At 71.5% G+C, this 56,806-nt stretch carries 49 protein-coding genes (2 of these 49 cut by a window edge); 23 read left to right on the top strand and 26 right to left on the bottom strand.

Going from position 1 to position 56,806, the window contains the following annotated elements; genetic code table 11:
* Window positions 1-765: the 5' portion of an LLM class flavin-dependent oxidoreductase gene (locus tag ACIRJR_RS27480; RefSeq protein WP_403785391.1), read on the bottom strand. 267 nt of this gene lie to the left of the window's left edge; only the first 765 of its 1,032 coding nucleotides appear in the window; its start codon is at window positions 763-765; the stop codon falls past the left edge of the window.
* Between the two features lie 215 nt (window positions 766-980).
* On the opposite strand from ACIRJR_RS27480, the gene ACIRJR_RS27475 reads away from it, so the two are divergent.
* Window positions 981-1,310, top strand: a complete 330-nt coding sequence (locus ACIRJR_RS27475) for an ATP/GTP-binding protein (protein ID WP_403785389.1) — start codon at window positions 981-983, stop codon at window positions 1,308-1,310.
* Between the two features lie 3 nt (window positions 1,311-1,313).
* Here the strand turns inward: ACIRJR_RS27475 and ACIRJR_RS27470 are convergent, their stop codons facing one another.
* The 7 genes from ACIRJR_RS27470 to mce form a co-directional block, all read right to left on the bottom strand.
* The gene (locus ACIRJR_RS27470; protein ID WP_403785386.1) at window positions 1,314-2,198 is read right to left on the bottom strand and encodes an ABC transporter permease; all 885 of its coding nucleotides are present in this window, start codon (window positions 2,196-2,198) and stop codon (window positions 1,314-1,316) included.
* Window positions 2,195-3,355, bottom strand: coding sequence for an ABC transporter ATP-binding protein (locus ACIRJR_RS27465; RefSeq protein WP_403785384.1), 1,161 nt, complete (start codon window positions 3,353-3,355; stop codon window positions 2,195-2,197). The genes ACIRJR_RS27470 and ACIRJR_RS27465 overlap by 4 nt, the downstream gene beginning before the upstream one ends.
* Window positions 3,356-3,491: 136 nt before the next feature.
* Entirely contained in the window at window positions 3,492-4,271 is a 780-nt protein-coding gene (locus ACIRJR_RS27460) for an ABC transporter permease subunit (protein ID WP_403785382.1), read from the bottom strand.
* 5 nt (window positions 4,272-4,276) lie between these two features.
* Window positions 4,277-5,287 (bottom strand): ABC transporter ATP-binding protein, encoded by a 1,011-nt coding sequence (locus ACIRJR_RS27455; protein ID WP_403785380.1) that lies wholly within the window; start codon window positions 5,285-5,287, stop codon window positions 4,277-4,279.
* 90 nt (window positions 5,288-5,377) lie between these two features.
* Window positions 5,378-6,316, bottom strand: coding sequence for a cellulose-binding protein (locus tag ACIRJR_RS27450; RefSeq protein ID WP_403785378.1), 939 nt, complete (start codon window positions 6,314-6,316; stop codon window positions 5,378-5,380).
* A 175-nt stretch (window positions 6,317-6,491) separates the two neighbouring features.
* Window positions 6,492-10,286, bottom strand: coding sequence for a polarized growth protein Scy (gene scy, locus ACIRJR_RS27445; protein ID WP_403785375.1), 3,795 nt, complete (start codon window positions 10,284-10,286; stop codon window positions 6,492-6,494).
* 246 nt (window positions 10,287-10,532) lie between these two features.
* Window positions 10,533-10,961 (bottom strand): methylmalonyl-CoA epimerase, encoded by a 429-nt coding sequence (gene mce, locus ACIRJR_RS27440; RefSeq protein ID WP_403785372.1) that lies wholly within the window; start codon window positions 10,959-10,961, stop codon window positions 10,533-10,535.
* A gap of 135 nt (window positions 10,962-11,096) precedes the next feature.
* On the opposite strand from mce, the gene ACIRJR_RS27435 reads away from it, so the two are divergent.
* Window positions 11,097-12,299 (top strand): acetyl-CoA C-acetyltransferase, encoded by a 1,203-nt coding sequence (locus ACIRJR_RS27435; protein WP_403785369.1) that lies wholly within the window; start codon window positions 11,097-11,099, stop codon window positions 12,297-12,299.
* 31 nt (window positions 12,300-12,330) lie between these two features.
* Window positions 12,331-13,293, top strand: coding sequence for a methylmalonyl Co-A mutase-associated GTPase MeaB (gene meaB, locus ACIRJR_RS27430; protein ID WP_403785366.1), 963 nt, complete (start codon window positions 12,331-12,333; stop codon window positions 13,291-13,293).
* 61 nt (window positions 13,294-13,354) lie between these two features.
* On the opposite strand, the gene ACIRJR_RS27425 is transcribed toward meaB, so the two are convergent.
* A complete protein-coding gene (locus tag ACIRJR_RS27425) occupies window positions 13,355-13,984 on the bottom strand; it encodes a PepSY domain-containing protein (RefSeq protein WP_403785363.1) in 630 nt (209 codons plus the stop codon).
* 130 nt (window positions 13,985-14,114) lie between these two features.
* On the opposite strand from ACIRJR_RS27425, the gene ACIRJR_RS27420 reads away from it, so the two are divergent.
* Together ACIRJR_RS27420 and ACIRJR_RS27415 are read left to right on the top strand one after the other, a co-directional pair.
* The gene (locus ACIRJR_RS27420; protein ID WP_403785360.1) at window positions 14,115-14,774 is read left to right on the top strand and encodes a response regulator transcription factor; all 660 of its coding nucleotides are present in this window, start codon (window positions 14,115-14,117) and stop codon (window positions 14,772-14,774) included.
* Window positions 14,771-16,228, top strand: coding sequence for an ATP-binding protein (locus ACIRJR_RS27415; protein WP_403785357.1), 1,458 nt, complete (start codon window positions 14,771-14,773; stop codon window positions 16,226-16,228). Before ACIRJR_RS27420 ends, ACIRJR_RS27415 begins: the two co-directional genes overlap by 4 nt.
* A gap of 68 nt (window positions 16,229-16,296) precedes the next feature.
* Here ACIRJR_RS27415 and ACIRJR_RS27410 read toward each other — a convergent pair whose 3' ends face one another.
* From ACIRJR_RS27410 to ACIRJR_RS27395, 4 genes are all read right to left on the bottom strand, one after another.
* A complete protein-coding gene (locus ACIRJR_RS27410; protein WP_403785355.1) occupies window positions 16,297-16,773 on the bottom strand; it encodes a MarR family winged helix-turn-helix transcriptional regulator in 477 nt (158 codons plus the stop codon).
* 95 nt (window positions 16,774-16,868) lie between these two features.
* Complete coding sequence (locus tag ACIRJR_RS27405; RefSeq protein WP_403785352.1) at window positions 16,869-17,648, bottom strand: AIM24 family protein; 780 nt, start codon at window positions 17,646-17,648, stop codon at window positions 16,869-16,871.
* Window positions 17,645-18,295 carry an AIM24 family protein gene (locus tag ACIRJR_RS27400; protein ID WP_403785350.1) on the bottom strand — a complete coding sequence of 217 codons (651 nt, stop codon included), beginning with the start codon at window positions 18,293-18,295 and terminating at the stop codon, window positions 17,645-17,647. The genes ACIRJR_RS27405 and ACIRJR_RS27400 overlap by 4 nt, the downstream gene beginning before the upstream one ends.
* Window positions 18,295-18,927, bottom strand: coding sequence for an AIM24 family protein (locus tag ACIRJR_RS27395; RefSeq protein WP_403785621.1), 633 nt, complete (start codon window positions 18,925-18,927; stop codon window positions 18,295-18,297). Before ACIRJR_RS27395 ends, ACIRJR_RS27400 begins: the two co-directional genes overlap by 1 nt.
* Window positions 18,928-19,136: 209 nt before the next feature.
* Here ACIRJR_RS27395 and ACIRJR_RS27390 point away from each other — a divergent pair, with 209 nt between their 5' ends.
* The 3 genes from ACIRJR_RS27390 (at window position 19,137) to ACIRJR_RS27380 (ending at window position 21,352) form a co-directional block, all read left to right on the top strand.
* Complete coding sequence (locus ACIRJR_RS27390; RefSeq protein WP_403785347.1) at window positions 19,137-19,487, top strand: DUF3817 domain-containing protein; 351 nt, start codon at window positions 19,137-19,139, stop codon at window positions 19,485-19,487.
* Window positions 19,484-19,777 carry an MTH1187 family thiamine-binding protein gene (locus ACIRJR_RS27385; protein ID WP_403785344.1) on the top strand — a complete coding sequence of 98 codons (294 nt, stop codon included), beginning with the start codon at window positions 19,484-19,486 and terminating at the stop codon, window positions 19,775-19,777. Before ACIRJR_RS27390 ends, ACIRJR_RS27385 begins: the two co-directional genes overlap by 4 nt.
* Window positions 19,778-19,936: 159 nt before the next feature.
* Window positions 19,937-21,352: a glycosyl transferase gene (locus tag ACIRJR_RS27380; RefSeq protein ID WP_403785619.1), complete on the top strand. Its 1,416-nt coding sequence runs from the start codon at window positions 19,937-19,939 to the stop codon at window positions 21,350-21,352.
* A 79-nt stretch (window positions 21,353-21,431) separates the two neighbouring features.
* On the opposite strand, the gene ACIRJR_RS27375 is transcribed toward ACIRJR_RS27380, so the two are convergent.
* Window positions 21,432-22,418: a DUF5937 family protein gene (locus tag ACIRJR_RS27375; protein WP_403785341.1), complete on the bottom strand. Its 987-nt coding sequence runs from the start codon at window positions 22,416-22,418 to the stop codon at window positions 21,432-21,434.
* A 69-nt stretch (window positions 22,419-22,487) separates the two neighbouring features.
* On the opposite strand from ACIRJR_RS27375, the gene ACIRJR_RS27370 reads away from it, so the two are divergent.
* The 4 genes from ACIRJR_RS27370 to ACIRJR_RS27355 all read left to right on the top strand — a co-directional run bounded on the left by ACIRJR_RS27370 (window position 22,488) and on the right by ACIRJR_RS27355 (window position 26,501).
* Window positions 22,488-23,783 carry an MFS transporter gene (locus tag ACIRJR_RS27370; protein ID WP_403785338.1) on the top strand — a complete coding sequence of 432 codons (1,296 nt, stop codon included), beginning with the start codon at window positions 22,488-22,490 and terminating at the stop codon, window positions 23,781-23,783.
* A 31-nt stretch (window positions 23,784-23,814) separates the two neighbouring features.
* Window positions 23,815-24,330, top strand: a complete 516-nt coding sequence (locus ACIRJR_RS27365; protein ID WP_403785335.1) for a MarR family winged helix-turn-helix transcriptional regulator — start codon at window positions 23,815-23,817, stop codon at window positions 24,328-24,330.
* A 51-nt stretch (window positions 24,331-24,381) separates the two neighbouring features.
* A complete protein-coding gene (locus tag ACIRJR_RS27360) occupies window positions 24,382-24,714 on the top strand; it encodes a DUF3817 domain-containing protein (protein WP_376377035.1) in 333 nt (110 codons plus the stop codon).
* Between the two features lie 86 nt (window positions 24,715-24,800).
* Window positions 24,801-26,501 carry a methylmalonyl-CoA mutase gene (locus tag ACIRJR_RS27355; protein ID WP_403785332.1) on the top strand — a complete coding sequence of 567 codons (1,701 nt, stop codon included), beginning with the start codon at window positions 24,801-24,803 and terminating at the stop codon, window positions 26,499-26,501.
* Between the two features lie 7 nt (window positions 26,502-26,508).
* Here the strand turns inward: ACIRJR_RS27355 and ACIRJR_RS27350 are convergent, their stop codons facing one another.
* Complete coding sequence (locus tag ACIRJR_RS27350; protein ID WP_403785330.1) at window positions 26,509-27,144, bottom strand: TetR/AcrR family transcriptional regulator; 636 nt, start codon at window positions 27,142-27,144, stop codon at window positions 26,509-26,511.
* Window positions 27,145-27,462: 318 nt separating this feature from the next.
* Here ACIRJR_RS27350 and ACIRJR_RS27345 point away from each other — a divergent pair, with 318 nt between their 5' ends.
* The 4 genes from ACIRJR_RS27345 (at window position 27,463) to ACIRJR_RS27330 (ending at window position 31,613) form a co-directional block, all read left to right on the top strand.
* Window positions 27,463-28,440: a tetratricopeptide repeat protein gene (locus ACIRJR_RS27345; protein ID WP_403785327.1), complete on the top strand. Its 978-nt coding sequence runs from the start codon at window positions 27,463-27,465 to the stop codon at window positions 28,438-28,440.
* A 599-nt stretch (window positions 28,441-29,039) separates the two neighbouring features.
* Window positions 29,040-29,681, top strand: a complete 642-nt coding sequence (locus ACIRJR_RS27340) for a DUF6230 family protein (protein ID WP_403785325.1) — start codon at window positions 29,040-29,042, stop codon at window positions 29,679-29,681.
* Window positions 29,682-29,773: 92 nt separating this feature from the next.
* Window positions 29,774-30,343: a DUF6114 domain-containing protein gene (locus ACIRJR_RS27335; protein WP_403785323.1), complete on the top strand. Its 570-nt coding sequence runs from the start codon at window positions 29,774-29,776 to the stop codon at window positions 30,341-30,343.
* A complete protein-coding gene (locus ACIRJR_RS27330; protein ID WP_403785321.1) occupies window positions 30,333-31,613 on the top strand; it encodes a hypothetical protein in 1,281 nt (426 codons plus the stop codon). Before ACIRJR_RS27335 ends, ACIRJR_RS27330 begins: the two co-directional genes overlap by 11 nt.
* A gap of 87 nt (window positions 31,614-31,700) precedes the next feature.
* Here the strand turns inward: ACIRJR_RS27330 and pyk are convergent, their stop codons facing one another.
* From pyk to pta, 3 genes are all read right to left on the bottom strand, one after another.
* Window positions 31,701-33,128, bottom strand: coding sequence for a pyruvate kinase (pyk, locus tag ACIRJR_RS27325; protein ID WP_403785318.1), 1,428 nt, complete (start codon window positions 33,126-33,128; stop codon window positions 31,701-31,703).
* A gap of 74 nt (window positions 33,129-33,202) precedes the next feature.
* The gene (locus ACIRJR_RS27320; protein WP_403785316.1) at window positions 33,203-34,408 is read right to left on the bottom strand and encodes an acetate kinase; all 1,206 of its coding nucleotides are present in this window, start codon (window positions 34,406-34,408) and stop codon (window positions 33,203-33,205) included.
* A gap of 32 nt (window positions 34,409-34,440) precedes the next feature.
* Window positions 34,441-36,522 (bottom strand): phosphate acetyltransferase, encoded by a 2,082-nt coding sequence (gene pta, locus ACIRJR_RS27315; protein WP_403785313.1) that lies wholly within the window; start codon window positions 36,520-36,522, stop codon window positions 34,441-34,443.
* A 241-nt stretch (window positions 36,523-36,763) separates the two neighbouring features.
* Between pta and ACIRJR_RS27310 the strand changes: the two genes are divergently transcribed.
* Window positions 36,764-37,789: an ATP-dependent 6-phosphofructokinase gene (locus ACIRJR_RS27310; protein WP_403785310.1), complete on the top strand. Its 1,026-nt coding sequence runs from the start codon at window positions 36,764-36,766 to the stop codon at window positions 37,787-37,789.
* A gap of 90 nt (window positions 37,790-37,879) precedes the next feature.
* On the opposite strand, the gene ACIRJR_RS27305 is transcribed toward ACIRJR_RS27310, so the two are convergent.
* The 3 genes from ACIRJR_RS27305 to ACIRJR_RS27295 form a co-directional block, all read right to left on the bottom strand.
* Window positions 37,880-38,503 carry a helix-turn-helix domain-containing protein gene (locus ACIRJR_RS27305; protein WP_403785616.1) on the bottom strand — a complete coding sequence of 208 codons (624 nt, stop codon included), beginning with the start codon at window positions 38,501-38,503 and terminating at the stop codon, window positions 37,880-37,882.
* 164 nt (window positions 38,504-38,667) lie between these two features.
* Window positions 38,668-39,342: a response regulator gene (locus ACIRJR_RS27300; RefSeq protein ID WP_403785307.1), complete on the bottom strand. Its 675-nt coding sequence runs from the start codon at window positions 39,340-39,342 to the stop codon at window positions 38,668-38,670.
* On the bottom strand, window positions 39,339-40,994 hold the full coding sequence (locus ACIRJR_RS27295; protein ID WP_403785305.1) for an ATP-binding protein: 1,656 nt from the start codon (window positions 40,992-40,994) through the stop codon (window positions 39,339-39,341). Before ACIRJR_RS27295 ends, ACIRJR_RS27300 begins: the two co-directional genes overlap by 4 nt.
* A gap of 199 nt (window positions 40,995-41,193) precedes the next feature.
* Between ACIRJR_RS27295 and ACIRJR_RS27290 the strand changes: the two genes are divergently transcribed.
* The gene (locus ACIRJR_RS27290; RefSeq protein ID WP_403785613.1) at window positions 41,194-42,513 is read left to right on the top strand and encodes a cation:dicarboxylate symporter family transporter; all 1,320 of its coding nucleotides are present in this window, start codon (window positions 41,194-41,196) and stop codon (window positions 42,511-42,513) included.
* 325 nt (window positions 42,514-42,838) lie between these two features.
* On the opposite strand, the gene ACIRJR_RS27285 is transcribed toward ACIRJR_RS27290, so the two are convergent.
* Window positions 42,839-43,111 carry a type II toxin-antitoxin system Phd/YefM family antitoxin gene (locus tag ACIRJR_RS27285; RefSeq protein ID WP_403785303.1) on the bottom strand — a complete coding sequence of 91 codons (273 nt, stop codon included), beginning with the start codon at window positions 43,109-43,111 and terminating at the stop codon, window positions 42,839-42,841.
* 152 nt (window positions 43,112-43,263) lie between these two features.
* On the opposite strand from ACIRJR_RS27285, the gene ACIRJR_RS27280 reads away from it, so the two are divergent.
* The 4 genes from ACIRJR_RS27280 (at window position 43,264) to ACIRJR_RS27265 (ending at window position 46,715) form a co-directional block, all read left to right on the top strand.
* Window positions 43,264-44,514 (top strand): hypothetical protein, encoded by a 1,251-nt coding sequence (locus tag ACIRJR_RS27280; RefSeq protein WP_403785301.1) that lies wholly within the window; start codon window positions 43,264-43,266, stop codon window positions 44,512-44,514.
* Between the two features lie 122 nt (window positions 44,515-44,636).
* Complete coding sequence (locus ACIRJR_RS27275; RefSeq protein WP_403785299.1) at window positions 44,637-45,053, top strand: MerR family transcriptional regulator; 417 nt, start codon at window positions 44,637-44,639, stop codon at window positions 45,051-45,053.
* Window positions 45,050-45,394: a thioredoxin family protein gene (locus ACIRJR_RS27270; protein WP_403785297.1), complete on the top strand. Its 345-nt coding sequence runs from the start codon at window positions 45,050-45,052 to the stop codon at window positions 45,392-45,394. Before ACIRJR_RS27275 ends, ACIRJR_RS27270 begins: the two co-directional genes overlap by 4 nt.
* 256 nt (window positions 45,395-45,650) lie before the next feature.
* Window positions 45,651-46,715, top strand: a complete 1,065-nt coding sequence (locus ACIRJR_RS27265; RefSeq protein WP_403785295.1) for an RICIN domain-containing protein — start codon at window positions 45,651-45,653, stop codon at window positions 46,713-46,715.
* 52 nt (window positions 46,716-46,767) lie between these two features.
* On the opposite strand, the gene glgB is transcribed toward ACIRJR_RS27265, so the two are convergent.
* The 4 genes from glgB to ACIRJR_RS27245 all read right to left on the bottom strand — a co-directional run bounded on the left by glgB (window position 46,768) and on the right by ACIRJR_RS27245 (window position 54,714).
* Window positions 46,768-49,182, bottom strand: a complete 2,415-nt coding sequence (gene glgB, locus ACIRJR_RS27260) for a 1,4-alpha-glucan branching enzyme (RefSeq protein ID WP_403785292.1) — start codon at window positions 49,180-49,182, stop codon at window positions 46,768-46,770.
* A 40-nt stretch (window positions 49,183-49,222) separates the two neighbouring features.
* Complete coding sequence (locus ACIRJR_RS27255; protein ID WP_403785289.1) at window positions 49,223-50,665, bottom strand: maltokinase; 1,443 nt, start codon at window positions 50,663-50,665, stop codon at window positions 49,223-49,225.
* Window positions 50,666-50,914: 249 nt separating this feature from the next.
* Window positions 50,915-52,621, bottom strand: a complete 1,707-nt coding sequence (treS, locus tag ACIRJR_RS27250; protein ID WP_403785286.1) for a maltose alpha-D-glucosyltransferase — start codon at window positions 52,619-52,621, stop codon at window positions 50,915-50,917.
* Entirely contained in the window at window positions 52,618-54,714 is a 2,097-nt protein-coding gene (locus ACIRJR_RS27245; protein WP_403785284.1) for an alpha-1,4-glucan--maltose-1-phosphate maltosyltransferase, read from the bottom strand. The genes treS and ACIRJR_RS27245 overlap by 4 nt, the downstream gene beginning before the upstream one ends.
* A gap of 704 nt (window positions 54,715-55,418) precedes the next feature.
* Here ACIRJR_RS27245 and glgP point away from each other — a divergent pair.
* On the top strand, window positions 55,419-56,806 hold the 5' portion of the coding sequence (gene glgP / locus ACIRJR_RS27240) for an alpha-glucan family phosphorylase (protein ID WP_403785281.1). 1,288 nt of this gene lie beyond the right edge of the window; the window shows 1,388 of its 2,676 coding nt (coding positions 1-1,388); it begins with the start codon at window positions 55,419-55,421; the stop codon falls past the right edge of the window.

The following is a 56,806-nucleotide window of genomic DNA, read 5'->3' as shown; positions in this document are numbered from 1 at the left end:
CATCGCCTTCACGAGCGTCTCCACGGCGTCCGCGGGACGGTCGGCGATCTGAGCCACCCCTGCGGACACATGTGCTACCCGCTCCACGACCTCCGCCGGCTGGCCGGCCTCCCGGGCCGCCGAGCGCCACAGGGCGACCATGCCGGCCTTCTCCTCGTCGCCGCAATGCATTCCGAGGAGCATCGGCAAACCCTTTCCAGCGGCGAGTTTCACGCTTTTCGGGGACGTGCACGCGACGACCACTTCGGGGCCCGGCGGACCGTCCCCGAGGAGCTCGTCGGCCCGGGGCACGACGGCCACCTCGCGGAAGCCGAAGCGCTCCCCGCTCCCCGCCACCCGGGGCTTGCCGAGCCAGTCGAGCAGGAGGTCCAGCGACTCGGGGAAGCCGTGCTCGTACGCCTCGAGCCCGCCGCCGAACACCTCCAGATCGACCCAGGGGCCGCCGCGCCCCACCCCGAGGGTGAAGCGGCCGCCGCTGGTCAGGTGCAGCAGCGCGGCCTGCTCGCCGAGCATGACCGGGTGCAGGCTCGGCAGCACGCTCACCGCCGTCCCCACACGGATTCTGCGGGTGCGGCCGAGCAGCAGGGCCGCCAGTGTCGTGGCGGACGGGCACACCCCGTACGGCACGAAGTGATGTTCCGCCAGCCAGACGGAATCGAGCCCGGACTCCTCCGCCACCTCCGCGGAGCGGACGGCCCGGTGCAGGGCCTCACCCTGTCCCTGGCCCGGAAACTGAGCTGCCAGTACGAACGTTCCTACGCGCATCGCCTTCTGCCTCCTTACGGCCGACGCGGCTGTCCCCCACTGGCAACAACGTCTGACACGTGCCAAAGGCACGGTCCCCGGCGAAGTTGTTGCGATTTTCCGGTAACCCACCCGCCCCACCGGCGCTCTCGCGTCACACCCGACACCTGCCCGCTGCCGATGCCTCTAGGCTGGACGGAACGAACTGCCCGTACCGCCGCCCCGTGAGGTGTCCCGTGTCCCCGCGCCGCAACCGCCCCCGAGGCGGCGAGAGTCCCACCGGCAACCCTCCCGAGGCGGGGGAGCGGTACGGCGGGGGCGGTGCCACGGAGAGCTGGCAGGGCGAGGAGTGGTCCGTGCGCCCGGTGAGCGGCGCGAGCTCGGTGGGCAAGCGCTACCGGTGCCCCGGCTGCGACCAGGAGATCCCGTCCGGGGTCCCGCACCTCGTCGCCTGGCCCGAGTTCGGCGGGATCGACGACCGCAGGCACTGGCACAAGGCCTGCTGGAACGCGAAGGACCGCCGCACCACACGGGTGCAGCGGTCCAGGAACGCTCCGCGGTACTGAGAGTCAGACGTCCCGCCGGTCCAGCGACACCAGGGCGGCGGCCATGGCCGCCGCGGTGACGCCGAGGATGATCCAGAGCGGCTCCCAGCCGGTCGGCCCCGACGTGGTGACCGACGCGTCGTACATCGCGCCGAGCTGGTTGGGGATGGAGTACTCGAAGAGCGCCTCCTGCACGGCGGAGAGCGTCGGCGAGAACATGAACATCGCGAGGACCAGCGGGAGCAGCACCACCGCGATCATGATGGTGATGGCGCCGGCCGAGTGCCGGATGAGCGTGCCGAGCGCGAGCGAGAGCAGCCCGAGCGTCGCGACGTAGAGGCCGACCCCCACCGTCGAGCGCACCCAGGTGGCCCCGTCCGCCGTGGCGCCGTCCAGCATGGCCGTCTGCAGGACACCGACGACCCCGGTGGTCACCGTGGTGATCGTGAACGCCAGCAGGAAGAAGACGACCGACTTCGCGATCAGCATCCGCGCCCGGCTCGGGCACGCGGTCAGTGTCGTGCGGATCATCCCGGTGCCGTACTCGGACGCGATGGTCAGCACACCGAGCGTCATCACACAGATCGAGCCGAGCAGCACGCCGAAGAAGCCGAGGCTGAGCACGGGCGTCCCGTCCAGGTCGGCCTCCGACACGCTCACGGCGAACGCGGTGAGCAGGCCGATGCCGATCAGCAGCACGATCATCACGCCCAGCGTCCACATGGTGGAGCGGACCGAGCGGATCTTCGTCCACTCGGAGGCGATCGCGTCACCGAGGCCCGGGGTGCGCACCGGAATCGGAGAGGCGTACAGGCCCGCCTGGCCCGCCCAGCCCTGCTGCGGCTGCTGGTACGGCGTCTGCGGGGCCTGGTGCGCCTGCGTCTGCGGGGGCGGCGGAGGCATCGTCATCGGGAGTCCTCGCTGGTCTCGCGCTCGGTACGGTCCACGGGTGCGGGTGCGGGTGCGGGTGCGGGTGCCGGTGCCGGTGCGGCGGCGTACGGGTTCTGTCCCGGGGGCGGCGGGGCGTACCAGCCCTGCTGCGGGACCTCGGGCGGGGGCTGCGGCGCGTGGGCGGACGGTCCGTAGGCCGCCTCGTAGCCGGGCTGTCCGAAGCCGGGCGGCGGCAGCTGGAGCCCCGCCTTGGCGTCCGCCGTCGAGCGGTAGTCCACGGCGCCCTGCGTCATCCGCATGTACGCCTCCTCCAGGGAGGCCTGGTGAGGCGAGAGCTCCCAGAGCCGGACGTCCGACTCGTGCGCCAGGTCGCTGATCCGGGGCAGCCCGAGCCCCATGACGCGCAGGGCGCCGTCGGCCTCCGGCATGACCCGGCCGCCCGCCTCGGTCAGGGAGGCCGTCAGCTTCTCCCGCTGCTCCGGGCGCTCCGCCGCGACCCGCACACGGGCGAAGTCGGCGGAGTTGGCCGAGATGAAGTCGGTGACGCTCATGTCGGAGAGCAGCTGTCCGCGGCCGATCACGATCAGATGATCGGCGGTGAGCGCCATCTCGCTCATCAGGTGGCTGGAGACGAAGACCGTGCGCCCCTCGGAGGCCAGCTGCTTCATCAGGTTGCGGACCCAGAGGATGCCCTCGGGGTCCAGCCCGTTGACGGGCTCGTCGAAGAGCAGCACCTGCGGATCGCCGAGGAGCGCCGCCGCGATGCCGAGCCGCTGGCCCATGCCGAGGGAGAAGCCCTTGGACCGCTTCCCCGCGACGTCCTGCAGCCCGACGACGCCCAGGACCTCGTCCACCCGCGCCGCCGGGATGCCGGCCAGCTGGGCCAGGCACAGGAGGTGGTTGCGGGCGCTTCGCCCGCCGTGCACGGCCTTGGCGTCGAGCAGGGCCCCCACCTGGCGGGGTGCGTTGGGAAGACTGCGGAAGGCGTGTCCGCCGATCGTCACGTGCCCCGACGTGGGCCGGTCCAGACCGAGCATCATGCGCATGGTGGTGGACTTGCCCGACCCGTTGGGACCGAGGAACCCGGTCACGGCACCGGGCCTCACCTGGAAGGACAGGTTGTGCACGGCCGTCTTCGCGCCGTAGCGCTTGGTCAGGCCGACTGCCTCGATCATTCTCCAGCCCCATCGACTTATCTGTCGTCGGGGCCCAGGCCTCCGGCCGCGCGCCCCCGTAAGAGTTAGGAGGATAACCAGGCGCGGGTGGTTCCGGCCAAGCCGTTCCCCGGAGCGCCGGTGTCCGGAACCGGACTCAGGCGTCCCGCTTCTTCAGGACGAGATAGCCGCCGAGCAGCGCCGCCACCACCCACAGCACCATGATCCCGAGCCCCGCCCAGGGACCGTACGGTGCCGGGTCGCTGTTCAGGGCGTCCGGGACCACCTGCATGATCTTGGACCCGGCCTGGTCGGGGAAGTAGCGGGCCACGCTCTTGGCGCCGGGGACGGCCGAGAGGATCTGCGAGACGAGGAAGAAGAACGGCATCAGGATGCCGAGCGACAGCATGGAGCTGCGCAGCATCGTGGCCACGCCCATGGAGAAGACCGCGATCAGGCCCATGTAGATGCCGCCGCCGAAGACCGCGCGCAGCACGTTCTGCGCGCCGATGTCCGTGCCGCGGTCACCGAGCAGGGCCTGGCTGAGGAAGAAGGTCACGAAGCTCGTGGCGATCCCGACCACCAGGGCGAGGACGCCCGCCACCGCGATCTTGCTGAAGAGGAACGACCCGCGCTGCGGCACGGCCGCGAGCGAGGTGCGGATCATGCCGGAGCTGTACTCCGTGCCCACCACCAGGACGCCGAAGACGACCATCGCCAGCTGGCCGAGGACCATCCCGGAGAAGCTCACGAACGTCGGGTCGAAGGTGGCCTGCTCTGCGGCCGAGAGGTCGTCGAACTGGCTGTTCAGCAGAGCGCTCAGGGCCGCGCCCATGGCGACGGTGACGACGAACGCGCAGATCAGCGTCCAGGTGGTCGAGGAGACCGTACGGATCTTGGTCCACTCGGAATTCAGGACCGCGGGTACCGATGCCATCGCCGTCACACCTCCTTCGTGCCGTCGGCGGCCGTGCGGCCGGCCGGCTGCTGCTGGTTCCACCCGTCGCCCCAGTGGGGGCCCACCGGAGGCGGCGGTGCGCCGTCACGCTCGGAGTGGGCGTGGTACTCGACCGAGCCCGCGGTCATCTGCATGAAGGCGTCCTCCAGGGAGGCCCGCTGGGCGCTGAGCTCGTGCAGCACGATCCCGTGCCGGCCGGCGAGCTCACCGAGCCGCTCCGGGGCCTCGCCGTCGATCTCCAGGGTGCCGTTGCCCGACTCGACTGCGGCGACGCCCTCCGCGTGCAGCAGATCGCGCAGACGCTCCTGTTCCGGGGAGCGCATCCGCACGTAACTGCGGGAGTTCTCGTGGATGAAGTCGGCCATCGAGGTGTCGGCGAGCAGCTTTCCCTGCCCGATGACGATCAGGTGATCGGCGGTCAGCGCCATCTCGCTCATCAGGTGGGACGAGACGAAGATCGTCCGGCCCTCGGCGGCGAGGGTCTTCATCAGATTCCGGATCCAGTGGATTCCCTCGGGGTCCAGACCGTTGACGGGTTCGTCGAACATCAGGATCTCGGGGTCACCGAGGAGCGCGGCCGCGATGCCGAGCCGCTGGCCCATGCCGAGGGAGAAACCCTTGGACTTCTTCTTCGCCACCGCGCTCAGGCCGACCGTGTCGAGCACGTGGGAGACCCGGCTCGCCGGGATGCGGTTGCTCTGGGCGAGACACAGGAGGTTGTTGTACGCGCTGCGGCCGCCGTGCATCGACTTCGCGTCGAGCAGCGCCCCGATGTGCTTCAGCGGTTCCTGGAGCTCGCGGTAGGGGCGGCCGTCGATGCGCACCGTGCCGCTGGTCGGGTTGTCGAGGTCGAGCATCATCCGCATCGTCGTGGACTTGCCCGCCCCGTTCGGTCCGAGGAACCCCGTCACCATGCCGGGCCTGACCCTGCATGACAGACGGTCGACGGCAACCTTGTTGCCGAAGCGTTTGGTGAGGCCGTCGAGCTCGATCATGCGTTCACGCTAGAGCCGCCGCGCGCCCGGCGCCACCACAAAGGCGGAACCGGGCGCGTAAAGGGGTACTGCTGGTGTACGTGCCGCCGGTCAGCGGGTCTGCTGGGCGGGGACCCCGCGGGTGGCGGAGTCGTCCTCGGCCGGGGAGCCCGCGGCGGCGACCGCGGCGCCCGTCAGCGTCGCCAGCATCTCGCGGACGTTGGTCAGCTGGGCGTTGATCGAGTCGCGGCGGTTGGTGAGCGCCGCCAGCTCGCGCTCCGACTCGCTGCGGATCCGGTCGGCCTTGGCGTTGGCGTCCGCCACGATGTCCTCGGCCTGACGCTGAGCCGTCTCCACCGTCTGACGGGCGCGGCGCTCGGCGTCCGTACGGAGCTTCTCGGCCTCCAGGCGGAGCTGCTCCGCGCGGTGCTCGATCTCCGCGAGGCGCTTCTCGGCCTTCGCCTGGCGGGACGCGAGGTCGCGCTCCGACTGCTCACGGCGCTTGGCGAGGTTCGTCTCGAAGTCAGCCGCGGCCTGGGCGGCCTTGGCGCGGGTCTCCTCGAAGAGGGCGTCCGCCTCCTCGCGCTTCTGCTGGGCGTCCTTCTGGGCGTCGGAGCGGAGCGTGCTCGCCTCGCCCTTCGCCTTCTCGACGATGCGGACGCCCTCGTCCTCGGCCTTCGACTTGCGCTCCGCGGCGAAGGTCTCCGCGTCGTTGCGCACCTGCTGGGCGGCCGACTCGGCCAGCTCGCGGTGCTGCTCGGCCGCGCGGCGGGCCTCCTCGCGCAGGTCCTTCGCCTCCTCCTCGGCGAGGCGGAGGATCTTCTCGACGCGGGCACCGAGACCGGCGTACGACGGCTCGGCGTCGTTGACCTGGGCCTGGGCGTTCTGCGTCTCGAGGTGGAGCTCCTCGATGCGCTTTTCCAGAGAGGTGATACGGGCGAGAGCACTGTCACGGTCGGCGACGAGTTTGGTAATGCGGTCGTCCACCTGACCGCGGTCGTATCCACGTCGCACGAGCTCGAAGCCGAAGGGGGAGGAAGGGTCGCTCATGGGGTTCCTGTCGAATGAGACCGGTGAGGTGTTAGAGGGAATCCTAGGGGCCTGGGCGGCGTGTCAACGTGAAGATGCCGCTTTGGTATGGAGAATGACACCCCTTTTGAGTGGCTGACCCCCGGAGCGCTTGCGACTCGAAGGCTTGAATGTTCATGGCAAAGTGCGTGAGCCGTTACCCGTCCGACGCCTTGCCACCCGACCGGGTACCCGCCGACGCGCCGGCCTTGACGCCCCCGGCGCCACCGCCCGGCGCCTTGCCCGCTCCACCCGGAGCCTCAAAAGACTCCAACGCCTCGAGGACGTCCTGGACACGGGAGATCTCCGTATTGATGTCCTCGCGCCGACGGACCAGCAGGTCCAGCTCCCGGCGGCCCTCGTCGACCATCTGCTCCGCCTCGGCCTCGGCGTCCGCGCGCAGTTTCTCGGCCACGCGGGTCAGTTCGGCCTTCTTGGTCTCGGCCTCCTTGAGGAGGGACTCGGCGCGCTTCACGGCGGCGATACGGACCTTGCTCGCCTCCGAATTCGCGTCCGCCAGCAGCTCCTTGGCCTTGGCCTCGGCCTCCGCCCGCTGCTCCGTCGCCGCCTTCATCAGCTTGTCGACGCGCTCACCGGCCGTCTTCATCTGCTCGGACGTCTCGCGCCGGGCGCGCTCGTGCAGCTCCTCGATCTCGCTCTCGATCCGGGTCCTGAGCTCCTCCGCCCGCTCCCGGGTGGCGGTGGCGTCCCGGCGGGCGCCGACGAGCAGCTCGTCCGCGTCCGTACGGGCCCGCTCCACCAGGGTGTTGCCCTCGACCGTGGCCTCCGAGGTGATCCGCACCGCCTCGTTGCGCGCGGCGCCGACCATCCGGTCGGCCTGCTCCTCGGACTCGGTGGCGGCGCGCAGCGCCTCCTCCTGTGCCTTGTTGACGAGCTGGTCGGCCTGTTCGGCGGCGTCCGCACGGCGCTTCGCCGCGGCCTCGCGCGCCTCGTCCAGCAGCCGGTCCGCCTCCTGGCGGGCCTCCGCGCGCACCTGCTCCGCGGCGGACTCGGCGTCGGCGCGCAGCCGCTCCGACTCCTCGCGGGTGCGGGCCGCGTGCTCCTGCGCCGAGCTCACGGTCTGCGCAGCCTCCGCGCGCAGCCGCTCGGCCTCGTCGGTCGCCTCGCCGACGAAGCGCTCCGACTGCTCGGCGGCCTCGGCGCGGAGCCGCTCGCTCTCGCCCGTCGCCTCGGTCAGGAGCCGGTCGGCCTGCGCCGCCGCCTCGGACCGGATCCGGTTGGCGTCCTCCCGGGCCTCGCCGCGGGCGCGGGACGCGTCCTGCTCCGCCGACGCCAGGGCGTCCGACGCCTCCGTGCGGACCCGCTGGCTGTACTCGGAGGTGTCCGAGCGCAGCTTCTCCGACTCGGCGATGGCCTCGGAGACGGTCCGCTCGGCCAGGGTCTTCGCGGCCTCGGACTCCTCGTGCGCGACCTGGCGGATCCGGTTGGCGTCCTCGGTGGCCCGCTCGCGCTCGGCATAGGCGTCGGAGCGGACCCGGTCCGCCTCCTCCTGCGCCTCGGTCCGCGTGCGCTCCGCCGAGTGCTCGGCGGCCGACCGCAGCCCGGTGATCTCCTCCGCGGCCTGCTCCTGCAGCCCGGCGACCGAGTCCCGTACCTGCTGGGCGGTCTGCTCGGCGGCGGAGACCATCTCGGACGCGCGGCTCTCCGCTTCCTCGACCAGCCGCTGGGCCTCCGCCTGGGCCTCCTCGACCCGCTTGCGGGCGGAGGCGAGGAGCTCCTCGCTCTGCTCGCGGGCGCGCTCGCGCTCCTGCTCGGCCTCGGCGCGCGCCGAGCCGAGTGCCTCCTCGGCGGCACGGCGGCGGCGGTTGGCCTCCTCCTGCGCGGCGGCGAGGGCCTCCGCGGCCTCCGCGCCGACCCGCTCGGCGGCGGCCGCGGCCTCGGAACGCACCCGGTCGGCGCTCTCCTGTGCCTCGTTCTTCAGGCGCTCGGCCTCCGTGGCGGCCTCGCTGCGCAGCCGTACGGCGACGGACTCGCCCTCGGCACGGGAGCGCGCGGCGTCGGCGGCGGCCTCGGTGCGCAGCCGCTCGGCCTCCGTCGTGGCCTGCTCCTGGAGCACACGGACCCGCTCGGCGGCCTCCGCGCGCAGGCGCTCGGACTCCTCGCTCGTCTCGCGGCGGATCCGCTCCGCCGCCGTACGCGCCTCGGCGAGTGCCTCCTCGGCCGCGGTGACCCGGGACTCGGCCTCGGTGTGCAGCCGGGTCAGCTCGTCGGCCGCCTCGGTCCTGCGGGCCTCGACCCCGCGCTCGGTCTCCTCGCGCAGCTCATCGGCCGCCTTCTCCGCCGCGGCGGTCAGGGCGGCGGCCTGCTCCTCGGCCTCGGCACGCAGCTTCTCCGCCTCGGCGCGGCTGCGTTCCAGTGCCTCCTCGGCCTGCTTGCGCAGGGTGGCGGCACGCTCGGCCGCCTCGGCCCTGACCCGCTCGCTCTCGGTGCCGGCGGAGGTACGCAGCTCCTCGGCGTCGGACTTGGCCTCGGTGAGCAGCTCCTCGGCGGTCCGGGCACCCTCCTCGAGCTGCTGGACGGCCTCGCGGCGGGCCTCGCCGCGGATCCGCTCGCCCTCGGCCACGGCCTCGGAGCGCAACTGCTCGGCCTCGCCGCGGAGCCGGCGGGCCTCCTCCTGGAGCTCGACCGTCTTGGCCCGGTACTCCTTGGTGTCGTCCTTGGCCGCGCCCTTGAGCTGGTCGGCCTGCTCCGCGGCCTCGCCGCGCAGCCGGTCGGCCTCGGCCTCCGCCTCGCGGCGGATCCGGTCGGCCTCCTCACCGGCGGCCTTGGTGGTGGACCTGGCGTCGTCGGACGCCTTGGTCAGGACCTCCTCCGCGCTGCGGGCCGCCTTCGCGAGCTGGGCCGCGGCGTCCTCGGCGGCCAGGGTGCGGGCCTTCTCGGCAGCCTCGGCGACCGTCCGCTCGGCCTCGGCCCGGGCGTCGGAGAGCGCCTGTTCGGCCTCTTCCTTGAGCGTCTCGGCCTGCTTCGTGGCCTCGCCGACCAGCCGGGCGATCTCGGACTTGGCCGTACGGGTGCGCTGCTCGTTCTGCGACTCGGCGCCGGCCAGCCGCTTGACCGCGGCCTCCTTCGCCTCGGCGAGGACCTTCTCGGCCTCCAGCCGGGCCTCGCGCAGCCGTGTCTCGGCCTCCTGGACGCGCTGTTCGGCGGTGCGGTTCAGCTCCGCGGTCTGCTGCCGGGTCTGATCGGTCTCGGCGGTGGCCGTCGAGCGGAGCTGCTCGGCGTGGCTGGTGGCCTCCTGTGCCTGCGTGGAGGCGGCGTCGAGCAGCCGCTCGGCGTCCCTGCGGGCGCGCAGCAGCGTGGACTCGGCCTCGGCACGGGCCGACTCGGCCTCGGAGCTGACGCGGCGACGGGTCTCGTCCGCGAGCCTGGCGGCCTCGCTGCGGGCGGCGGCCAGCGACTGCTCGGCCTCCGCGCGTGACTCGTCGAGGAGGCGGCGGGCCTGGGACTCGGTCCTGGCCCGCAGCTGCTCGGCCCAGGCGACGTTCTCGTTGACGTGGGACTCGACGGTCTGCCGGCGTTCCGCCAGCTCCTGGTCCAGTCGCTGACGCCGCTGCACGGCCTCCGCGTGCAACTCGGCCTGCAGACGGGCCTGGTGCTCCGCGTGCTCCTGCAGGATCCGCTGCGTCTGCGCCCTGGCCTCGCGCAGTTCGCGCTCGGCGTCGGTCCGCAGCTGATCGGCCTGGATCTGGGCGTTGCGGAGCATCTGTTCGGCCTGGTAGCCGATGTCCGCGCTGTCGTGCGCGGGACGTGTCGCCAGATTGCGCCGCGCCTCGTGCAGCTTGGCGCGCAAGACCTCGACCTGGTAACCGAGGTCCTCGGCGTGCTGGACGGCCTTCTCCCGGTCGGTCTTCAGCCGGTCCATCTCGGCTTCGAACCGCGAGAGATGGTCGTCGTCAGCTCGGTGGCTCTGCTGGCTCTCGTAGCCCCGCACTGCGCGGTCCCATCCTTCCCCGAGCTCTCGACTTGTTCCCCAGGCTCTCGACTTCGTTCGAGCAGGGGACGCCCCACTGAGCAGGGGGAGACCCCAACCCTGGTCGCAATTCTCCGTACGAGTACCGCCCGCCGGCGAGCGGGTACCCCCGGGGAATGGTGACAGACCGACGGAGGGGACGCGGCGCGGCCCCGAACCGGCCCCGGCCCGGAACCGCCCACTCTACCGGGCCGGGTATCGGTCGGGTCAGTGCTCTGTTGCCGAGGTGACCAGTTCGGTCAGGACACCGTGGCAGTCCTTGGGGTGGAGGAAGGTGATCCGGGAGCCCATGGAGCCGGTCCTGGGCTCGTCGTAGAGCACCCTGACGCCCTTCCCGCGGATGTCCGCGGCCTCCCCGTCGACGTCCGCCGTCCCGAACGCGATGTGGTGCACTCCCTCACCGTTCTTCGCCAGCCACTTGCCGACAGCCGAGTCCTCACGGGTCGGTTCGAGCAGCTGGAGGTAGGAAGCCCCGCCGTCCGAGGTGTCGTTGATCTTCAGCATGGCCTCCCGGACGCCCTGCTCCTCGTTGGTCTCGGAGTGGTACACCTCGAAGCCGTAGGTCGCGCGGTAGAACTCCACTGTCTTGTCGAGGTCGAAACAAGCGATTCCGATGTGGTCGATTCGCGTCAGCATGGAACCAGTGCAGCGCCCCGGGGTTGGTTACGCAACGTGCGCGCGATCACACCGACAGCCGGATGACGGGCGCCGTACCGCTCAGTACATTCAGGTAAACCCTCGTTCACAACCGATCCCAAGGGGCTGCGCCTCATGTCAGCAACGACCGGAACCACCTCAGTGATCGTCGCGGGCGCCCGGACGCCCATGGGCCGTCTCCTCGGCTCGCTGAAGAGCTTCTCCGGCGCCGACCTCGGAGGCTTCGCCATCAAGGCGGCGCTTGACCGGGCCGGCATCGGCGGCGACCAGGTCGAGTATGTGATCATGGGCCAGGTGCTCCAGGCCGGGGCAGGGCAGATCCCGGCACGCCAGGCCGCCGTCAAGGCGGGAATCCCGCTGAACGTCCCGGCGCTCACCGTCAACAAGGTGTGCCTCTCCGGTCTCGACGCGATCGCGCTCGCGGACCAGCTGATCCGGGCCGGTGAGTTCGACGTCGTGGTGGCCGGAGGCCAGGAGTCCATGACCAACGCCCCTCACCTGCTGCCGAAGTCCCGCGAGGGCTACAAGTACGGTGCGGTCGAGATGCTCGACTCGATGGCGTACGACGGTCTGACGGACGCCTACGAGAACATCCCGATGGGCGAGTCCACCGAGAAGCACAACACCCGCCTCGGCCTGGCCCGCGCCGACCAGGACGAGATCGGCGCCCTGTCCCACCAGCGTGCCGCCGCCGCCCAGAAGAACGGCATCTTCGAAGCCGAGATCACCCCGGTCGAGATCCCGCAGCGCAAGGGCGACCCGGTGCTCTTCTCCAAGGACGAGGGCATCCGCGCCGAGACGACCGCGGAGTCCCTCGGGAAGCTGCGGCCCGCCTTCACCAAGGACGGCACGATCACCGCGGGCACCTCCTCGCAGATCTCCGACGGCGCCGCCGCCGTCGTCGTGATGAGCAAGGCCAAGGCCGAGGAGCTGGGCCTGGACTGGATCGCCGAGATCGGCGCCCACGGCAATGTGGCGGGCCCGGACAACTCGCTCCAGTCGCAGCCGTCCAACGCCATCCGGCACGCCCTGAAGAAGGAGGGCATCGGCGTCGGGGACCTCGACCTCATCGAGATCAACGAGGCCTTCGCGGCCGTCGCGGTCCAGTCGATGAAGGACCTCGGCGTCACCTCCGACAAGGTGAACGTGAACGGCGGCGCGATCGCCCTCGGCCACCCCATCGGCATGTCCGGCGCCCGCGTGGTGCTGCACCTGGCGCTGGAGCTGAAGCGGCGCGGCGGCGGCACCGGGGCGGCGGCCCTGTGCGGCGGCGGCGGCCAGGGCGACGCGTTGATCATCCGCGTGCCGGGCAAGTAGTACACGGTACGAGCGAGCGAGGAGGCCGAGCGTGAAGGTGGACGTCCCCACCCTGGTCGAGCAGGCGCGGGAGGGCAGGCCGCGTGCGGTGGCCCGGCTCATCTCCCTGGTGGAGGGGGCCTCGCCGCAGCTGCGCGAGGTCATGGCCGCCCTGGCGCCGCTCGCGGGTCACGCCTACGTCGTCGGCCTGACCGGATCGCCGGGTGTCGGCAAGTCCACCTCGACCTCGGCGCTGGTCTCCGCCTACCGCACGGCCGGCAAACGGGTCGGTGTCCTGGCCGTCGACCCGTCGTCGCCGTTCTCCGGGGGCGCGCTCCTCGGTGACCGGGTCCGGATGTCGGAGCACGCCTCCGACCCGGGCGTCTACATCCGCTCGATGGCCACCCGCGGCCACCTGGGCGGTCTCGCCTGGTCGGCACCGCAGGCGATCCGCGTCCTGGACGCCGCGGGCTGCGACGTGATCCTCGTGGAGACGGTGGGTGTCGGCCAGTCGGAGGTGGAGATCGCCTCCCAGGCCGACACCTCCGTGGTCCTCCTCGCCCCCGGAATGGGCGACGGCATCCAGGCGGCGAAGGCCGGGATCCTGGAGATCGGCGACGTCTACGTGGTGAACAAGGCCGACCGGGACGGCGCGGACGCCACCGCCCGCGAGCTCAACCACATGCTGGGCCTGGGGGAGTCCCGCGGGCCCGGCGACTGGCGGCCGCCGATCGTGAAGACGGTCGCCGCCCGGGGCGAGGGCATCGACGAGGTCGTCGAGGCGCTCGAGAAGCACCGGGCGTGGATGGAGGAGCACGGGATCCTGGCCGGGCGGCGTACGGCACGGGCGGCCCGCGAGGTCGAGACGATCGCCGTCACCGCGCTCCGCGAGCGGATCGCCGACCTGCACGGGGACCGCCGGCTGGACGCGCTCGCGGAGCGGATCGTGGCCGGTGGCCTCGACCCGTACGCCGCGGCGGACGAACTGGTCGCGGGGCTCACCGGCGGGAACTGACGACGGCCCGGTCCCGTCCGGCTCCGTGCCCGGAGCCGGACGGGGCCGCCGGGCGGACCGATCAGTCGTCGTCACCGTCGTCGTCGCTGTCGTTGTCGTACCGGTCCACGGTGACCTTGCCGCTGCCGGCGTCGACGCGCAGTTCGTGCCGCTTGCCGTCCTTGCCCGTGACGTCGACGTCCCAGCGCAGCGCTCCGCGCCCGCCGTCGTCGTCATCGTCGTCGTCCAGGTCCACGGACGTCACCGTGCCCGGCTGCGCGCCGAGCGCCGCCTTGACGGCCGAATCCAGGGACACGGCCGCCTCGCGGGGCGCGTGGCGGTCGCGGTCGTCGTTGTCGTCGTCCTCGCGGTCGGACAGCACCGTGCCCTTCCGCGCGTCCACGGTCACGTCGTGCCAGGCCTTGTCCGAGCCGTACACGTCGAGCTCCCAGACCGTACGGGAGTCGTCGTCATCGTCCAGTTCGGCCTCGGTGACCGTGCCGGGGACGGCCTTCAGGGCGGCGCCGACGGCCCCGTCGACGGTGGTGCGCCCGTTCCGCTGCTCCCCGGTGCCGTCCGCCGCCCGGTCCGCGGTGGCCGTCCGGTCGTCCTTGCCGCCGTCGTCGGAGTCCGCGAAGGCGGCGGTCGTGACGAGCCCGCCGCCGACGAGTACGGCCGCGGTGAGGGTGGCGATGGCGATGTTGCGCTTCATGGTGGGTTCCTCCCCGATGGGATGTGCGGTGCTGTGCCGAACCGACGGGAACCACACTGGCCCGGCGATGCTGAACGCAGCCTGAAGCCACCTGAAGGCGTCTTCAGGTCCGGTTTGGGAAGCTGTCCCCATGCGCCTGTTGATCGTTGAGGACGAGAAGCGTCTCGCGACGTCCCTCGCGGGAGGACTCACCGCCGAGGGATTCGCCGTCGACGTCGTGCACGACGGCCTGGAAGGCCTGCACCTGGCCGGCCAGGGTGTTCACGACCTGGTGGTCCTCGACATCATGCTGCCCGGGATGAACGGCTACCGGATCTGCGCCGCCCTGCGCGCCGCGGGGCACGAGATGCCGATCCTGATGCTGACCGCGAAGGACGGCGAGTACGACGAGGCCGAGGGCCTCGACACGGGCGCCGACGACTACCTGACCAAGCCGTTCTCGTACGTCGTGCTCGTCGCCCGCGTCCGGGCGCTGCTCCGCCGCCGCCGCGGCTCCGCCTCGCCCGTGCTGACGGCAGGCACGCTGAGGATGGACACCGCGGCCCGCAGGGTCCACCTGGGTGAGGAGGAAGTGATGCTCACCGCCAAGGAGTTCGCCGTCCTGGAGCAGCTCGTGCTGCGGGCGGGCGAGGTGGTCGGCAAGGGGGACATCCTGGAACACGTCTGGGACTTCGCGTACGACGGTGACCCGAACATCGTCGAGGTCTACGTCAGCACCCTGCGCCGCAAACTCGGTGCCGCGTCGATCCGCACCGTACGGGGCGCGGGTTACCGGTTCGAGGCGCTGTGAGGTCCGTCCGGGCCAGGGCCGCCCTGGGCGCCACCCTGGTCGTGGCCGTCGCCCTGACCGTCGCGGGACTGGCCGTCCTGCTGGTGCTGCGCGGCAATCTGACGGACCGGGCGGGACTGGAGGCCGAGGTGGCCGCGCGCGAGGTTGCCGGAGAGCTGGCCCAGGGCAGGACGTACGCGGAGCTGGAGGCGGGCGACGAGGACACCCACCCCGTCCAGGTGACCGACGAGGAGGGGCGGGTGGTGGCCGTCTCCAAGGATCTGGAGGCGATCTCGGGGACGGGTACGGCGCAGGTCGTCCCGGCCCCCTCGGCGCCGGCGCCCAGCCCGGACGACGACGATGACGACGATGACGACGGGAACGACCCGCCACGCAGTGAGGTCTCCTCCGACCCGCCGGACCTCACGAACGGCACCGCCACCGTCGACGGCGAGCAGGCGGACTACCGTTTCGCCACCGTCGAGGTGACCACCGAGGACGACGTCACCCTGGCCGTCCACGCGGGCGCCCCGCTCGCGGCCGAGCAGGAGGCCGTGGACACGGTACGCAACTCCATGCTGACCGGGCTGCCCGTCATGCTGTTCGTGGTCGCCGGGGTGACCTGGCTGGTGACCCGGCGCGCGCTGCGCCCCGTCGAGGGCATCCGGCGGGAACTGGCCGCGATCACCGCGTCCGAGGACCTCGGCCGCCGTGTGCCCGAGCCGGACTCCCGGGACGAGATCGCGCGGCTGGCCCGCACGACCAACGAGACCCTGACCGTGCTGGAGGCCTCGGTCGACCGGCAGCGGCGCTTCGTCGCCGACGCCTCGCACGAGCTGCGGAGCCCGATCGCCTCGCTGCGCACCCAGCTGGAGGTGGGGGCCGCCCATCCGGAGCTGCTGGACGTGGCGGGGGCGGTCGCGGACACCGTCCGGCTGCAGGCGCTGGCCGCCGATCTGCTGCTGCTCGCCCGTCTGGACGCGGGGGAGCGGCCGGGGAGCGCGGCGGTCGACCTGGGCGCGCTGGTCCGCGAGGAGGTCTCTCAGCGCACCACGGACCGGATTCCGCCCGGGGTGTCCGTGGCTGACACCGGATCGCTGGAAGTCGCCGGGTCCCGGGGCCAGTTGGCCCGGGTGGTCGGCAATCTCCTGGACAACGCCGAACGGCACGCGGAGCGGTCGGTCGGCATCTCGGTGAGGGCGCATCGGGGCGACGTCCTCGTGGAGGTCACCGATGACGGCGCGGGCGTGCCCGAGGCCGAACGGGACCGGATCTTCGAGCGCTTCGTGCGCCTGGACGACGCCCGCGGCCGTGACGACGGCGGAGCGGGACTGGGTCTGGCGATCGCCCGTGACGTGGCCTCCCGCCACGGCGGCACACTCACCGCGGGTGCGGCGCCGGACGGCGGCGCGCGGTTCGTCCTGCGGCTGCCGGGGCGGTCCGGCGCGGGGCGGGAGACGACGGCCGACGACTGAGCGGGGCGGGAGCCGACGGCCCGGCGGGGCGGGGTGGGGCGGGAGCCGACGGCTGGGCGTCGCGCCCGCTACGGCTTGCCGCGCCGCCCGCGCAGATGGTCCGCGATGGGGGTCAGCGCCGCGTGCAGCGCGGTGAGCTCCTCGGGGGAGAGCAGGTCCATGAAGTGCCTGCGCACCGATTCGACATGGTGCGGTGCGACCTTCTTCATCGTCTCCGCGCCCGGATCCGTGAGGACGGCGAACAGTCCCCGCCGGTCCGACTCGCAGTGCTGGCGCCGCACCATGCCGGCGTTCTCCATGCGGGTGATCTGGTGCGAGAGCCTGCTCTTGGACTGCAGCGTGGCGGCGGCGAGATCGCTCATCCGCATGCGCTGGTCCTCCGACTCCGAGAGGTTGACCAGGATCTCGTAGTCGTTCATGGTCAGGCCGAACGGCTGGAGGTCCTTCTCCAGCTGATGTGTCAGCAGCCTGCTGACGTCCAGGTGGGTGCGCCAGGCGCACTGCTCGGCATCGGTCAGCCAGCGGGTGGCCGTCTCGGTCTCCATGTATGGATTCTACCTAAGATGTTGAAAGCCGGACGAAGTCTGGGGGTGTGACTCCTCGCACGTACTGCCGGGTGTCACACTCCGCAGACTACCGTTCACAGCCCGAAGCGACGCTGGAGGTCCCCCAGCTGACCGGGCATGCGGGGTGTGGAGCCGTGTTGACCGCCCGCGCCCCCGTGGCCACCCCCCGGGACTCCCGGCTCGTGCGGTACGGCGCCGGTGGCCTGCTCCGGCATCAGCACCTCGGTCGACTGGAGCAGGACCGTGCCCGCCCCGACGAACTCGAACTGGTGCTCCTCGCCCGAGGTGCCGCCGATACCGGTGAGTGAGCGGAGCCCGCCCATCACTCCGCTCATGTAGCCGTGGTCGTAGTGGTGGCACGGCGAGGGGCAGTCCGCCCACCCCACCAGTGCCTGCGGGTCCACCCGCAGGGGCGGCTCCATGAAGACCACCGGGCCGTTGGAGGCGGCGACGAACTTCCCCGTCCCGATCAGGGTCAGGAACCCCGGCACGATGGACTGCTTCAGTGCCAGTGTCGGCTGGTACGCCAGCAGGTTGCCGGACCGGATCGTGAGGTTGCCGTCCTCCAGGTCGAAGGAGTTCACGTCGAAGGCCCGGTCGGCGAGCAGCATCTTGCCGCTGCCCTCGGCCACCACCCAGTCGCTCGCGTGCAACGGCGAGTGGAAGCTCGTGCGGATCAGCCGGTCGAAGCGGCCGTGCCCGATGCCGTTGAAGTCGATCCGCCCGTAGTAGGCGATCATCTTGCCCTTCTGCAGGAACCACTGGCTCCCCTTGAGCTCCACGCAGAAGGTGTAGGAGTTGACGTTGTCGTCGGACGGCAGCGTCATCGGGTCGAAAATCACCGGCGTGCTCACAGCTTCTCCTCCGACGCCTGGACGTACACCGCTCCGTTGCCGCTGAGCTCCAGCTGGAACGCCTCTCCGGAACCGCGCCCCACCATGTCGCGCCAGCCGAGGGCGGTGGACAGCTTGTTGGTCACGTCCCCGTGGTGGGCCACGTAGGCCTGCGGGTCCACGTGCACCGGCCTGCCCGGCACGATCGGCAGCTCGATCACCCCTCCGTGCGCCATCACCGCGACGGCGCCGTGGCCCTTCAGTGTCGTCGTGAAGAGGCCCTGGCCCGTCACCTGGCCGCGGACCATGCCCATCACGCCGCCCTGCGAGCCCATGAACATCGTGCCCTGCGTGAGCGTCCCGTCGAAGGCGAGCAGCCGGTCGGCCTCCACGTAGAGGGTGTCGCCGGCCAGGCCGATCACCTGGATGTGGTGGCCTCCGTGGCCGAACATCACCGTGCCGCTGCCCTCGACCGTCATCAGCGGGGTCGCCTCGTTCGCCACCCGCCGGCCGATCATCGAGGCCAGGCCGCCCTGGCCGCCCTGGATGTTCGGTGTGAACGAGACATCGCCCCGGTACGCGATCATCGCGCCACGCTGGCTGTACATCTTCTGGCCGGGCGCCACCACGGCCTCGACCATCTTCGAGTTGATCTCACGGAACGGCATCAGACATCGCCCCCGACGGTGTTCCGCTCGCTGGGCTGGACGTAGACGAGCCCCTCGCCCTCGAAGCGGATCTGGAAGGACTCGCCGGAGCCCTCACCCATGAGCGTCCGGAAGTTCACCCCGGACTGGAAGTGCTGCTGGAGCCTGCCCTGATGGGCTATGTAGGCGCCGGGATCGACGTTCAGCGGGTACTGGGGCGTCACCCGCAGCACCACGGCCGTGCCGTCCGACATGATCGCCGCCTGGCCGGTGCCCTCGACGGTCGTGGTGAACAGGCCGTTGCCGCTCGCCCCGCCGCGCAGGCCGGTGAACGACGTACCGGTGCGCAGCCCCGCATCGGTGGCGAGCAGGTTGCTCGCCTCGACGTACAGGGTCTCGCCGTGCAGCGAGACGAGGTTGATCTCGCTCGCCCGGTCGGCGAAATAGCAGGTGCCCTGCCCCTTCACCTCCATCATCACCATCTGCTCGCCGGTCAGCCGGCGGGTCACCATGCCGCGTATGCCCTCACCGCCGCCGGACATCTTCTTGAACGCCATCCGGCCGTCGTACGCGACCATCGAGCCGTTCTTCGCCTTGACGGCGTCGCCTGTCAGGTCGACGGCGAGCGTCTTGCTGCCTTGGAGTCGGAACATCGCCACGGCTCGACGGTAGCGGCAGGGAAGTCCGACGGACAGAGCCAGGTGCCCCGTACCGGCCCCGACGGGACCCTGATATGCGCCGATACGCACCCCGGGCGCGGGGCGCGGACCCCCTGCCGGGGAGGGGCGCGGACGATGCCACAATGGCTGTGCTTGTGCCTGCGTTCACAAGCCGACACGCCCCTCCCACCGAAGGTGCCCTCGTGGACATCAAGACCGCTTCCGCCCTGCACCGGCTGCGCCTCATCTCGCTTCCCGAGGCGCTGTCCTTCCCGGCGCTGCTCATCTTCGGCTCGCTGCTGATGCGGGTCTCGGACATCGACTTCCTGATGCCGCCCCTCGGCGCGCTGCACGGCCTGCTCTTCACGATCTACGTGGTGTTCCTGATCGACGTGTGGGTCAAGGCCAAGTGGCCGCTCAAGCGCGTCGCCCTGTTCTTCCTCCTCGCGGTCGTGCCCTTCGGCGGCCTCTACGGCGAGAAGCTGCTCAAGAAGTACGAGGCCGACGGTGTCATCGCCGCCCGCGCCCGCGCCGAGGGGACGGTCAGCGCGTGATCGTCGCCTTCTCCGTCAGTCCGCTGGGTGTGGGCGAGGACGTCGGCGAGTACGTCGCCGACGCCGTCCGTGTCGTCCGGGAGTCGGGGCTGCCCAACCGTACGGACGCCATGTTCACCTCGATCGAAGGCGAATGGGACGAGGTCATGGACGTCGTCAAGCGTGCCGTCGCCGCCGTCGAGGCACGCGCGGGCCGGGTCTCCCTGGTGCTGAAGGCCGACATCCGGCCGGGCGTCACCGACGGCCTGACCTCCAAGGTCGATACGGTGGAGCGGCACCTGGCGGGCTGACGCGCCGTCCGCCCCGTCCTTCGTCCACGAAGAGCCCCCGGCCCCGGGGGCTCTTCCCGTTCGGGCGAAGAAATCCCCTCACTCGGACCTGCCGGGTCGACACCTTGCCGTATCTCCCCTTCTGTGGGCATACCGGTGTCTTCGACCATGGGAGGCGTGATGCCGTCGGAGGGTGACGACCACGACAGCCGCGGGCGTCTCGCGGAACCGTCCGCGAGGCGGTACCGGGTGAGGCACCGCCGTCTGCCCGGCGCCGGGGCGCACCGGACGGGAGCGGTGCTCCTGGCGGCTCTCGCCCCCGCGCTCACCGGACTGCTCCTGCTCCACCTGCTCTGGCCCACGCACTGGTCCGCGCGCGGGGGCGGCGGGCGATGGCTGGTGCTCGCCGACTCCGTGATGCTGGTGTCGGTCGGCCTGGCCGAGCTGTTCCTGCTGGTCAACGCCGTCGCCGTCGCGTACGCCGCGTCCGTGGCCAGGGACCCCGCCCCGGTGGCTCCGGAGCCCGGCACCCCGGCTGCCCTCCTCATCACGTACGTGCCGGGCGGGGAGCCCCTCTCCGCGGTGCGGAGGACCCTGGAAGGCGCCGTACGGGTGCGCCACCCCGGTCCGCTGGACGTGTGGCTGCTCGACGAGGGTGACGACCCGGAGGCCAGGATGCTCTGCGCCGAGCTGGGCGTGCACCACTTCACCCGCCTCGGGGTGCCCGAGTGGAACCAGGAGGAGGGGCCGCACCGGGCCGGCACGAAGCACGGCAACCACAACGCCTGGCTCGCCAAGCACGGTGACGCCTACGAGATCCTCGCCGCCGTGGAGACCGGTCACGTCCCGCGGCCGGGATTCCTGGAGCGGACGACGGGCTACTTCCGTGACCCCGACGTCGCCTTCGTCGTCGGCCGGCGGGCCGACGCGAGCGGCGGGACGGACGCGGCCCGGTGGTCCCGGCCGTCCCCCTTCGACGTACTGGTCCAGCGCGCGGGCAACCGGCACGGCACACCCGTGCTGGCCGGCACCGGAGCCGTCCTGCGCGTCGCGGCGCTGCGCGGGGCCGGAGGCTTCCACGGCTCGGACGCGGAGGACCTGACCACCGGTTTCGAGATCCACCGCCTGCGCAACCCGTCGACCGGGCGGTACTGGCTCTCGGTCCGGACCCCGGACGCGCGGCCCGCCCAGGGAGGTCCGGCCCTGCCCGCGGAGCGCGCCGCCCGGAGACCGGTCCCGGCGCCGGCGACGAGCGGGGTGCTCCTGCGGCAGTACGGAAAGGCGCTCTTCAGCACGGGGCCCGGACGGCTGCTCAGCTACACGCTGACGCTGCTGCGCCGCCCGGTGACGGCGGCCACCCGCCTCCTCGGCGCGCTGAGCCTCCTGCTGGCCTGCACGCACACGGCGATGGGCGTGTGGGCGGTGCTCCCCCTGGCCACCGCCCTCCTGCCGGGTGTGGTGCCGGCCCTCACCGCGGTGCGCTCGCGCGGGAGCCGGCGAGCCGAGGGCGGATCCCCCGCGGTGCGCCCCGTGCGGGAGACCGACGCGAAGACGGAGCCCGCTCTCGCAGCCACCACCCCGGCGGGAGGGAACTGACCCACGCCCGCGCGCCGCGCCCCGCGCCGGGGACCCCCGCACACGACCCCGCTCTCCGGACTCCCCGCGCGACCCGCGCTCAGGACTCCTGCGCCGTCAGCGCGATGCCCAGCGGTGTGCGCTCGTACAGCACCTGGTGGCCGTATCTCCGCGAGGTGAGCAGGCCCGCCGCCCGCAGCACCGACAGGTGCTCCGACACGGAGGACGGGGCGAGCGAGAGCCGGTGCGCCAGCGCGCTCGTCCCGGCCGGTTCCCCGAGGGCGCACAGGACATCGGCGCGTGCCCTGCCCAGCAGCCGGGCGAGCGTCCGGGGCGTCCGCTCGGCGGCCTCCGCCCACAGCCCGCCGATGCCGCGGGCGGGATAGATCACCGCGGGCTGCCAGGGCGCTTCGTGGCCGCCGACCACATCCGGCCACACGAAGACGCTGGGCATCAGCACGAGCCCCTGTCCTCCCAGGACCCGGCTGTGGTTCCCCCGGGTGCCGGCCACGGTCAGTGTCGAGTCCGCCCAGCGCAGCTGCGGGCTGATCTCGCCGAGCAGCCGCTCGAAACCGGTCTCGGCGAGGCGGCGCGAGTGGAAGGCGATGTCCGCCTCCAGCAGGGCGCGCAGCCGGGGCCAGTGCGGCTCGACCATCACTTCCCAGGCCCGCTCCAGCAGATCCGCCAGTTCCCGGACCGCCCCCGCGGGGTCCGACAGCAGCCGCTGTCCGACGGGGGAGTGCGTGCCACCCGGGGAGTCGGCGAGCGCGAGCGCCATGTCGGCGCGGGCGGTCGCCGGGTCCGTCGCGCGTACGGCCGCGATCTCCTCGGCGAAGGTGGCGAGCGGCCCGAGCGGTGGCGGACAGATGAAGTCGGGGTTGTGGCCGCCGTCCGGCATCAGCGCCCACAGCGGGCCGAGATCCAGTCCGGCGGCGCCCTCCGCGATACGCCGGAGCCAGGGCAGGTGGTAGCCGTGCCGGCCGGGGCGGTGGAGGGTGCGCACCGCCTCCTGCGTCTCCCACAGCGGTGAGAGCGCGAAGCGGCAGCGGAGCAGATCGCTCTCGTCGAAGTGCAGATGGAACGGCACGGGCCCCCCGACTTTCGGCGTGAGCCGAAAGTCTACGGGGAGACCGGGGCGCTGCTCCACGCTGCGTCCATGCCGAACGACACCACCACCCGCACGAGCGCCGCCCGCGAGGAGCCCGCCGCCGAGGCGCCGACCCCGGAGGGCGCCACGGCCGCCGGATACCGGGCCGTGTTCGCCGTGCGGGAGTTCCGGGCGGTGTTCGCCGCCCACCTCCTCTCGCTCCTCGGCGTGGTCGTCAGCGAGCTGGCGCTCACCGTGCTCGTCTACGACCTCACCGGTTCGCCCCTGCTCTCCGCCCTCACCTTCGCGCTGGGCTTCCTCCCGTACGCCGTCGGCGGCACGCTCTTCGCCGGGGTCGCCGACCGCTACCCGGCCCGCCGCGTGCTCGTCACCTGCGACCTGGTCTGTGCCGCCTGCGTCGCGGTGATGGTCCTGCCCGGCACGCCCGTCGCGGGGCTGCTCGTGCTGCGCTGCGTGGTGGCCGCGGTGGCGCCCGTCTTCACGGGGACCCGCACGGCCGCGCTCACCGACATCCTGGGCGAGGGCGACCTCTACGTCCTCGGGCGCTCACTGCTCCGCCTCGTCTCGCAGAGCGCCCTGCTCGTCGGCTTCGGCGCGGGCGGGGTGCTGCTCACCGTGCTCTCCCCGCGCGGTGCGATCACCCTCACCGTGCTGACCTTCCTCTGCTCGGCCGCCCTGCTGCGCCTCGGCACGGCCGACCGGCCCGCACGCGCGGGCGCGGGCGGCGGCGCCCTGCTCAAGGAGTCTGTCGCCGGGGCCCGGGCCGTCCTCGGCGACAGGGGGACCCGTGGCCTGCTCCTGCTCTTCTGGGTCCCGGCCTTCTTCGTGGTCGCCCCGGAGGCGCTCGCGGCGCCGTACGCGGACGAGATCGGCGCCGGCCCCGCCGGTGTCGGACTGCTGATGTGCGCGATGGCCGTCGGCCACATCGGCGCCGAGCTCTGTGCGGGCACCGCCCTCGGCCCGGAGGCCCGCTCCCGGCTCGTGCTGCCGGTCGCCGCCCTCGGCCTGCTGCCCCTCGTGCTCTACGCGTTCCGTCCGGGCACGGCCCTGGCCCTGGGGGCTCTCGTGCTCGCGGGGGCCGGTGCCGCGTACGTCATCGGGCTCGACCAGTGGTTCGTCGAAGCGGTCCCCGCGGAGCTGCGTGGCCGGGCCATGACGATCCTCACCGCCGGCCTCATGACGTTCCAGGGGCTCGGCATGGCGCTCGCGGGCCTGGCCGCCGAATTCCTCCCGGTGCACCAGGTGGTCGCGTACTCGGGCGCGATCGGTACCGCCTGCACGCTCCTGCTCGTCGTGGAGGTGCGTAGAACGCGTGTCCGGTACCGAAGTGCGAGACAGGGCTGACCGCCATGTGACCAGTGGGTAAGGTCGTGCCGTGCCGAAGCCGCTCAGCCTCCCCTTCGATCCCATCGCCCGCGCCGAGGAACTCTGGCACCGGCGCTGGGGGCCGGTGCCCTCCATGGGCGCGATCACGTCGATCATGCGTGCGCAGCAGATCCTGCTCGCCGAGGTGGACGCGGTGGTCAAGCCGTACGGGCTGACCTTCGCCCGGTACGAGGCGCTGGTCCTGCTCACCTTCTCCCAGGCCGGTGAGCTGCCGATGTCCAAGATCGGCGAGCGGCTGATGGTGCACCCGACCTCCGTGACCAACACCGTCGACCGGCTGGTGCGCTCGGGCCTGGTCGACAAGCGCCCCAACCCCAACGACGGGCGCGGAACCCTGGCCTCCATCACGGACAAGGGCCGTGAGGTCGTCGAGGCCGCCAGTCAGGACCTGATGGCGATGGAGTTCGGGCTCGGTGCGTACGACGCCGAGGAGTGCGCCGAGATCTTCGCGATGCTGCGGCCCCTGCGGGTGGCCGCCCAGGACTTCGACGACAAGCGGGAGTAGCGGGGCGGGGCGCCTGAAGATCGCTCCGCCGGTCCGGTTACGCTCGATGGCATGAAACGCAGCGTGCTGACCCGCTATCGGGTGATGGCCTACGTCACCGCCGTCATGTTGATGATCCTGTGCGTGTGCATGGTCTTCAAGTACGGATTCGACACCGGCGAGGGCCTGACCCTCGTGGTCTCGCAGCTCCACGGTGTCCTCTTCATCATCTACCTGGTCTTCGCCTTCGACCTGGGTTCCAAGGCGAAGTGGCCGGTCGGCAAGCTGCTCTGGGTGCTGGTCTCCGGCACGATCCCGACCGCCGCGTTCTTCGTCGAGCGCAAGGTCGTCCGCGAGATCGAGCCCCTGGTCACGGACGGCTCCCCGCAGGCCGTCAAGGCCTGATCCCGCACCACCCGGACCGCCCCGCGCGAAAGCGCCGGGCGGTTTGCCGTCGACATTTACTAGGACGTCCTAGTAAATTTGTTTCCATGGAAGCATCTGCGATCGAGGAAGGCCGCCGCCGCTGGCAGGCCCGGTACGACAAGGCCCGCAAGCGCGACGCGGACTTCACCACGCTCTCCGGCGACCCCGTGGAGCCCGTCTACGGGCCCCGCCCCGGTGACACGTACGAGGGCTTCGAGCGGATCGGCTGGCCCGGCGAGTACCCCTTCACCCGGGGGCTCCACGCCACCGGCTACCGGGGCCGTACCTGGACGATCCGCCAGTTCGCCGGCTTCGGCAACGCCGAGCAGACCAACGAGCGGTACAAGACCATCCTGGCCAACGGCGGCGGCGGGCTCAGCGTCGCCTTCGACATGCCGACCCTGATGGGCCGCGACTCCGACGACGCCCGGTCGCTCGGCGAGGTCGGGCACTGCGGTGTGGCCATCGACTCCGCCGCCGACATGGAGGTCCTCTTCAAGGACATCCCGCTCGGTGACGTCACCACCTCGATGACGATCAGCGGCCCCGCCGTCCCGGTCTTCTGCATGTACCTGGTCGCCGCCGAGCGCCAGGGCGTCGATCCGGCGGTGCTCAACGGCACGCTCCAGACCGACATCTTCAAGGAGTACATCGCGCAGAAGGAGTGGCTCTTCCAGCCCGAGCCCCATCTGCGCCTCATCGGCGACCTGATGGAGCACTGCGCTCGCGACATCCCCGCGTACAAGCCGCTGTCGGTCTCCGGGTACCACATCCGCGAGGCCGGGGCGACCGCCGCGCAGGAGCTCGCGTACACCCTCGCCGACGGCTTCGGTTACGTGGAGCTCGGCCTGTCCCGCGGTCTGGACGTCGACACCTTCGCCCCCGGGCTCTCCTTCTTCTTCGACGCGCACCTCGACTTCTTCGAGGAGATCGCCAAGTTCCGCGCCGCCCGCCGGATCTGGGCCCGCTGGATGAAGGAGACCTACGGCGCGAAGACGGACAAGGCGCAGTGGCTCCGCTTCCACACCCAGACCGCCGGGGTCTCGCTCACCGCCCAGCAGCCCTACAACAACGTCGTGCGCACCGCGGTGGAGGCGCTCTCCGCCGTCCTCGGCGGGACCAACTCCCTGCACACCAACGCCCTGGACGAGACGCTCGCCCTTCCCTCCGAGCAGGCCGCCGAGATCGCGCTGCGGACCCAGCAGGTGCTCATGGAGGAGACCGGCGTCGCCAACGTCGCCGACCCGCTGGGCGGTTCGTGGTACGTCGAGCAGCTCACCGACCGCATCGAGGCCGACGCCGAGAAGATCTTCGAGCAGATCAGGGAGCGGGGGACCCGGGCGCACCCGGACGGCAAGCACCCCATCGGCCCCATGACCTCCGGCATCCTGCGCGGCATCGAGGACGGCTGGTTCACCGGCGAGACCGCCGAGTCGGCCTTCCGGTACCAGCAGTCGCTGGAGAAGGGGGAGAAGCGGGTCGTCGGGGTCAACGTCCACCACGGGTCCGTCACCGGCGACCTGGAGATCCTGCGGGTCAGCCATGAGGTCGAGCGCGAGCAGGTGCGCGAGCTCGCCGACCGCAAGGGGGGCCGTGAGGAGACGGTGGTCCGGGACGCGCTGGACGCGATGCTGGCCGCGGCACGAGACGGATCGAACATGATCGGGCCGATGCTGGAGGCCGTACGGGCCGAGGCGACGCTCGGCGAGATCTGCGGCGTGCTGCGCGACGAGTGGGGCGTCTACACGGAGCCGCCCGGCTTCTGACGCGAGGTCAGTCCTCCTGCGAGGCCGCCGCTCCCAGTCCCGAGAGCAGCAGCAGGGTGAAGCGCTGGGCCCAGTCGGCATCGACGGGCTCGGCGCTCACCAGTGCGCGGTGCACGACGGCGCCTGCGATCACGTCGAAGATCAGGTCGACGGTGCGGGCCGCCACCGCGGGATCCTGCTCGACGGGCAGCTCCCCGCGTCCTTCCGCCCGGTCGCGCCCCTGCAGGACCAGCCGCTTCTGCCGGGCGACGATCGAATTCCTTATCCGGCCCCGCAGCGCCTCGTCGCGCGTCGACTCCGCGACCACCGCCATCAGCGCCGTCTTGGTCTCCGGCCGCTCCAGCAGGGCCGCGAACTGGAGGACCACGGCCTCCACATCGGCCGCGAGGCTGCCGAGGTCGGGCAGCTCCAGCTCGTCGAAGAGCACCGCGACCGCGTCCACGACCAGCTCGTTCTTGCCGGCCCACCGGCGGTAGAGGGTCGTCTTGGCGACCCCGGCCCGCGTCGCCACATCGCCCATCGTCAGCTTCGACCAGCCGAGGTCGACCAGCGACGCGCGGGTCGCCTCCAGGATCGCGGCGTCGGCCTCGGCGCTGCGGGGACGTCCGGATCGAGTGGGTTCGGTGGGGCTGTGGAGCGGCATGCGGGTGACCATACCGGCCGGTAAGTAGTGCTGACCGGCCCCGGAGCGCGTGAGACAGATCACCGCGTGCTCTTGCCTCGCAGGGGGTGCGGACAGTTACGCTACGACCCGTAGCGTAAGAAGCGACGGCCCGTCCGTCGTGGCGCCACGACCGATCGACAACCAAGGCGCCGGGTGGGGACCCGGCACCGAGCAGGGGGTTCTTCAGGGCCCCGGGACCGTTTCCGTCCGCGCGCCACGCACTCCGGTGTGGCTGTGGGCGGAAGCGGTTCGTGGATCGCTTTTCGCCGCAGCGCGCCCAGGGGGGAGGATGTACGTATGCAGCCTAGGAACATGTCCATGAGCGGCGTCGTCGACCTCGCCGCTGTGAAGGCGGCCGGCGACGCCAAGGCGAAGGCGGAGCAGGCCCGCGCGGAGTCCGCCCGCCAGGGCGGCGGCGGTGCCGTGTCACCCGCCTCCCTGGTGATCGACGTCGACGAGGCGGGCTTCGAGACCGAAGTCCTCCAGCGCTCCACCGAAGTCCCCGTCGTCATCGACTTCTGGGCCGAGTGGTGCGAGCCGTGCAAGCAGCTCGGCCCGCTTCTGGAGCGCCTCGCCGCCGAGTACAACGGCCGCTTCGTGCTGGCCAAGGTCGATGTCGACGCCAACCAGATGCTGATGCAGCAGTTCGGGATCCAGGGGATCCCGGCGGTCTTCGCCGTGGTGGCCGGCCAGGCCCTCCCGCTCTTCCAGGGCGCGGCCCCGGAGAGCCAGATCCGCGAGACGCTGGACCAGCTGATCCAGGTCGGCGAGGAGCGGTTCGGCCTCACCGGGATCGTCGTGGACCAGGGCGCCGGGGCCGACGGCGAGGAGAGCGTCCCCGCCGAGGTGCCAGCCGGACCGTACGACGCGCAGCTGGAGGCGGCCGCGCAGGCGCTGGACGCCAACGACTTCGACGGCGCGGTCCAGGCGTACCGCAGCGTCCTGGCCGACGAGCCGCTCAACACCGAGGCGAAGCTGGGCCTGGCCCAGGCCGAACTGCTGGGCCGGGTCGCGGGCCTGGACCCGCAGCAGGTCCGCAAGGAGGCTGCGGAGAACCAGGCCGCGCCCGCCGCCCAGATGGCCGCCGCCGACCTGGATCTCGTGGGCGGCCACGTGGAGGACGCCTTCGGCCGGCTCGTCGAGACGGTCCGCCGCAACTTCGGCGACGACCGCGACGCGGTGCGGGTGCGGCTCCTGGAGCTCTTCGAGGTGATCGGGCCGGACGACCCCCGGGTGACAGCGGCCCGGACCGCCCTGGCACGCGTCTTGTTCTGATGTGACAACACGGCCGTGGAGCCCTCCGGGCACCACGGCCGTTTTCGCGGGCGAACGACAAGGAACCCGCCCGCTTTACCAAAACTTGATAAAAGTACGCACTGTTACTGGCAGTAAACCGCCTTCATGGGTCTGTCCGTTTTCGGGCATGAATCCCACCATTCGCACATCCCCTCGGTGCCACCCTGTGTGGCCGGTCGGTACCGCTTTGTCGTGCCCTGGTTATCGGGCCGTTACTAGCGAGTAACGACCCCCCTTGTGTCACGGCCGCGAATGCACCACGATCGGCCACGCTCGGTCCAATACCGCCAGCCCAACAGCCAGTCGGCGCAGGTGGGTCCGTTGGGTCCCCACCGGGTGGTCGGCGGCAGTGGCGCCGATCGCGGACAGGGGGGTTCCTGCCCCTGGGCAGGGCCTGTCCGAACCGGTCGCGCAGACGCGCGGTCAGTGGTTGTCGCTCGGGGGTGATCGCCGGTGATTCGGATGCGGTACGCGCCTCCGGTCCGGGCGCTCTCCTTCCCGAGGACGTAGCACTTCTCCCATCCCAGGACGGGCACGATGCCCGTACCGGAGATGTACGTCCGAGAAGGAGGAAATTTATGAGTTCGCAGGTTCGCGGTGGTACCAGATGGAAGCGTTTCGCTCTGGTCATGGTGCCGAGCGTCGTGGCGACCGCAGCGGTCGGCGTCGGCCTCGCGCAGGGCGCGCTCGCCGCGTCGTTCAGCGTCTCCGGTCAGAGCTTCAAGGTCTCCACCGACAAGCTCGTCGGTGAGGACTTCGTCCAGTACGGCAGCGTCGCTGTCGGCAAGGACATGAAGGGCAACGACGCGGCGCACCCGGTGGCCGTGTCGGGCTTCAGCAAGGCCACGATCACCAACATGTGCCAGTCGGTGGTCACGCCTGACCTGCCCTTCGGGCTCGGCAGCGTCAGCCTCCAGCTGAGCGCGGGCACCGACCCGAAGAAGCCCGTCGAGGCGACGAACCTCTACCTCGACGTCGCCCAGCTCGACGCTGACGCGTACTTCGAGAACATCGACATCGGCGTCGCCGCCGGTTCGGTCGGCAAGCCGGGTATCCAGTCCGGTACGGAGAAGGCCGTCAACCCGAACGGCTTCTCGCAGCGTGCCGACAAGGCCACGCTGTCCAACGTGGAGCAGACGGCGTGGGCGACCACCGCCGGCACCTTCAAGCTGAGCAACCTGAGCCTGAAGCTGCACAAGGGCGTCAAGGAGTGCTTCTAGCACTCGCCCGGGCAGCCGGAGCTCCGTGAGGGCCTCCGGTTGCCCACCCCTTCTCTTCTCACAGCAGTACCGGTTCCAGGGAGCTGTTTTCCATGAGCCCCGAGTCCACAGGGCAGAACGAGCACTACCTCACCGTCTACCGGCGGGGATTCCGCACCTGGCGGGGTAACCGGCCGTTCTGGGCGGGCCTGTTCACCATCTTGGGTGGTCTACCCATCGCGTACTTCCCGTACGCCAACATGCACCTCGGCAACATGACGATCGCGATGTCCACCACCGCGGGTGCGGGGTCGCTGATCATCGGGATCCTGCTCATCACGCTGGGCTTCACGATGTGGTTCCACCACATCGTGCGCGTGTTCGCCGGCGTCGCCGCGATCCTGCTCGCGCTGATCTCCATACCCGTCGCCAACATAGGCGGCTTCATCGTCGGCTTCCTGTTCTCGCTCCTCGGCGGAGCCCTCTCCATCGCCTGGGCCCCGGCCGACGCGAAGGGTGCCCCGGCGTCCGAGGGCCACCGGGCGCAGATGGGCCGGGGCGAGGCCCCGCAGGGCCCGGAACACCCGAAGGAGTTCCCCGAAACGGCTGAGGCCCCGCGGAAGCCGATGCTGTTCAAGGCGGCGACGGCGGAGGCCGACGGTGGGAGGCATCGTGCGGGGTGACGACAGGCAGTCGGACGACTTCGGGCCGGAGGACCTTCCGGAGCGAAGAGGGCCCCGCCACGCGGCGCCCAGGAAGTCGCTCCTGACGAAGCTGCACATGCCGGCGGGCAAGAAGGCGTTCGCGCTCGCCGCGATGCCGACGGCCGTCTTCGTGGGCATGGGGCTCACCCCCAAGCTGGCGATGGCCGACGACAACACGGACATCCCCTTCGCGCCCGGGCCCTGTGTGACCCGGTCCGACGAGCCGTCCGAGTCGCAGGAGCCCGAGGCGGAGCCGACTCCGAGCGCCACGCCGTCCGACGACGCGGGCAAGGACGACTCCGGGAAGGACGACTCCGGGAAGGACGACGAGAGCGGCGGGACCGCCGCACCGAAGCCCTCCGCCAGTGCGAGCGCGTCCGACGAGGACGCACCCGCGGAGGCCTCCGAGGACAAGGCCGCCACCTCGGCCACCCCCGAGCCCACGAAGTCGAAGAACCCCCTCGACCCGCTGGGCGTCGGCGACGCGCTCAAGGACCTCTTCGACGGACCGGACAAGGAGACGGCCGAGCCTGCTCCCGAAGCCACCGCGGAGAGCCCCGAGCCGTCGGAGAGCGCCACCGCCACCAAGCCGGTGGAGGAGGCCACGGAGAAGGCGAAGGACACGGTCGACAAGACCACCGACGCCATCCGTGACGCCGCGGACAAGGCGGGCAAGGGCGTCGAGGAGCTCGACGACGACGTCAAGGGCCTCGACCCGGTGAAGGACGAGGACATCCCGGACGGCGCCAAGGAGCGCTTCCCCTGCCCGACCGCCGACCCGGACGCGCTGGCCGCGGCCGACCTGGAGCAGGGCATCCCGCTGCTCCCGGACGACCCGTGGACGCTGGAGACGTCGAAGCTGACGCTCACCGGGCTCGACTACGCGGGCATCGTCGAGGTGAAGACGTACAACGGCAGCATCAAGAAGGTGCTGAAGTTCACCGCCGACACCATCGACATCAAGGACCTGCACCAGCTGACGACGGGGCCCGCCGGCACCACCGGCCACGTCAAGGCGGCGGAGGGCTCGACCTCCACCATCCGCAACGGCACGGTGACCATGTACACGGAAGAGCTGAAGGGCAACCTCTTCGGCCTCATCCCCATCACCTTCAGCCCGGAGACCCCGCCGCCGCTGAACGTGCCGTTCGCCTTCTTCACCGACGCCACGGTGAAGCAGGCGGGTCAGTTCGGCGGATCACTCAAGGTCCCCGGCCTGCAGAACTACTTCACCGGCGGCAACAGCTAGTCACAGACCCGTTCGGGAGCCGCACGACGACGGTGGCCCGCACCCCCGAGGGGGTGCGGGCCACCGTCGTGTCCGCCGCGGGGCGCGTCAGGCGCGCTCGCCGCTCAGCCGGTGCACCCGGACCATGTTGGTGGTGCCGGGGACGCCGGGGGGCGAGCCGGCGGTGATGACCATCGTGTCGCCGTCGCTGTAGCGGTTCAGCTTCAGCAGCTCGGCGTCCACCAGGTCGACCATGGCGTCCGTGTTGTCCACGTGCGGCACGACGTAGGACTCGACGCCCCAGCTCAGCGCGAGCTGGTTGCGGATCGACTCCTCCGTGGTGAAGGCCAGGATCGGCTGCGCCGTGCGGTAGCGGGAGAGGCGGCGGGCGGTGTCACCGGACTTGGTGAAGGCCACCAGCGCCTTGCCGTCCAGGAAGTCCGCGATCTCGCAGGCCGCGCGCGCCACGGAACCGCCCTGGGTGCGCGGCTTCTTGCCCGGCACCAGCGGCTGGAGGCCCTTGGACAGGAGCTCCTCCTCGGCGGCGGCGACGATCTTCGCCATCGTCTTGACCGTCTCGATCGGGTACGCGCCGACCGAGGACTCCGCCGAGAGCATGACCGCGTCCGCGCCGTCCAGGATCGCGTTGGCGACGTCGGACGCCTCGGCGCGGGTCGGCCGCGAGTTGGTGATCATCGACTCCATCATCTGGGTCGCCACGATCACCGGCTTCGCGTTGCGGCGGCACAGCTCGATGAGGCGCTTCTGCACCATCGGGACCTTCTCGAGCGGATACTCGACGGCGAGGTCGCCGCGGGCGACCATCACGGCGTCGAAGGCGGCGACGACGCCCTCCATGTGCTCGACGGCCTGCGGCTTCTCGACCTTGGCGATGACGGGGACCCGGCGGCCCTCCTCGTCCATCACCTTGTGCACGTCCTTGACGTCCTCGGCGTCCCGGACGAAGGACAGCGCGACCATGTCGCAGCCCATCCGCAGGGCGAACCGGAGGTCCTCGACGTCCTTCTCGGACAGCGCGGGGACGTTGACCGCCGCACCGGGGAGGTTGATGCCCTTGTGATCGGAGATGACACCGCCCTCGATGACGATGGTGGTGACCCGGGGGCCGTCGACCGAGACGACCTTCAGCTCGACGTTGCCGTCGTTGATCAGGATCGGGTCGCCCTTGGCGACGTCGCCGGGCAGCCCCTTGTAGGTGGTGCCGCAGATCGACTTGTCGCCGGGGACGTCCTCGGAGGTGATGACGAACTCGTCCCCGCGGACCAGCTCGACGGGACCCTCGGCGAACTTCGCGAGGCGGATCTTGGGGCCCTGCAGGTCGGCGAGGACGCCGACCGCGCGGCCGGTCTCGGCCGCGGCCTTGCGGACCCGGTCGTAACGGCCTTGGTGCTCCTCGTGGGAACCGTGACTGAAATTGAAACGGGCCACGCTCATGCCGGCCTCGATCAGAGCGACGAGCTGCTCATGGGAGTCGACGGCGGGACCGAGGGTGCAGACGATTTTGGAACGGCGCATGAGGCGGATCCTATCGGTTTGTTTCACTGCGGAATATTCCGTCTGGTGGAAGATACAAAGGGGCGCGGGGCCGCTCAGTTGTGGACAAGTGCGAAGGTCTGTCCGGCGATCTCCAGCTCCTCGTCGGTGGGCACGACGGCGACCGCGACCCGTGCGTCGTCGGGCGAGATCAGCCGCGGTTCGCCGGACCGCACGGCGTTGCGTTCCGCGTCCACGACCAGGCCGAAGCCCTCCAGTCCCGCGAGCGCAGCTTCCCGCACCGGACCCGAGTTCTCGCCGACCCCCGCCGTGAACACCACGGCGTCCACCCGGCCGAGGACCGCTGAATAGGCGCCGATGTACTTCTTCAGCCGGTGGATGTAGATGTCGAACGCCAGCGTGGCGCGCTCGTCGCCCTCGTCCACCCTCCGCCGGATCTCCCGCATGTCGTTGTCGCCGCAGAGGCCGACCAGGCCGCTCCGCTTGTTGAGCAGGACGTCGATCTCGTCCGCCGACATCCCCGCCACCCGCTTCAGGTGGAAGGTGACGGCGGGGTCCACGTCCCCCGAACGCGTCCCCATGACCAGCCCCTCCAGAGGGGTCAGTCCCATGGACGTCTCCACGCAGCGGCCGCCCTCCACCGCGGAGGCCGAGGCGCCGTTGCCCAGGTGCAGCACGATCACGTTCACGTCGGCCACCGGCCGGCCCAGCAGCTCGGCCGTTCTGCGCGAGACGTACGCGTGCGAGGTGCCGTGGAAGCCGTAGCGGCGGATGCGGTGCGCGTCGGCGGTCTCGACGTCGATCGCGTACCGCGCCGCGGACTCCGGCATCGTCGTGTGGAAGGCCGTGTCGAAGACCGCCACCTGCGGCAGGTCCGGGCGCAGCGCCTGGGCGGTGCGGATACCGGTGATGTTCGCCGGGTTGTGCAGCGGGGCCACCGGGACGAGCCGTTCGATCTCCTTCAGTACCTCGTCGGTGATCACGGTGGGCTCGCTGAACTTCAGCCCGCCGTGCACCACCCGGTGGCCGATCGCCGCGAGGTCGGGGGAGTCCAGCCCCAGCCCGTCGGCCGCCAGCTCCTCGGCCGCGGCCTTCAGCGCCTCCTCGTGGTCGGCGATCCTGCCGGTGCGCTCGCGGGGCTCCCCGCCGGTCAGCGGGGTGTGCACCAGCCGGGAGGACGACTCGCCGATCCGCTCGACCAGGCCCGTGGCCAGCCTCGACCGGTCGCGCATGTCCAGCAGCTGGTACTTCACCGACGAGGAGCCGGAGTTGAGCACGAGTACGCGGTGGGCGTCATTCATGGAGCGGGAACCTTCACTGCTCGGGCCGGTGGTCATCGCGGTCGTTCCTCGCCCTGCGCCTGGATCGCCGTGATGGCCACCGTGTTGACGATGTCCTGGACCAGCGCGCCGCGGGACAGGTCGTTGACCGGCTTGCGCAGCCCCTGCAGGACCGGGCCGACCGCGACCGCGCCCGCCGAGCGCTGGACCGCCTTGTAGGTGTTGTTGCCGGTGTTGAGGTCCGGGAAGATCAGGACGGTCGCCCGGCCCGCCACCTCCGACGCCGGCAGCTTGGTCGCGGCGACGGACGGTTCGACCGCCGCGTCGTACTGGATCGGGCCCTCGACGCTGAGGTCCGGCCGTGAGGCGCGTACCCGCTCCGTGGCCTCCCGCACCTTGTCGACGTCGGCGCCCGTGCCCGAGGTGCCCGTCGAGTACGAGAGCATCGCGATCCTGGGGTCCACGCCGAAGCGGGCCGCGGTGACCGCGGACTGCACCGCGATGTCCGCGAGCTGCTCCGCGTCCGGATCGGGGTTGACCGCGCAGTCCCCGTAGACCAGGACCTTGTCGGCGAGGCACATGAAGAACACCGAGGAGACGATCGAGGCGTCGGGCTTCGTCTTGATGATCTCGAAGGCGGGCCGGATCGTCGCCGCGGTGGAGTGCACCGAACCGGAGACCATGCCGTCGGCCAGGCCCTCCTGGACCATCAGGGTGCCGAAGTAGTTGACGTCCGAGACGACGTCGTACGCCAGCTCCACCGTCACCCCGCGGTGCGCGCGCAGCGCGGCGTACCGCTCCGCGAAGCCCTGGCGCAGCTCGGAGGTCTGCGGGTCGACGAGCTGGGTCCCGGCGAGGTCGATGCCCAGATCGGCGGCCTTCTTGCGGATGACGTCGGTGTCCCCGAGCAGCGTCAGGTCGCAGACGTCGCGGCGCAGGAGCACGTCGGCGGCGCGCAGGACCCGCTCCTCGGTGCCCTCGGGCAGGACGACCCGGCGCCGGTCGGAGCGGGCCTGCTCCAGCAGTTCGTGCTCGAACATCATCGGGGTGACCCGTCCGCTGCGGGCCACGGAGATCCGCTCCAGCAGGGCGCCGGTGTCCACGTGGCGCTCGAACAGGCCGAGGGCGGTCTCCGCCTTGCGTGGCGTTGCGGCGTTCAACTTGCCTTCGAGGGCGAAGAGTTCGGCGGCCGTGGGGAAGGATCCCCCGGTGACGGCGACGACCGGGGTGCCCGGCGCGAGACGGGTCGCCAGCCGGAGTATCTCCTCGCCGGGGCGCTCGTTCAGGGTGAGCAGGACGCCGGCGATGGGCGGCGTGCCGGCGCTGTGCGCCGCGAGCGAACCGATGACCAGGTCCGCCCGGTCGCCGGGGGTGACGACCATGCAGCCCGGGGTCAGGGCCTTCAGGAGGTTGGGGAGCATGGCGCCGCCGAACACGAAGTCCAGCGCGTCCCTGGCCAGACCCGAGTCGTCGCCGAGCAGAACCGTTCCGTCCAGCGCGGTGGTGATCTGGGCGACGGTGGGTGCGGAGAGCGCGGGGTCGTCCGGCAGCACGGAGCAGGGGACCGGGAGCTGCGCCCGCAGCCGCTCGGCGATGTCCGAGCGGTCCTCGGAGGCCACCCGGTTCACGATCATCGCCAGGACGTCGCAGCCGAGGCCGGCGTACGCCCGGTAGGCGTTGCGCGTCTCGGCCCGCACGGACCCCGCGTCCTGGCCCTTGCCGCCGACCACCGCGATCACGGAGGCGCCGAACTCGTTGGCGAGCCGGGCGTTCAGGGCCAGTTCGTCGGGGAGCTGGGTGGCGGCGAAGTCGCTGCCGAGGACCAGCACCACCTCGTAGTCGCGGGCCACCCGGTGGAACCGCTCGACGAGCAGGGAGACCAGTTCGTCGGTACCCTTCTCCGCCTGGACCGCGGAAGCCTCGTGGTAGTCCAGGCCGAAGACGGTCTCCGCGCTCTGGGAGAGCCGGTAGCGCGCCCGCAGCAGCTCGAACAGCCGGTCGGGTCCGTCGTGGACCAGGGGGCGGAAGACGCCGACCCGGTCGACCTGACGCGTCAGTAGCTCCATGACTCCCAGATCGACGACCTGGCGGCCGTCTCCCCGGTCGATCCCGGTCACGTACACGCTGCGCGCCACGCGTGGTCTCCCGTCCTGTTTGGCTTGCATTGTCCCTTTGACGATACCTACCGGGGCAGGTGGGCCGCCCGCCGGGCAGCGCCCCGTGCGGGCCGTTCCCGGGCACCGGGCGCCGCCCGTCCGCGGAGCCGGAAGCGCGGGTGCCCGGCTCGGCGTGGGACAATCGTCGTGGCTCACGGTACGGGGGTTTCTCGACGGGTCCCCGGAATGCATGGCACTAGCGAGCAGGAGACAGAGCAGGATGCGCATCGGAATTCTCACCGCAGGCGGCGACTGCCCAGGCCTGAACGCTGTGATCCGGTCGGTCGTGCACCGCGCCGTCGTGGGGCACGGCGATGAGGTCATCGGCTTCGAGGACGGCTTCAAGGGGCTGCTCGACGGCCACTTCCGGCCCCTGGACCTGAACGCGGTCAGCGGCATCCTGGCGCGCGGCGGCACGATCCTCGGCTCGGCACGCCTCGAGCGCGACCGGCTGCGCGAGGCCGCCGAGAACTGCGCGGAGCTCTCCCTCCGTTACGGCATCGACGCGCTGATCCCGATCGGCGGCGAGGGCACGCTCACCGCGGCCCGCATGCTCGCCGACGCCGGGATGCCCGTCGTCGGCGTCCCGAAGACCATCGACAACGACATCTCCGCGACCGACCGGACCTTCGGGTTCGACACCGCCGTGGGCGTCGCGACCGAGGCCATAGACCGCCTCAAGACCACGGCCGAATCGCACCAGCGGGTCATGGTCGTCGAGGTCATGGGGCGTCACGCGGGCTGGATCGCCCTGGAGTCCGGCATGGCCGGCGGCGCCCACGGCATCTGTCTGCCCGAGCGGCCCTTCCAGGTCGACGACCTGGTCAAGATGGTCGAGGAGCGTTTCGCCCGCGGCAAGAAGTTCGCCGTCATCTGCGTGGCCGAGGGTGCCCACCCGGCCGAGGGCTCCATGCCGTACGTCAAGGGCGAGATCGACCAGTTCGGCCACGAGCGCTTCAAGGGCATCGGCAACCGCCTCGCCGCCGAGCTGGAACTGCGCCTCGGCAAGGAGGCCCGGCCGGTCATCCTCGGCCATGTGCAGCGCGGTGGCACGCCGACCGCCTACGACCGGGTGCTCGCGACCCGCTTCGGATGGAACGCCGTGGAGGCCGTGCACCGCGGTGACTTCGGCCGGATGACGGCGCTGCGCGGGACCGAGATCGTGATGGCCCCGCTGGCGGACGCCGTGACCCGGCTGAAGACGGTCCCCAGCGACCGGATGTACGAGGCCGAGTCGGTCTTCTGACCACGGCCCGGCACCAGGCGCACGCGGCCCCGGCCGTCCCCCGTGGACGGCCGGGGCCGCGCCCGTTCCCCCGCGGGGACGGCGGAGGGCTCAGATGCCCGCCGTCCGCCAGAACTCCTCGACCACCCGCTCCAGGAACTCCCGGCCCTCCTCGCCCGCCGTCCCGGCCCGGTCCCGGCCCGTGGTGTTCCAGCTCAGAGTCGACACCATCAGCGACTGGTAGTCGGCGTGCAGCTGCTCCAGCACGTCCTGGACCAGGATCCGGTCCAGCGGGACGAGCTTGTCCACGGGACGCACGTACGCCTGCCAGCGGGTCGTGACCGCCCGGGTCAGCAGGGACCCCAGCTCCTCGTTCCGGCCGGTCGCCGTCAGGAACTGCGCCGCCGACATGCCCAGCGCCTCGCAGAGGGCCACGGCCTGGCGCTCGTTGCCGCGCCAGCGTCCCGAATCCTCGATCCGCTGGTACGCGGCGGCCGTCATCCCGAGCGCCCGCGCCAGGTCGTCCGACGCGAGGTCCCGGGCCAGCCGGTGGTCGCGCAACGTGCTCGCCGCGGCCAGCAGTTCGCCCGGCGCGCACCACAGCACCCCCGCCAGCGCCATGAGTTCGCGTTCGCCGGGCATGGCCGTGCCACGCTCCCAGGCCATCACGGTCTCTGTCGTGATCCGCAGTCCGTACTGGGCGCCGAGCCCGTACGCAACATGTCCGGGAGCCATTCCCAGTGCCTCGCGAAGGCGGCGCGCGGCGGGGGCGTTGAAGGGCGGGGTGGGGTGCACGGCCCCACCGTAGAAGGCCGCGAACGGCCTGGCTACAGGCTGTTCCTATCAGTTCACCCTTCGTATGATCCTCCTAGGGCGCCCTCCTGAGGCGGGCCGGACCATCAGCGGGTTTCGGCCACCCAGTGGTAATGCAGCTCGGGCCGGCCGACCTGACCGTAACTGGGCCGGCGCACGGCCCGGCCCACCGTCACCAGATGCTCCAGGTAGCGGCGCGCGGTGATCCGGGAGATCCCCAGCTCCTCTCCGGCGGCCGCGGCGGTGACCCCGTCCGGCGCCTCCCGCAGTGCCCGCGTCACCGCCTCCAGCGTCGGGCCGCTCAGCCCCTTGGGCAGGGTGGCCGGGTCCGCGACCCGGAGCGCGCCCAGCGCCCGGTCCACCTCCTCCTGGCCGCTCGCCTCACCGGCCGCCGCACGGAACTCGGCGTACCGCACGAGCCGGTCGCGGAGCGTGGGGTAGGTGAACGGCTTCAGCACGTACTGCACGACGCCGAGCGACACCCCCTCCCGCACCACCGCCAGGTCGCGCGCCGACGTCACGGCGATGACGTCCGCGCCGTGCCCCGCCGCCCGGAGCGACCGCAGAAGCTGCAGACCGTGGCCGTCGGGCAGATACAGGTCGAGCAGCAGCAGGTCGACCTCCGTGCGGTCCAGAGCCCGTACGGCCTCCGCCCGGGAATGGGCGACGGCGGCGACCTCGAAACCCGGCACCCGGTCCACGTAGAGCTGATGGGCGGCGGCGGCCACCGGGTCGTCCTCCACGACCAGCACCCGGATCACGGCGCCACCACCTCCGCCCCCGCCACGCGACCGGCCGGCGGCAGCCGCACCGTGAACTCCGCGCCGCCGCCGGGCGCCCGGCCCAGCGTCACCGTCCCGCCGTTGCGGTGGACCGCCTGCCGCACCAGCGCCAGGCCCAGGCCACGGCCCGAGCCGTTGGTGGTCCAGCCCCGCCGGAACACCTCGTCCGCGTCGTCCGGGCCGATCCCGGCACCGGTGTCCGCCACCCGCAGCAGCAGCTCGCCGGCCTCCGTCCGCGCGGTCACGGTGACCAGGGCCCGGGTGGCGGCACGCCGGTCGGGAACGGGCGCGCCGGCGGTGCCCGTCGTGTCCGACGCGGCGTCCACCGCGTTGTCGATGAGATTGCCGAGGACCGTGACCAGGTCCCGCGGGGCCAGCGACCACGGCAGCGCCCCGTCGTCGATCAGGCTGTCCTCGGTGAGCACCAACTCCACGCCCCGTTCGTTGGCCTGCGCCGCCTTGCCGAGCAGCAGAGCGGCCAGCACCGGCTCGGCCACCGCGCCCACGACCCGGTCGGTGAGGACCTGCGCGAGCTCCAGCTCCGCCGTCGCGAAGTCCACCGCCTCGTCGACCCGGTCCAGCTCGATGAGCGAGACCACGGTGTGCAGCCGGTTCGCCGCCTCGTGCGCCTGCGAGCGAAGCGCCTGGGTGAAGCCGCGTTCCGAGTCGAGCTCGCCGGACAGCGCCTGCAGCTCCGTGTGGTCCCGCAGCGTCACGACGGTGCCGCGCCGCTCGCCGCCGACCACCGGGCTGGTGTTGACGACGATCACCCGCTCCGCCGTGAGGTGGACCTCGTCCACCCGGGGCTCGGACGCCAGGAGCGCCCCGGTCAGCGGCGCCGGCAGCGCGAGCTCGTCGACCCGGCGGCCGACCGCCCCCGGGGCCAGCCCCAGCAGCTCCCGGCCGGCGTCGTTGATGAGGGCGACGCGGCGCTGCCCGTCCAGCATGAGCAGCCCCTCGCGCACCGCGTGCAGCGTCGCCTCGTGGTAGGTGTGCATCCGGCTCAGCTCCCGGGCGTTCATCCCGTGTGTGTGCCGCCGCAGCCTGGCGTTGATCACGTACGTCCCGAGCGCCCCGAGGGCGAGGGCGCCGCCCGCCGCCGTGGCCAGGGCGCCCAGCTGCTCCCGTACCTGGGTGGACACCCGCTCGACGGTGATGCCCGCGCTCACCAGGCCGACGATCCTGCCCCCGTCGCGGACCGGGGTGACGACCCGTATCGAGGGTCCCAGCGTCCCGGTGTAGGTCTCCTCGAAGGTCTCCCCGAGCAGCGCGCGCTCGGTGTGCCCGATGAACCGCCGTCCGATCTGGGACGGGTCGGGGTGGGTCCACCGGACCCCCCGCGGGTTCATGATCGTGACGAACGCGATCCCGGTGTCCTCGCGGACCCGCTCCGCGTACGGCTGGAGTACGGCGGACGGGTCCGGGGTACGGATCGCCTCCCGCACGGAGGGTGATCCGGCCATGGCGAGGGCGGCCGCCCGCACCTGGCGGGCCGCGGTCTCCTCGGCCTGGGACCGGCCGGAGGCGTACGCGAAGACGGCGCACCCGGCCACGACCGCCGCCACGAGCAGGGCCTGCATCGCGAACAGCTGGCCGGCCAGGCTGCGGGGGAGGGTCCGGGGCAGGCGCATGCCCCACAGTCTGCCTGGCGGGGTCCACCGGCCCAAGGTGGCCGATAAGCGTCCGTGAACGATATGAACGCAAGGGTGACGGCCGTCACAGGGAAGTGAATAGTCACCGGGGCCCCCAGGGACGGGGAGCCGACGCATACCCGAGGAGACCCCCGTGGCAGAGAAAGCCGCACGACGGGACCGCACCCACTATCTCTACATGGCCGTGATCGCCGCCGTGGTGCTCGGCATCACGGTGGGCCTGGTGGCTCCGGACTTCGCCGTGGAGCTCAAGCCGATCGGCACCGGCTTCGTCAACCTCATCAAGATGATGATCTCGCCGATCATCTTCTGCACGATCGTGCTCGGGGTCGGCTCCGTACGGAAGGCCGCCAAGGTCGGCGCCGTCGGCGGTCTGGCCCTCGGCTACTTCCTGGTGATGTCGACCGTGGCCCTGGCCATCGGCCTGGTCGTCGGCAACATCCTGGAGCCGGGCTCCAGCCTCCACCTCACCGAAGCGGCCCGCGCCGCGGGTGAGGCGCAGGCGGGCGACAGCGAGTCCACCGTGGACTTCCTGCTCGGCATCATCCCCACCACCATGGTGTCCGCGTTCACCGAGGGCGAGGTCCTCCAGACCCTGCTCATCGCCCTGCTCGCGGGCTTCGCGCTCCAGGCCATGGGTTCGGCCGGAGAGCCGGTCATCCGCGGCATCGGCCACATCCAGCGCCTCGTCTTCCGTGTCCTCGCCATGATCATGTGGGCGGCTCCGGTCGGCGCGTTCGGCGCGATGGCGGCGGTGGTCGGGGAGACCGGCGTGGACGCGCTGAAGTCCCTCGCGATCATCATGGTCGGCTTCTACGTGACCTGCGCGCTCTTCGTGTTCGTGATCCTGGGCGCGATCCTGCGCCTGGTGGCCGGGGTCAACATCCTCTCCCTGCTGAAGTACCTGGGCCGCGAGTTCCTGCTGATCCTCTCCACCTCCTCGTCCGAGTCGGCCCTGCCGCGGCTGATCGCGAAGATGGAGCACATGGGGGTCAGCAAGCCCGTCGTCGGCATCACCGTGCCGACCGGCTACTCCTTCAACCTCGACGGCACCGCGATCTACCTCACGATGGCCTCGCTCTTCATCGCCAACGCCACGGGCGACCCGCTGAGCATCGGCGAGCAGATCTCGCTGCTGGTCTTCATGGTCATCGCCTCCAAGGGCGCGGCGGGCGTCACCGGCGCCGGTCTGGCGACCCTCGCGGGCGGCCTCCAGTCGCACCGGCCCGAACTGGTCGACGGCGTCGGGCTGATCGTCGGCATCGACCGCTTCATGAGCGAGGCCCGCGCCCTGACGAACTTCGCGGGCAACGCGGTGGCCACGGTCCTGGTCGGCACCTGGACCAAGGAGATCGACCGGGAGCGGGTGGACCAGGTCCTCTCCGGCGCCCTCCCGTTCGACGAGCAGACGATGACGGACGACGCCCACGGTGGCGAGCCGCACGTCCCCGAGTCCAGGGACGGCGGCGAGGAGCAGCGCTCGCTGGCGAAGGCCTGACGCGTGACGACGCGGCCGGTACGGGGTTCCCGTACCGGCCGCGTCCGTGTTTCCGCGGCGGCCCCGGCCGCCGGTCCGGGGCGTCGGCTCACAGATCGTCCGGAAGGAGCCGGAACGCGGAGTGGCCTGTGAGCGGACGCATGATCCGGAAGCGCCGGTCGGACGTGGGGAGATCGGCTGTGCGGTACGCGGCCGCGAGCACGACGTTCATCGCGTCGGTCAGGCCGACCCCCCGGCCGTCGTCTGCCTTGTGCGCCGTACGCCCAGGGTCCTTGGGGTGAAGAGGCGGTACAGCGCGTTCGTGTCGGCGATCGCGACGGGGATGTCAGTCATCGACCGAGCCCATGCCCCGCAGAGTCGCGTCGATCTCGTCGTCGGTGAGCCCGGGGCCGCCCAGGTCGGGGAGTTCCAGATGCCCCATGGGGTCGGTGCGGAACGGGTGGACGGGCACGCCCAGCGGCAGTCCGCGGGGGACGATGTCCCCTATCGGAACACCGTCCTTGGTGATGGTGACCGTTTCCCCGGCCTGAACGCGGGCCATCACGCGTGAGCTCTGCTGATTCAGCTCGCGGAGCGGGACTTCGTCGTTGTCGCCCACACATGCGGCGTACTACCCGTTCTGCACCAAGGCGGGGCGAGCGGTCGGCCGTGAGCGCCGCGGGCTCGTGGAAGGTGGCCGGGCGTGATCGTCCTGTGCTGGTTCGGCACCCGGTGTTCGAGCAGGATCAGTGTCCTGACCAGGCACAAGGGGTGGGGACATTGAAGACCGTACGACGCCGAAGAACCGCACTCGCGCTGCTGCTCCCGGTTCTCATCGGCGTGGGTGGTTGCGGCGCGGAGGACAAGGGCGACGCGGGGGAGTCCGTCTACGGGCAGCCGCTCGCCGAGCAGTTCCAGGCGGCGACGGACGCCACCCGTGACGCGGGCACCGCCGCCTTCGTCTCGACGCTGACCTACGGCACGGCGGGCGGCGATGCCGTGCACCGCGCCCGGGGGAGCCAGGACTACGAGCGGGGGACGTCACGCGCGGACCTCGGCCTGTCCGCTTCCCGCACGTTCCCGAAGGGCACGCTGGAGGTCCTGAGGGGAGCGGCTCCGAAGGGCGAGCAGGCGCTGGCCACCGCGGACGACGACGTCTACGTCCGCAACGGCGAGTCCGCCTGGCTGAAGTACACCCCCGAGGCCGTCGGCGAACTCGGCGAGGCCACTGCCGAGGTCGCCGGGCACGCGGCCGGGGACGCGGCGCCGTACAGCGGGACCCTCGCGGACCTCGTTCCGCGCACGATCCCCCGGGAGGCCCCTGAGCGCCGCGCGGACGGCAGCCGGGTCTACCGGGTGACCCTGCTGCCCGAGGTCGCGGGCGAACTCCTCCCGCGTCACCTGCGGGGCGCCGGCGACGCCTGGGGGACGGAGTCCGTCGGACTGACGGTGAAGCTGGACGCCGACGGCCGACTGGCCTCGGCCTCCGCCGACCTCGCCCCCCTGCTGACCGCGCTGCACGGCCAGGGGATGCTCGTCGGCGTGAAGCGGCTGCGGGCGGCGTACGCACTCACCGCCTTCGGCGAGCCGGTGAAGGCCGAGGGGCCTTCCGGCGGTGGCGAACCCGTCGAGGACGCCGGTGAGGTGCTGGCGCCCGTCACCACGCTGAAGGCCGGCCGGTGCGCGGCCACCGGTGACACCGGGCTGGGCACCGAGGAGATCGTCCGGCCCGTGGACTGCGCGGACCGGCACGACCTCCGGGTGCTGGGGCAGGTGGAGGTGGACCGGGTGTTCCCCGGCAACCGGGACGTCGGGAGCGGCGACCGCTACGGCAAGGAGGAGTGCGAGCGCGCCGATGCCGCCGCACCGGAGGACTGGAGGCGCGGCGGCCGGTACGCGAAGGGATTCCGCGTGCAGGGCAGGTCCAGCGTGACCGTCTCGGTCGCCATGGACGGGCAGCCCGGCAGCGGGACGGAGACGACGGTGAAGGGCTCCTACACCTGCTTCCTCACCGTCTCCTGAGAACGACGAGATGACGGGCTTTCGGACAGCGGACAAGGGGTACGGGCGACTGCCTCCGTCCGGAACCCCCTCCGAAGCCCGTCCCTTGCCTTGACGCCGACGTCAAGGACTACCGTCGCGGTATGCGAATCGGGGAGCTGGCCGGACGGGCCGGAACGACGACACGGACGCTGCGGTACTACGAATCCCGCGGACTGCTGCACGCGCGCCGTGCGGACAACGGCTACCGCGCGTACGACGAGAGCGATCTGCGGCTGATCCAGCAGATCCGGACCCTCCAGGACTTCGGGTTCGACCTGGAGGAGACCCGCCCCTTCGTCGACTGTCTGCGCGCCGGCCATCCGGCGGGTGACGCCTGCCCCGCGTCGCTGGCCGTCTACCGCCGCAAGCTCGGTGAGCTGGACGCGCTCATCGGCCGGCTCCAGGGCATCCGGGCCGAGGTGGGTGCCCAGCTGGCCCGTGCCGAGACGGAGGCGTCCGCCGGACTGCCGGGCGGCCCCGAACCACGATGTGAACTGAACTGGGAGGACGAGGGATGATCCACGCAGAAGGTGTCGCCGAGGTCACCGACACGACGTTCGACGCCGAGGTCCTGGGAGCCGGCCTGCCGGTCCTGGTCGAATTCACCGCGGACTGGTGCGGGCCCTGCCGTCAACTGGCCCCGGTGCTCGGCTCGATCGCCAGGGAGGAGGCGGGCCGCCTGAAGGTCGTGCAGATCGACGTGGACCACAACCCCGGGATCACGAGCCGGTACGCGGTGCTGTCGACGCCGACGCTGATGGTCTTCCAGGACGGCGAACCGGTGAGGTCGATGGTGGGCGCCCGCCCGAAGCGCCGGCTCCTCCAGGATCTGGAGGACGTGCTCCCGGCGGCGGCCTGAGGCGGTCGACCGTCACGAGGCGCCGGATACGGCCGTCCCGCCGGTCCCGGCGGTGCGCGTGTGCGCGCCGGCGGGAGCGCGCTCTCCCGTGCATATTCGCTGGACAGCGGGGGAAGCCCGGGAGCGGCCCGGCCCCGCCGGGCATCTCGTATGTCGGCCATCGTCCCCGCGGCCCCCTTTGCCGGAGGTCGGCCGCCGCTAGCGTGACAGCGGCCCTCGCACCCGCGAGGCGACCGATCACGTAGGGGGAACAGGCATGACAACACGTGTACACGGGGTCTTACCCAGGGCGGTCACCGTCCTCCTGGCCGCGCTGGCCGTCGTCCTCGGGCTGACCGCCCAGGCCGGCACGGCGAGGGCCGGCGAAGCGTCCGCGTCCGGGCTGGCCGGTCTGACGTTCACCTCGGTCAACAGCGGCCGTAACCTGGACCTGCAGAACGGCAACACCGGGGGCGGGGTCTTCGTCGTCACCAACGCGGCCCCTGGCTACCACCAGCAGTGGACGGCCGAGCAGCAGGCCGACGGTGCGGTCCGGCTCGTCAACGACGCCTCGGGCAAGTGCCTGGCGACCGGCTTCCCGCTCGCGCAGCAGACCTGCGCCGGAACGGCCGCCCAGCGCTGGTACTTCCAGCCCGTAACCGGCGCCGAGAACACCTTCATGATCCGCAACGCCGGTGACAACAAGTGTGTCGACGTCGTCCTGGCGGCCCAGAACAACGACGCGTGGACCCAGACCTACTCCTGCAACGGCAGCAAGGCGCAGCAGTGGACCATCCCCGCCTCCGCCACCGGCGACGCGTTCAAGGCCGCAGTGGACTACGCCTCCAAGCGGTGCCAGAAGGACGCGGCGACCTGCTCCTGGACGAAGGGCTCCCAGGCCCCGGCCGAGCCGCTGCCCGTGCAGTGCGTCTCGCCCGTCTGGTACAACGGCACCGCCGCCTCGGTGCCGTGGACGTTCTCGCTGACCACCGAGCACGGCTGGTCCAGCGAGATCAGCGTCTCCTTCGAGTCGAGCCTCACCGTGGGCGATCCGAGCCCCGTCCAGACGAAGATCGCCCTCACCACCACGGGCAAGGTCACCTACAGCCTCGGCGAGACGCTCGGAAACAGCCTGGAGATCGCCGTGCCGTCGGGCCACTACGGCTGGGTGGCGCTGTCGGAGCTGGCGACGAAGGTGACCGGCGACTGGACCTTCGACGCGAACGGCTACCCCTGGAAGGCGCACGACACCGTCACCGTGCCCCTGACCAGTGACGACCAAGGGCACGCCAGCGTCTACCTGGCCAAGACCGGCCCGGAGTTCACGACCTGCGGCAGCTGAACCGCCCCGGGCCCGCGCCGCGCGCGAGCGGTGCGGGCCCCGGGAGGAGGGGTCAGGCCGGCCGCAGCCAGACCGTCGCCAGTGGCGGGAGCGTCAGCGTGATGCTGGTGTCCCTGCCGTGCGCCGGCACCGCCTCCGGCTTCAGCGGCTCCTCGTTGCGTACGTCGCTGCCCCCGTAGCGGGCCGCGTCCGTGTTCAGGACCTCGACCCAGGACTCCGGGCCGTCCGGCACGCCGATGCGGTAGTCCTGCCGCACCACCGGCGAGAAGTGCGAGACCGCGATCAGTGGGGAGCCGTCCGCGTCGTAGCGGACGAACGAGAAGGCGTTGTCCTCCGCCGCGCCGCCGTCGATCCAGCTGAAGCCCTCCGGGGAGGTGTCCCGCTGCCACAGCGCGGGCAGGGCGTTGTAGACCGCGTTGAGGTCCGTCACCAGGGTGCGTACGCCCCGGTGGTCGCCTGATGCCTCGTACGTCTCGTCGAGCAGCCACCAGTCCGGGCCGTGGCCCTCCGACCACTCGGCTCCCTGGGCGAACTCCTGCCCCATGAAGAGGAGCTGCTTACCCGGGTGCGCCCACATGAAGCCGAGATAGGCGCGGTGGTTGGCCCGCTGCTGCCACCAGTCGCCGGGCATCTTGCTGACCAGTGCCTGCTTGCCGTGCACCACCTCGTCGTGCGAGATCGGCAGCACGTAGTTCTCGCTGTACGCGTACACCATCGAGAAGGTCATCTCGTTGTGGTGGTACTTGCGGTGGACGGGCTCCTTGGACATGTACACCAGGGAGTCGTGCATCCAGCCCATGTTCCACTTCAGGCCGAAGCCCAGCCCCCCGGAGTCCGTGGCGCGGGTGACACCGTCCCAGGCGGTCGACTCCTCCGCCATCGTGACGACACCCGGGTTGCGCCGGTAGACCGTCGCGTTCATCTCCTGGAGGAAGGCGACCGCGTCCAGGTTCTCCCGGCCCCCGAACTCGTTCGGCGACCACTGGCCGTCCTCGCGGGAGTAGTCGAGGTAGAGCATGGAGGCGACCGCGTCGACCCTCAGTCCGTCGATGTGGAACTCCTCGCACCAGTAAGTGGCGTTGGAGACCAGGAAGTTGCGGACCTCCTTGCGGCCGTAGTCGAACTCCAGGGTCCCCCAGTCCGGGTGCGCGGCCCGGTTCGGGTCGGAGTGCTCGTACAGCGGGCGGCCGTCGAACTCCGCGAGCGCCCAGTCGTCGCGCGGGAAGTGGGCCGGCACCCAGTCCATGAGGACGCCGATGCCCGCCGCGTGCAGCGCGTCGACCAGGAAGCGGAAGTCGTCCGGGGTCCCCATGCGGGACGTCGGCGCGTAGAAGCCGGTGACCTGGTAGCCCCAGGACCCCCCGAAGGGGTGCTCGGCGACGGGCATCAGCTCGACGTGGGTGAAGCCCAGCTCCTTCACGTACGAGGGGAGCTGTGAGGCGAGCTGGCGGTAGGACAGGCCCGGCCGCCAGGAGGGGAGGTGGATCTCGTAGACGGAGAAGGGAGCCTCGTGCACCGGGCGGTCGCCCCGGTGCGCCATCCAGTCCGCGTCCTGCCACGCGTGGTGCGAGGCGGTGACCACCGAGGCGGTGGCCGGCGGGACCTCCGTGTACCGGGCCATCGGGTCGGCCCGCTGGGTGTGCGACCCGTCGGGCCGGCAGATGTCGTACTTGTAGACGGCGCCCTCGCCGACGCCGGGGAGGAACACCTCCCAGATGCCGGTGGAGCCGAGCGAGCGCATCGGGAAGGCCGTGCCGTCCCAGTAGTTGAAGTCGCCCGTGACCCGGACCCCGCGTGCGTCCGGTGCCCACACGGTGAAGCGGGTGCCGGTCACGCCCTGGTGTTCCACCGGCTGGGAGCCGAGCGCCTTCCAGAGCTCCTCGTGCCGGCCCTCGCCGATCAGATGGAGGTCCAGCTCGCCGATGGCCGGCAGGAAGCGGTACGGGTCGTCCACCTCGATGGTGTTGTCCTCGTAGGCGACCCGCAGGCGGTAGCCCTCGGGCACCGCCGGCAGGGACAGCACCCCGGAGAAGAGGCCGTCGCCGTCGCTCTGCAGCTCGGCCCCGGTCCGCTTGCCGGGGATCAGCACGGCCACCGAGCGCGCGTAGGGGCGCAGGACCCGGAAGAGCACTCCGGCCGGGACCGGGTGCGCGCCGAGGACACCGTGCGGGTCGTGGTGCTCACCGGCCAGCAGCCGGCCCCGGTCCGCGTCGTCCAGGGCGGTCGCGGGCAGGACGTTCTTGCTGCCTCCCCCGCGCCGGGGGCGGGGAGGGGCACCGGTCGCCGCCGCGGTCGTCTTCCGGGCCCGGGGGCGCTTGGCCGGGGGCGCTGCGGCGGGTTCGGCCGCCGGGGCGGCAGCGGCGGGCTCGGTCGTGGCGGCAGCCGTGACCTCGGCGGTCACCGGCTTGGCCGTGGGCGGGACCTCGATGGGCTCGGACGACTTGCGGGACGGCTTGCGGGCGGTCACGGAGACTGCCTCCTCGGAAGTGAGTGGTGGGGAGCGGACGTCACACGGGTGTGGCGGCCAGGCGCTGGATCGCGGCCATCGGCACCGGCAGCCAGTCGGGGCGGTGGCGGGCCTCGTACAGCACCTCGTACACCGCCTTGTCGGTCTCATGGGCGCGCAGCAGCTCCGGTTCGCCGCGAGGATCGGAACCCGCCGCGCTCGCGTAGCCCTCGCAGTACGCGGCACGGCAGCGGGCGGCCCACTCGGGGTTCCACGGGTGGTGCGAGCGGGCCGCGTAGTCGAAGGACCGGAGCATCCCCGCGACGTCACGGACCGTCGGCTGGGGGCTGCGCCGCTCGGGCAGCGGCCTGGCAGGCTCGCCCTCGAAGTCGATCAGCGACCAGAAGCCGTCGTCGTCCCGCAGGGTCTGCCCCAGGTGGAGGTCACCGTGGACCCGCTGGACCGGCCAGCCGCGCCCCGTGTCCCCCAGTGCCCCGACGGCGTCGAAGGCGGTGCGCAGGCCCGGTACGTACGGGACGAGTGCCGGGACCGCCTGGGCGGCTGCCTCCAGGCGCTCCACCATCCCGGCCACCAGGTTCCTGGTGCGGTCGTGGGCCAGTGGGGGAGTGGGCAGCGCGGCGGCGAGGGCCGTGTGCACCTCCGCGGTCGCCCGGCCGAGCGCGTGCGCCTCGGGGAGGAAGTCCCGTCCGGCGGCCAGGGCGGCGAGCGCGAGCTGCCATCCGTCCTGCGCACCGCGCAGGAAGGGCTGCAGCACGCCGAGCGTGAGGGGCTCCGGACCCGTCGTCGCCTCGAACCAGGCCACCGGCGCGGGTACCCGGCCGCAGCCCTCGCGGCCGAGCGCGAGCGGCAGTTCGAGATCGGGGTTGGTGCCGGGGAAGACCCGGCGGAAGATCTTCAGGATGAAGGCGTCGCCGAAGACCAGCGAGGAGTTGGACTGCTCCGTGTCCAGGACGCGCGGGGTGAGTCCCGGGGGGATCGGTTCCGCCCTGTCGAAGCGGAGCGGGCCGAGGGATCCGGGATTACGGAATCGTTCCAGCAGGAGGTCGGCGACCCGCGGGTCGTGCAGTCCCTCGTACAGGGTGCGGCCGGCCAGCGGGCCTTCCGCGACGTGGCCGATGCGCGCGTCGGCCAGCCGTGGGGGCAGCGTGGTGCGCACCCCCAGCAGGAGCTGGTAGCAGTCACCCCGGTCCGGAGCGGGACGTCCGCCCGGCTGGTGGACCCGGACGAGCAGGTGCAGCAGTCCGGGGCCGGTGCCCGCGGTGTCCAGGGGCAGTATCTCGGTGGCGGCGACGAGGGAGAACCCGGTGACGGGCTTTCCCTTGCCCGCGAACCACCGCTGCCGGGGCACCCACTCGTGGAGCAGCGGGGCGAGCGACGGCAGCAGGGCCGTCGTGCCCGTGGCGCTCGTCGAGTGTCTTCTTGTCGTCTTTCTCGATGTTGTGCTCTTCGCCAGGGCGACTCGAGTGGATGCAGCCTCCGACATGGCATCGCGTCCTTTCCCCGGGCACACCACAGGATGCGAAGAGTGTCCCGGATTGCGGCAATGGCTGTCCGGCTGTGCGGGACGTGTCGGGTGAGGAAAGTCCGTACGGACTCGATCAAGGGGCCACAAAGACCCCGATGGAGCCCGGAAGTGCTCGATACGGGGGAGAGTGCCCCGAGCGGGGCGGCGGAAACCGCCCCGCGGGCGGCGCCTCGACGGTGAGGCGCCGTCAGCCGGCCGTCACGGCGGTCAGCCGACCGGGGCGTCCTTCCGCATCCGGAACCAGTAGAAGCCGTGCCCCGCCAGCGTCAGCAGGTAGGGCCACTGACCGACGGCCGGGAAGCGCACCCCGCCGATCAGCTCCACCGGATGGCGCCCGTCGAAGTCCCGCAGATCGAGCTCCGTGGGCTGTGCGAACCGCGAGAAGTTGTGGACGCACATCACGAGATCGTCCTTGTACTCGCGGGTGAACGCGAGGACGGCGGGGTTGGACGACGGCAGTTCGCTGTACGAGCCGAGGCCGAACGCCGGGTTCTGCTTCCGGATCTCGATCATGCGGCGCGTCCAGTGCAGCAGTGAGGACGGCGACGCCATCGACGCCTCCACGTTGGTGACCTGGTAGCCGTAGACCGGGTCCATGATCGTGGGGAGGTAGAGCCGCCCCGGATCGCTGGAGGAGAAGCCGGCGTTGCGGTCGGGCGTCCACTGCATCGGGGTGCGCACGGCGTCGCGGTCACCCAGCCAGATGTTGTCGCCCATCCCGATCTCGTCCCCGTAGTAGAGGATCGGTGAGCCGGGCAGGGAGAGCAGCAGGGCCGTGAACAGCTCGATCTGGTTGCGGTCGTTGTCCAGGAGAGGTGCCAGACGCCGGCGGATGCCGATGTTGGCCCGCATCCGCGGATCCTTGGCGTACTCCGCGTACATGTAGTCGCGCTCTTCGTCCGTGACCATCTCGAGCGTGAGCTCGTCGTGGTTGCGCAGGAAGATGCCCCACTGGCAGCCCGACGGGATCTCCGGGGTCTTCGCCAGGATCTCGGAGACCGGGTAGCGGCTCTCGCGCCGTACGGCCATGAAGATGCGGGGCATCACCGGGAAGTGGAACGCCATGTGGCACTCGTCGCCGCCGGCGGTGTAGTCGCCGAAGTAGTCGACGACGTCCTCCGGCCACTGGTTGGCCTCGGCCAGCAGGACCGTGTCCGGGTAGTTGGCGTCGATCTCCTTGCGGACCCGCTTGAGGAAGCCGTGGGTCTCGGGGAGGTTCTCGCAGTTGGTGCCCTCGCGCTGGTAGAGGTAGGGCACGGCGTCGACCCGGAAGCCGTCGATGCCCAGGTCCAGCCAGAAGCGCAGGGCCGAGATGATCTCCTCCTGCACCGCCGGGTTCTCGTAGTTGAGATCGGGCTGGTGCGAGAAGAACCGGTGCCAGTAGTACTGCTTGCGGACCGGGTCGAAGGTCCAGTTGGACGTCTCCGTGTCGACGAAGATGATCCGCGCGTCCGGGAACTGCTTGTCGTCGTCGGCCCAGACGTAGTAGTCGCCGTACGGCCCGTCCGGGTCGGTGCGGGACTGCTGGAACCAGTCGTGCTGGTCGCTCGTGTGGTTCATGACGAAGTCGATGATCACGCGCATGCCGCGCTGGTGCGAGGCGTCGACGAACTCCACGAAGTCGGCGAGGTCGCCGAACTCGGGAAGCACGGCGGTGTAGTCGGAGACGTCGTAACCGCCGTCGCGCAGGGGCGACTTGAAGAACGGCGGCAGCCAGAGGCAGTCGACGCCCAGCCACTGCAGGTAGTCGAGCTTGGCGGTGAGGCCCTTGAGGTCACCGACGCCGTCCCCGTTGGAGTCCTGGAAGGACCGGACGAGTACCTCGTAGAAGACGGCGCGCTTGAACCAGTCGGGATCGCGGTCCTTGGCGGGAGTGTCCTCGAACAGGTCGTGGACAGGCTCATTGACGATCATGGTGTGGGTGACCCTCCGGTCGGCGGGGACGGTCGCAGGACCGCGATGTGCGCGGGCGTGACGCCCGGCTCTAGGCGCACATAGAAGGTCCTGCCCCAGTGATAGGTGTCGCCGGTGAGCTCGTCGCGCACCGGCACGCGCTCGTGCCGGTCGAGGCCGAGCCGCGGCATGTCCAACGAGACCGTGGCCTCCTGGGTGTGGTGAGGGTCGAGGTTGACGACCACCAGGACGATGTCCGAACCGGAGCGCTTGCTGTAGACGAGCAGCGCCTCGTTGTCGACGTGGTGGAAGTGGATGTCGCGCAGTTGCTGGAGTGCCGGATGGCGACGGCGGATCCGGTTGAGAGAGGTGATCAGGGGGGCGAGCGTGCGGCCCTCACGTTCCGCGGACTCCCAGTCCCTGGGCCTGAGTTGGTACTTCTCGGAGTCCTGGTACTCCTCGCTCCCGGGACGCACCGGGGTGTTCTCGTACAGCTCGAAGCCCGCGTACACGCCCCAGGAGGGGGACAGCGTCGCTGCCAGGACGGCCCGGGCCGCGAAGGCGGCCGGCCCGCCTTCCTGGAGGTAACCGGGGAGAATGTCGGGCGTGTTCACGAAGAAGTTGGGCCGCATGTACGAGGAACTCTCGCCCGAGAGCCCGGTCGCGTACTCGGTCAGTTCCTGCTTCGTGTTACGCCAGGTGAAGTACGTGTAGGACTGCTGGAAGCCGACCGCGGCCAGCGTGCGCATCATCGCCGGGCGGGTGAAGGCCTCCGCCAGGAAGATCACGTCCGGGTCGGTGCCGTTGATGTCGGCGATCACCTTCTCCCAGAAGACCACCGGCTTGGTGTGCGGGTTGTCGACGCGGAAGATCCGTACGCCGTGCTCCATCCAGAACCGCAGGATGCGGACGGTCTCCGTGACGATCCCGCGCAGGTCCGTGTCGAACGCGATCGGATAGATGTCCTGGTACTTCTTGGGCGGGTTCTCGGCGTAGGCGATGGAGCCGTCGGAGCGGTGGTGGAACCACTCCGGGTGCTCCTTCACCCAGGGGTGGTCCGGGGAGCACTGGAGGGCGAAGTCGAGCGCGATCTCCATCCGCAGGGTGCGGGCCGTCGCGACGAAGTGGTCGAAGTCCTCGATCGTGCCCAGGTCCGGGTGGACGGCGTCGTGCCCGCCCTCGGCCGAGCCGATCGCCCAGGGCACGCCGGGGTCGTCGGCGCCGGGGGAGAGGCTGTTGTTCGGGCCCTTGCGATGGGTCGTCCCGATCGGGTGGACCGGCGGGAGGTAGACGACGTCGAACCCCATCGCGGCCACGGCGGGAAGCCGCTCGGCCGCGGTGCGGAAGGTGCCGCTGACCAGCCGGGGAGCGGGCGCGGAGACCTCCGCGGAGACCGCGGGGCCCTTCCTGCGCGCGGCGGCCGCGGTCTTCGCGGTCTTCGTGGCACGCGGCTTCCGGGCGGGCTTCGCGGGGGCCGGCTCCTCCATGCGCGCGCCCTCGGAGCGCGGGAAGAGCTCGTACCAGGAGCCGTACAGGGCGCGCCGGCGCTCGACGGTGAGCGGCATCGCCCGTGACGCGGTGACCAGTTCGCGCAGGGGGTGGCGGCCGAGCGCCTCGTCCACCTCGGCCGCCAGCGCCGCGGCGAGGCGGGAGGCCGCCGGACGGTCCGTGTCACGCAGCGCGTCGACGGCGGCCAGTACGGCCTCGCGCCCGTCCTGCTTCGGTACGCCCTCGGCGGCGCGGGCGTAGAGCTCGGCGCCCTCCTGGAGGACCAGCTCCGTGTCGATTCCCGCCGGGATCTTGATCCGCGCGTGGGCGCGCCAGGTGGTGACCGGATCGCTCCACGCCTCGACCGTGTACGTCCAGCGGCCCTCCGACTCCGGGGTGACGTCGGCGCCCCACCGGTCCGTGCCGGGAGCGAGCTCGCGCATCGGCGTCCAGGGGCCGGGCCGCCCGCCGGCGTCGCACAGCACCACGTTGGCGGCGACGGCGTCGTGTCCCTCGCGGAACACCGTGGCGCTGACCTCGAAGGTCTCGCCCGCGACGGCTTTGGCGGGCCGTCTGCCGCAGTCGACGAGCGGACGGACGTCCAGGACGGGAATGCGACCGATCATGGAATCACCTGGGGGTCGGAGCTCGGCATGCACGGCGTGCGACGGCGTGAGGGGCTGACCGCGCGCGCCGCGATGGTGGGGTTGCGTCCTTTGTAGCTGCTCGGTCGTCGGCTGGCGGGCTGTGGGCATGGCCGCTCCTGTCCGCGTTCACTCGAATGGCCTCGAATGGCAGGTGCACGGGGGTTCGACCTCGGACCGGGGCACCTGGGATGTGCAGCGCGGGGGTGTTACCGGGGGAGCCTTCCCACCGCTTTCCGGCGGGCAACCCGGCGGCGTGTTAACTCCTTGGTGCAACGGATGCACGCGCTGTGGGCCGCGCGCCGGTCCCCCGGCCGTCACGCGGGCACCTCCGAAGCCTTCCCTGTGGTGCGGGGTGCCACAAGTCCGCGTGAGGAGGGGAAATCAGCCATATCGCCCGTGACAGAGGTGTACGTAACTGGCGCATCTGGCCCATGGGGCGAGAGGGGTCACAGGTGTCTGCGGGAAGCCAGTGGCAGGGGTGGCGCAGGAGCCTGCGGAGAGAGGGCGCGCACGGTGCCGCGCCAGGGACGGGGGCGGCCGTACCGCGCGGCGGGGGAACCACTGAGCCGGGCGCGCGCCGTGTCTGCGTACGGCGGTACACCGCTACCTTCGAGGGTGACGGAGAGGGCGCCCACCGTCGTGCGTCCCCTCGGATCCGTAGGTCCCCTGTAAAGGTGGGATACGTGAAGGCCATTCGTCGATTCACCGTGCGTCCCGTCCTCCCCGAACCCCTGCGACCGCTCAGCGACCTCGCCCGCAACCTGCGCTGGTCCTGGCACAACGAGACCCAACAGCTCTTCCAGGCGGCCGACCCGGAGGGCTGGCGGCCCGCGGACGCCGATCCCGTGCGTCTGCTCGGCGCCGTCTCCGCCGCGCGCCTGGGCGAGCTGGCCGGGGACCAGCACTTCCTGGGCCGGCTCACCGAGGTCTCCCAGGACCTCCGGGAGTACCTCGACGGCCCGAGGTGGTATCAGGACCAGCTCGCCCAGGGCGCGGAGCTCCCCGCGGCCATCGCCTACTTCTCCCCCGAATTCGGGGTCACCGCCGCCCTGCCCCAGTACTCGGGCGGACTCGGCATCCTGGCAGGCGACCACCTGAAGGCCGCCAGTGACCTGGGCGTGCCCCTCATCGGGGTCGGCCTGCTCTACCGGCACGGCTACTTCCGCCAGAGCCTCTCCCGGGACGGCTGGCAGCAGGAGCACTACCCCGTCCTCGACCCCAACGAGCTGCCGCTCACCCTCCTGCGGGAGGCCGACGGCACCCCCAGCAGGGTGATGCTCGCACTGCCCGGCGGCCGCTCGCTGTACGCCTCGGTCTGGCAGGCCCAGGTCGGGCGTGTCCCGCTGCTGCTCCTCGACTCCGACGTCGAGGAGAACGCGCCGGGCGAGCGCGACGTCACCGACCGGCTCTACGGCGGCGGCAGCGACCACCGGCTGCTCCAGGAGATGCTGCTCGGCATCGGCGGGGTGCGCGCCGTGCGCACCTACTGCCGTCTGACCGGGCACGCCGCCCCCGAGGTGTTCCACACCAACGAGGGGCACGCCGGCTTCCTCGGCCTGGAACGCATCCGGGAACTCTCCGAGAACGGCCTCGACTTCGACGCAGCCCTGGAGGTCGTGCGGGCCGGCACGGTCTTCACCACCCACACCCCGGTGCCCGCCGGGATAGACCGCTTCGAACGCCAGCTCGTGGCCCGCCACTTCGGCGACGACGGCGAGCTGCCCGGGGTCGGTGTGGAGCGGATCCTGCGCCTGGGCATGGAGACCTACCCCGGCGGTGAGCCCGACCTGTTCAACATGGCGGTCATGGGACTGCGGCTCGCCCAGCGGGCCAACGGGGTCTCCACCCTGCACGGAGCCGTCAGCCGGGAGATGTTCTCCGGGCTGTGGCCGGGATTCGACCCCTCCGAGGTGCCGATCACCTCGGTGACCAACGGAGTGCACGCCCCGACCTGGGTCGCGCCCGAGGTTCTCCGGCTCGGTGCCGGCACCTTCGGCTCCGAACGCGCGGAGAGCGCACTCGCCGGAGCCGGAGCCGGAGCCGGCCGTGAGGCCGGCGGCGCGGCCGGCAC

It is taken from the genome of Streptomyces sp. NPDC102402 (genome assembly GCF_044765765.1).
GTDB lineage: Bacteria > Actinomycetota > Actinomycetes > Streptomycetales > Streptomycetaceae > Streptomyces.
This window is presented reverse-complemented; position numbering and strand designations above follow the sequence as displayed.

Coding starts and splice junctions, on each gene's coding strand:
- ACIRJR_RS27470 (WP_403785386.1), bottom strand. CDS start 2,198: ATGACGATGCCTCCGCCGCCCCCGCAGACGCAGGCGCACCAGGCCCCG.
- ACIRJR_RS27465 (WP_403785384.1), bottom strand. CDS start 3,355: ATGATCGAGGCAGTCGGCCTGACCAAGCGCTACGGCGCGAAGACGGCC.
- ACIRJR_RS27460 (WP_403785382.1), bottom strand. CDS start 4,271: ATGGCATCGGTACCCGCGGTCCTGAATTCCGAGTGGACCAAGATCCGT.
- ACIRJR_RS27455 (WP_403785380.1), bottom strand. CDS start 5,287: ATGATCGAGCTCGACGGCCTCACCAAACGCTTCGGCAACAAGGTTGCC.
- ACIRJR_RS27450 (WP_403785378.1), bottom strand. CDS start 6,316: ATGAGCGACCCTTCCTCCCCCTTCGGCTTCGAGCTCGTGCGACGTGGA.
- mce (WP_403785372.1), bottom strand. CDS start 10,961: ATGCTGACGCGAATCGACCACATCGGAATCGCTTGTTTCGACCTCGAC.
- ACIRJR_RS27435 (WP_403785369.1), top strand. CDS start 11,097: ATGTCAGCAACGACCGGAACCACCTCAGTGATCGTCGCGGGCGCCCGG.
- ACIRJR_RS27425 (WP_403785363.1), bottom strand. CDS start 13,984: ATGAAGCGCAACATCGCCATCGCCACCCTCACCGCGGCCGTACTCGTC.
- ACIRJR_RS27420 (WP_403785360.1), top strand. CDS start 14,115: ATGCGCCTGTTGATCGTTGAGGACGAGAAGCGTCTCGCGACGTCCCTC.
- ACIRJR_RS27410 (WP_403785355.1), bottom strand. CDS start 16,773: ATGGAGACCGAGACGGCCACCCGCTGGCTGACCGATGCCGAGCAGTGC.
- ACIRJR_RS27400 (WP_403785350.1), bottom strand. CDS start 18,295: ATGCCGTTCCGTGAGATCAACTCGAAGATGGTCGAGGCCGTGGTGGCG.
- ACIRJR_RS27395 (WP_403785621.1), bottom strand. CDS start 18,927: ATGTTCCGACTCCAAGGCAGCAAGACGCTCGCCGTCGACCTGACAGGC.
- ACIRJR_RS27380 (WP_403785619.1), top strand. CDS start 19,937: ATGCCGTCGGAGGGTGACGACCACGACAGCCGCGGGCGTCTCGCGGAA.
- ACIRJR_RS27370 (WP_403785338.1), top strand. CDS start 22,488: ATGCCGAACGACACCACCACCCGCACGAGCGCCGCCCGCGAGGAGCCC.
- ACIRJR_RS27360 (WP_376377035.1), top strand. CDS start 24,382: ATGAAACGCAGCGTGCTGACCCGCTATCGGGTGATGGCCTACGTCACC.
- ACIRJR_RS27355 (WP_403785332.1), top strand. CDS start 24,801: ATGGAAGCATCTGCGATCGAGGAAGGCCGCCGCCGCTGGCAGGCCCGG.
- ACIRJR_RS27350 (WP_403785330.1), bottom strand. CDS start 27,144: ATGCCGCTCCACAGCCCCACCGAACCCACTCGATCCGGACGTCCCCGC.
- ACIRJR_RS27345 (WP_403785327.1), top strand. CDS start 27,463: ATGCAGCCTAGGAACATGTCCATGAGCGGCGTCGTCGACCTCGCCGCT.
- ACIRJR_RS27340 (WP_403785325.1), top strand. CDS start 29,040: ATGAGTTCGCAGGTTCGCGGTGGTACCAGATGGAAGCGTTTCGCTCTG.
- ACIRJR_RS27335 (WP_403785323.1), top strand. CDS start 29,774: ATGAGCCCCGAGTCCACAGGGCAGAACGAGCACTACCTCACCGTCTAC.
- pyk (WP_403785318.1), bottom strand. CDS start 33,128: ATGCGCCGTTCCAAAATCGTCTGCACCCTCGGTCCCGCCGTCGACTCC.
- ACIRJR_RS27320 (WP_403785316.1), bottom strand. CDS start 34,408: ATGAATGACGCCCACCGCGTACTCGTGCTCAACTCCGGCTCCTCGTCG.
- ACIRJR_RS27310 (WP_403785310.1), top strand. CDS start 36,764: ATGCGCATCGGAATTCTCACCGCAGGCGGCGACTGCCCAGGCCTGAAC.
- ACIRJR_RS27305 (WP_403785616.1), bottom strand. CDS start 38,503: ATGGCTCCCGGACATGTTGCGTACGGGCTCGGCGCCCAGTACGGACTG.
- ACIRJR_RS27295 (WP_403785305.1), bottom strand. CDS start 40,994: ATGCGCCTGCCCCGGACCCTCCCCCGCAGCCTGGCCGGCCAGCTGTTC.
- ACIRJR_RS27290 (WP_403785613.1), top strand. CDS start 41,194: ATGGCCGTGATCGCCGCCGTGGTGCTCGGCATCACGGTGGGCCTGGTG.
- ACIRJR_RS27275 (WP_403785299.1), top strand. CDS start 44,637: ATGCGAATCGGGGAGCTGGCCGGACGGGCCGGAACGACGACACGGACG.
- ACIRJR_RS27270 (WP_403785297.1), top strand. CDS start 45,050: ATGATCCACGCAGAAGGTGTCGCCGAGGTCACCGACACGACGTTCGAC.
- ACIRJR_RS27265 (WP_403785295.1), top strand. CDS start 45,651: ATGACAACACGTGTACACGGGGTCTTACCCAGGGCGGTCACCGTCCTC.
- ACIRJR_RS27255 (WP_403785289.1), bottom strand. CDS start 50,665: ATGTCGGAGGCTGCATCCACTCGAGTCGCCCTGGCGAAGAGCACAACA.
- treS (WP_403785286.1), bottom strand. CDS start 52,621: ATGATCGTCAATGAGCCTGTCCACGACCTGTTCGAGGACACTCCCGCC.
- ACIRJR_RS27245 (WP_403785284.1), bottom strand. CDS start 54,714: ATGATCGGTCGCATTCCCGTCCTGGACGTCCGTCCGCTCGTCGACTGC.